A 55,150-nucleotide genomic window follows, 5' to 3' on the forward strand; every position below is an offset into this window, starting at 1 on the left:
TCGAGCGGCTCGCACCGATGGCCGTGCACCCACCGGGACCGAGAGGTCACAACCCTACTCGTGAGGGCTGCAGAAGGGATGGTCCTCTAATGAGCGCCACGCTCGCCGCGGCCGCCTCGACTCCCGAGGCCGTCCAGTTCTGGGTGCTGGGTCCCCTCGCCGTCATTGGCGCGCTGTGCACCGTTCTCATGAAGAAGGCCGTGCACAGCGCGCTGTGCCTCGCCGGGACGATGATCATCCTGGCGGTCTTCTACCTGGCCAACGGGGCGTACTTCCTGGGCATCGTCCAGATCGTCGTCTACACCGGCGCGATCATGATGCTGTTCCTCTTCGTGGTCATGCTCGTCGGCGTCACGGCCGCGGACTCCCTCAAGGAGACGATCAAGGGCCAGCGCTGGTGGGCGTCGCTCTGCGGACTCGGCTTCGGCGTCCTGCTGATCGCCGGTATCTCCAACGCCGCGCTGACGTCGGACTCGTTCATCGGCCTCGGCCAGGCCAACGCGGGCGGCAATGTCGAGGGCATCGCCGCCCTCCTGTTCACCAAGTACGTCTTCGCCTTCGAAATCACCGGCGCGCTGCTCATCTCGGCGGCCGTCGGCGCCATGGTGCTCACCCACCGCGAGCGCACCGAGCGGGCCAGGACCCAGCGGGAGCTGGCCGAGCAGCGGGTGCGCGAGGGCAAGCACCTGCCGCCGTTGCCCGCGCCCGGTGTGTACGCCCGGCACAACGCGGTGGACATCGCGGGTCTTCTCCCGGACGGCACAGCGTCCGACCTCACCGTCAGCAAGACGCTGCGCGCCCGCGGTCAGATCCGCGATGTGTCGCGCGAGGCGCTGAACGACCTCAAGGCGCTGGAGCAGCGCGCGGAGGAGCGCCTCGGCCGTGACCACGACGAGATCCGTGACAAGGGCCTCGACAAGGACCGGGACGGGGAGCACGACAGGGACGGACAGGAGGTCAGCCAGTGAATCCGGTCAACTACCTCTATCTCGCCGCCCTGTTGTTCACCATCGGTGCGGCGGGCGTGCTGATCAGGCGGAACGCGATCGTGGTCTTCATGTGCGTCGAGCTCATGCTCAACGCCTGCAACCTCGCGTTCGTGGCCTTCTCCCGGATGCACGGCAACCTCGACGGCCAGATCATCGCGTTCTTCACGATGGTCGTCGCCGCCGCGGAGGTCGTCGTCGGGCTCGCGATCATCGTGTCGCTGTTCCGTTCCCGCCACTCGGCCTCGGTCGACGACGCCAGCCTGATGAAGCTGTAAGGGGCGCTAGAACGACATGAACGCAGAGAACCTGATTGCGCTGCTGATCGCGGCGCCCCTGCTCGGCGCCGCCCTGCTGCTGTGCGGCGGCCGCCGGTTCGACCGCACGGGCCACTGGATCGGCACGCTGCTCGCCGCCGTCTCCTTCGTCATCGGCGTCGTGCTCTTCGTCGACATGCTGGGCAGGCCCGGCGACGACAGGACCATGTACCAGTACCTGTACAGCTGGATCCCGGTCGAGAGCTTCCAGGCGGACGTCGCCTTCCAGCTCGACCAGCTGTCGATGACCTTCGTCCTGCTCATCACCGGTGTCGGCTCGCTCATCCATCTGTACTCCGTCGGGTACATGGAGCACGACGAGCGCCGCCGCCGCTTCTTCGGCTACCTCAACCTGTTCCTCGCGGCGATGCTCCTGCTGGTCCTCGCCGACAACTACCTGCTGCTCTACGTCGGGTGGGAGGGCGTCGGCCTCGCCTCGTACCTGCTCATCGGCTTCTGGCAGCACAAGCCCAGTGCCGCGACCGCGGCGAAGAAGGCCTTCCTGGTCAACCGGGTCGGCGACATGGGCCTGTCGATCGCGATCATGGTGATGTTCACGACCTTCGGGACGTTCACCTTCGGCCCGGTGTTCGGTGCCACCGACGAGACTTCCCAGGGCACGCTGACGGCCATCGGACTGCTGCTCCTGCTCGCCGCCTGCGGCAAGTCCGCCCAGGTGCCACTGCAGTCCTGGCTCGGGGACGCGATGGAGGGCCCGACCCCGGTCTCGGCCCTGATCCACGCGGCGACGATGGTGACCGCCGGTGTCTATCTGATCGTCCGCTCCGGCGCGATCTTCAACGCCGCGCCCGACGCACAGCTCGTCGTCACCATCGTCGGTGCGGTCACGCTCCTCTTCGGTGCGATCGTCGGTTGCGCGAAGGACGACATCAAGAAGGCACTGGCCGGTTCGACGATGTCGCAGATCGGCTACATGATCCTGGCGGCCGGCCTCGGCCCCATCGGATACGCCTTCGCGATCATGCACCTGGTGACGCACGGCTTCTTCAAGGCCGGGCTCTTCCTCGGCGCCGGCTCGGTCATGCACGGCATGAACGACGAGGTGGACATGAGGAGGTACGGCGGACTGCGGAAGTACATGCCGGTCACCTTCGTCACCTTCGGCCTCGGCTATCTCGCGATCATCGGCTTCCCGGGCCTGTCCGGCTTCTTCTCCAAGGACAGGATCATCGAGGCGGCCTTCGCCAAGGGCGGCACGGAGGGCTGGATCCTCGGCGGAGTCGCCCTGCTGGGCGCCGCGATCACCGCGTTCTACATGACGCGGGTGATGATCATGACGTTCTTCGGCGAGAAGCGCTGGCAGCCCGCCCCCGACCCGGACACGGCGCCCAGCGTCGAGCCCGGCATCGAGGTCCACCCGGGCGAGATGCCGCATCCGCACGAGTCCCCGAAGACGATGACCCTGCCGATGATCGTGCTCGCCTTCGGGTCGGTCTTCGCGGGCGGACTGTTCTCGTTCCACGACGCGTTCGTGAACTGGCTGAAGCCGGTGACCGAGTTCGAGCACGGACACCCGCCGATCAGCGCGGGCGCGGTGACCGCGTCCACGGTCGCGGTGATGGTCATCGGCGTCGCGCTCGCCTACGTCCAGTACGGGCGCCGTCCGGTCCCGGTGGTCGCCCCGCGCGGATCGCTCCTCACCCGGGCCGCCCGCCGCGATCTCCTCCAGGACGACTTCAACCACATCGTCCTGGTCCGCGGCGGCGAGCACCTCACCCGCTCGCTCGTGTACGTGGACCACACCCTCGTCGACGGAGTCGTCAACGGCACGGCGGCGTCGTTCGGCGGTCTCTCCGGCCGGCTCCGCAAGCTGCAGAACGGCTACGCCCGCACCTACGCGGTCTCGATGTTCGGAGGTACGGCGGTGCTGATCGCCGCGACCCTGCTGATGAGGGCGGTGTGACCACGATGTCGCAAGTGGCAAACGCTGGCTTTCCCCTCCTGACGGCGACGGCGGCGCTCCCGGCGATCGGAGCGATCGCCACGGCCGCCGTTCCGGCCGGGCGGCGCGCCGCCGCCAAATGGCTGGCGCTGCTCGTCTCGCTCGGCACGCTCGTGCTGGCGGTGATCGTGGGCGCCCGGTTCGACCCCGGCGGCGACCGCTATCAGCTCATCGAATCCCACGCCTGGATCAAGGACTTCGGCGTGCGGTACGAGCTGGGCGTGGACGGGATCGCGGTGGCGCTGATCGCGCTGACCGCCGTGCTGATCCCCTTCATCATCCTGGCCGGCTGGCACGACGCCGACCCCCTGGAGACCAAGTCGAAGCGCTGGCGGCCGACCCAGGGCTTCTTCGCCCTGATCCTGTCGGTCGAGGCGATGGTGATCCTCTCCTTCGAGGCCACCGACGTCTTCCTCTTCTACATCCTCTTCGAAGCCATGCTCATCCCGATGTACTTCCTCATCGGCGGCTTCGGGGACCGCGCCCACGCGGGCAGCGACGAGAACGCGGCGGCCCAGCGCTCGTACGCCGCGGTGAAGTTCCTGCTCTACAACCTGGCCGGCGGGCTGATCATGCTGGCCGCGGTCATCGGGCTCTATGTCGTCGCGGGGAACTTCTCCCTCACCGAGATCGCCGAGGCGCGGGCCGGCGGGCAGCTCGACATGGCGACCAACACCGAGCGGCTGCTGTTCCTCGGCTTCTTCTTCGCCTTCGCGGTGAAGGCGCCGCTGTGGCCGCTGCACACCTGGCTGCCCAACGCGATGGGTGAGTCGACCGCCCCGGTCGCCGTGCTCATCACGGCCGTGGTCGACAAGGTCGGCACCTTCGCGATGCTCCGCTTCTGCCTCGGGCTGTTCCCGGAGGCGTCGGAGTGGGCGACCCCGGCGATCCTGGTGCTGGCGCTGATCAGCATCGTGTACGGGGCCCTGCTCGCGGTGGGCCAGCGGGACATCAAGCGCCTGATCGCGTACGCGTCGATCTCGCACTTCGGCTTCATCATCATGGGCATCTTCGCGATGACCAGCCAGGGCCAGTCCGGCGCGACCCTGTACATGGTCAACCACGGGATCTCGACGGCCGCGCTGATGCTGGTGGCCGGCTTCCTGATCTCGCGGCGCGGCTCGCGGCTCATCGCCGACTACGGCGGGGTGCAGAAGGTCGCCCCCGTGCTTGCCGGCACCTTCCTCATCGGCGGTCTGGCGACCCTGTCGCTGCCGGGGCTCGCGCCCTTCGTCAGTGAATTCCTGGTCCTGGTCGGCACGTTCGCCCGCTATCCGGTGGTCGGCATCATCGCGACCTTCGGCATCGTGCTCGCCGCGCTCTACACCCTGGTCCTCTACCAGCGGACGATGACCGGCCCGGTGAAGGAGGAGGTGCGGAGCCTGCCGGATCTGCGCCTGCGTGAGCTGTTGGTGGTCACCCCGCTGATCGCGTTGCTGATCTTCCTCGGCGTCTACCCGAAGCCGCTGACGGACATCGTCAACCCGGCCGTGGAGCACACCATGTCCGACGTCCAGATGAAGGACCCCCAGCCCGAGGTGGAGGCGGCCAAGTGAGCGCAACAGCTGTCCACAGCCTGTGGACAACGGCAGCCGAGCCGCTGGACAAGATCCCGGCCCCGCACATCGAGTACGCCCAGCTCGCCCCCACGCTCATCGTGGTCGGCGCGGCGGTCGTCGGTGTGCTGGTCGAGGCACTCGTCCCGCGCAAGGGCCGCTACTACGCACAGGTGTTCCTCTCCGTCGTCGCGCTGGCCGCCGCGTTCGCCGCGGTGGTCGGCCTTGCCGCCGCCGGATACGGCACCACCAAGGCGCACATCGCCGCGATGGGCGCCATCGCGGTGGACGGGCCCGCGCTGTTCCTGCAGGGCACCATCCTGCTGGCCTCGCTGGTCGCGATCTTCACCTTCGCCGAGCGGCGGCTCGACCCGGAGGCTCACGGGAAGCGCGTCGACTCGTTCGCCGCGCAGGCCGCGTCCGTACCGGGCAGCGACAGCGAAAAGGCCGCGGTCAAGGCCGGGTTCACCACCACCGAGGTGTTCCCGCTGGCCCTCTTCGCCATCTCCGGGATGCTCGTCTTCCCCTCGGCGAACGACCTGCTGACGCTCTTCATCGCGCTCGAGGTCTTCTCCCTGCCGCTGTACCTCCTGTGCGCCCTGGCGCGCCGCAAGCGGCTCATGTCGCAGGAGGCCGCGGTGAAGTACTTCCTGCTCGGGGCGTTTTCCTCCGCGTTCCTGCTGTTCGGCATCGCCCTGCTGTACGGCTACGCGGGCTCCGTCTCGTACGCGCGGATCGCCGAGGTCGTCGACGGCACCGTCCAGGCCATCGACCCCGCGCTCGCGTCCACCATGGGCAACGACGCCCTGCTGCTCATCGGCGGCGCGATGATCCTGATGGGGCTGCTCTTCAAGGTCGGCGCGGTGCCGTTCCACATGTGGACGCCCGACGTCTACCAGGGCGCGCCGACCCCGGTCACCGGCTTCATGGCGGCGGCCACGAAGGTCGCGGCGTTCGGCGCCCTTCTGCGGCTGCTGTACGTGGTGCTGCCGGGGCTGAGCTGGGACTGGCGGCCGGTCATGTGGGCGATCGCGATCGTCACCATGCTCGGCGGCGCGATCGTCGCGATCACCCAGACCGACATCAAGCGGCTCCTGGCGTACTCGTCGATCGCGCACGCCGGGTTCATCCTGGCCGGTGTCATCGCGGTCACGCCGGACGGGGTCTCGTCCGTGCTCTTCTACCTCCTCGCGTACTCGTTCGTGACGATCGGCGCGTTCGCCGTCGTCACACTCGTCCGGGACGCGGGCGGAGAGGCCACGCACCTGTCCAAGTGGGCGGGACTCGGGCGGCGTTCGCCGCTGGTGGCCGCGGTGTTCGCGGTGTTCCTGCTGGCCTTCGCCGGTATCCCGCTGACGTCCGGTTTCACCGGGAAGTTCGCGGTCTTCAGCGCGGCGGCGGAGGGCGGCGCGGGCGTGCTGGTCGTGGTCGGTGTGATCTCGTCCGCGATCGCCGCGTTCTTCTACATCCGGGTCATCGTGCTGATGTTCTTCAGCGAGCCCAAGCCCGAGGGCCCGACGGTCGCCGTGCCGTCGCTGCTCACGTCGACGACGATCGCGGTGGGTGTCGCGGTCACGCTGGTCCTCGGTGTGGCGCCGCAGTACTTCCTGGATCTGGCGGGGCAGGCGAGCGTGTTCGTGCGGTAGCCCACGGACGCGATCACGGTGAGGGCCCGGCGTCCCGGAGGACGGACGCCGGGCCCTCGGCCTGCTCCGGGCGCACGGGCCGGGCGGCCGGAAAAGGACTACGCTCGGTCACGGGAGGGGCTGGAGGGTCAAAGGAGAAGCGTCATGATCGACCAGTACCAGTACCCCGAGTACACGACCCCCTCGCAGGCCGAGGGCGAGGACCCCGAGTCGACCGAGGAGCAGCACCCCGACGTCGCCCGGACGACTCCGTCCCAGGCCGAGGGCGAGCGGACGGCGGACGACGAGACCTGACCGACGACAGGCCCCGGTGTCCGGGCAACCGCACCTGCGAATCCCGAGTTGACCTCTCGGTCCGTGTCCTGCGGCCCGGCCCTGGCTCAGGAACCGGTGGCGCGGACCGAGCCGGTGCTCGAGCCACTGGTGTCGCCCAGGAAGCAGGTGACCTCGCGGTCGCCGAGGGTCCAGCTGGCGGACTGCGGGTGGTAGTAGTACACCTCCAGCGTCTCCGGGAGCTTCGGGTCGTCGCCCACGTAGTCGGTGAGCGCGGTGCCGGCGCACTTCTCCTCGGCGATCTTGGTGACCTTTTCCGTACCCGGGTACCGCCCGTCCTCAAGGTCGAAGACGGCGTACGCCTCCCCCTCGTGAGGCTGGTCGCAGGGCACGATGCGCACCGAGAAGGCGGCCTGGGCGCCCTCCTTGTCGCCGTACTCCGCCAGATCGTCGTCGGTGTTGAAGCAGTCTCCCTCGCGGATGTCCTGCACATCGCTGGAGCCCGGGCTGGTGACCTGGCCACTGGTGTCGCGCTTCGGCTCGGGGCCGTCGTCGAACGCCCCGGAGAGTCCGAGGACCACCACGAGCGCGTAGAACGCGATGGTCGCGCCGTGGATGGCTATGGCGGCGACGGCAAAGCCCTTGCCCTTCTCGCCCTTCTTGCGGATCTGGGAAAGGGCGATGATGCCCAGGATCAGCGGGACCAGCGGCAGCGCACAGACGATCGACATGACGAACGCCACGATGGCCAGCGTGTTGGTCTTCTGCTGCGGCGCGGCGTACCAGCCCTGCGGCCCGCCGTACGGCCCGGGTTGCCCCGGCTGTCCGTACGGTCCCTGCTGCCCGTACGGCCCCGGCTGTCCGTACTGCTGCGGCTGCGGGTACGGCTCCGGGGACGATGGCGGTTGCGGCGGTATGGACATGCGCGTGGCGCTCCTTGTACAGAGGGTGAGACCGCAACCTACAGCCAGGCACCGACACCGCGGGTGCCGGGTGTCCGGGCCCTGGCCGGCGCGCGGCCGGGCAACCCGCGATCAAGGTCCGGCGTCCTTCAGGACGCCGGACCTTGATCGCGTCAGCGGGGGAACTGATGAACGTGCCAGTGGCGCAGGACGAACAGCGCAGCCCTTCGAGCATCGCCGACACCTGGCCGGCGGTGCTGCTCCTCCCGGCCCTGCTGCTGCTGAGGTTCCTCGGCGAGCACGCCTGGGCGTACTGGATCGCGGCGGTCATCGGCGTACTGGGGCTGATCGGCGCCGCCGTCGAGATCACCGGAGCGGTCGGTCATCTGCTCAACCGCCGCCGGCCCTGGGTCGCGGCCTGGGTCCTGCTCGTGCTGGTGTCAGCGGTGCTGGTCCTGGTGCTCAGGCTGGCCGAGCACTGGTGACGCTCCGGGCCGCATAGGCCCGTACGTCGGCGTCCGGGTCGCTCGTGGCCGTCGCGAGGGCTGCACGGGCGTCGGCGTGGTCGTGACGGAGCAGGGACAGTACGGCGGCCTTGCGGACGTCGGCGTCGGGATCGCCGAGTGCCTTTGCGAGGGTGGGTACGGCGAGGCCGGATGCGGCGGCGCGCAGCGCTGTGGCGGCGCCGGCGCGGACCTGCCAGGCCGGGTCGCCGAGGGCCTCCACGGCTTCGGCGGCGAGCCCGGCCGGGCATCCGGTGGACAGGGCCGCGGTTCTGACCGCCGGGTCGTCGCTGTCGAAGAGCGCGGCGACCAGCGGCTCCCGTAGGGCCGGTTCCGGGAGCAGCGTCTCGACGAGCTCGTGCAGCGAGTCCGCCGCGGCCGCCCGCACCGCCGGGTGCCGATGTCCATGGGGAGGTGGCTGAGGTCGAGGGAGAGCGGCAGACCGCCGAGGACGCGCAGCCGCTCGATGCAGAGCACGTCGCTGTGCTCGGGTACGCGGAGCCGGGCGGCCACCGGCACGGGGGCCGGCACCGAGCCCACGGTACGGACCTCGTCGGTGACTGTGCCGTGCGGGTCTCGGCGAGGCCCTGAAGCCGGTTGAGGCCGTGCCGGTACGTGCGGCGGACGACGACCGTGCCGAGGCCCGGCACCCGGTCCACGAGCTGCTCCGTGCGCAGCAGGTCGAGGGCCTGGCGGACGGTGTTGCGGCCGGCGCCGTAGTCGCGGCCGATGGTGCCCTCGTGGGGCAGGGTGCCGCTGGGGAAGCCACCGGTGATGATCCGGTGGCGGAGCAGATCGGCGAGCTGCCGGGCCCGGTCGGCACGCAGCCGGCGACGCCCGGCGGCGACGGTGGCCGCTCCCTGTCCGGCGTGGTCTCGGATGCGTTCGGCGGGCAAGCGTCGGAGGTTGCCGACGCATGCCCGCCGATGGTGCTGCGGCAGTGTTGCGCCACTGCGCGAGGCCGAAGGCACGCCTTCGGCCTGCGGTTATGTGGTTGTGGAGGGAAGATCCGCCACTAGTCGGCGGCGGGCACGATCCGGCCGGTGACCTCACCGAGGCCGACCCGTACGCCGTCCGGACCGGGCGCCCACGCGGTCATCGTGACCTCGTCGCCGTCCTCCAGGAACGTCCGCTTCCCGTACGGGAGCTCCAGCGGGTCCCGCCCGTTCCACGTGAGTTCCAGGAGGGAGCCGCGCTGGTGGACGTCGGGTCCGCTGACCGTGCCGGAGCCGTACAGGTCGCCGGTGCGGAGCGAGGCGCCGTTGACGGTCATGTGCGTCAGCTGCTGGGCGGCCGTCCAGTACATCGTGGCGAACGGCGGCTCGCTGACGATCTGTCCGTTGATGGCGACGGAGATACGGAGGTCGAAACCGCCGGGCTCCTCCTCGCCGGAGTCGTCCAGATAGGGGAGTACGGGAACGTCGCGCGCGGGAGGGGCGACGCGGGCGGCGTCGAGGGCCTCCAGCGGGGTGACCCAGGCGGAGACGGAGGTGGCGAAGGACTTGCCGAGGAACGGGCCGAGGGGGACGTACTCCCAGGCCTGGATGTCCCGCGCGGACCAGTCGTTGAGGAGCTGCAGCCCGAACACATGGTCGCGGAAGGCGGACAGGGGGACGGGCCCGCCGAGCTCGGACGGGGTGCCGACGACGAAGCCGACCTCCGCCTCGATGTCCAGCTTGACGGACGGGCCGAAGACGGGCGCCGGGTCGGCGGGTGCCTTGCGCTGGCCGGCGGGCCGGATCACGTCCGTGCCGGAGACGACGACCGTGCCGGAGCGGCCGTGGTATCCGATCGGGATGTGCTTCCAGTTGGGGGTGAGGGGCTCGCCGTCGGGGCGGAAGATGTGCCCGACGTTCGTGGCGTGGTGCTCGCTGGAGTAGAAGTCGACGTAGTCGGAGACCTCGTACGGCAGATGCAGCGTCACCGCGGAGAGGTGGCGCAGCAGCGGCTCGATGTCCTGCCGGTGCGCGGGCACCGTCACCCACGCGGTGAGCGCGCGCCGTACGTCACGCCAGGCCGTGCGGCCCGCCGCGAGCAGCGGGCCCAGGCTCGGCTGTGCGAGCAGCGCGGCGTAGGGGGAGCCGAGGGTGTGCGCCGCCGCCCCCGCGTCGAGCACATGGTCGCCGATCCTGACCCCGAGCCGCCGCCGGTCGGGCTCGTCCGCGGTGGTGAAGACGCCGTAGGGGAGGTTGTGCGGGCCGAAGGGGTCCCCCTCGGCCAGATCGAGCGGGCTCTGCTCGGGCATCGGTGCTTGCCTCGCTTTCCACGTGTGTGGGGGACACGTTACGTGGGCGGTGCACCTGGCGTCAGCGCCCATGTGGCCGCGCGGGTCCGGGTCCGCTCGGCCCCGCCGTCGGGGTCCGCTCAGCCGGCCGTGCGGGGGATGCGCTGCTCCCAGGTGTGGTGGAAGACGACCTCGTCGCCGTGCCGGCAGATCACTTCGTCCGAGGTCAGGAAGTCGGCCGCGTCGCAGCTGACTTCGGAGCGGGTCTCGACGCGGACGTCCCAGCCGAGCTCGGGCCGGTGCAGCCGGATCTTCCAGTCGGAGCGGCAGCCCGCGGACAGCGGGTCCCGTTCCCGGATCGTGTACGTCTCCAGTGCGTCCTCGGTGAACTCGAGGCCGTCGGGGTGGATCCGGGTGCCGCCGAAGCCGGCCGTGGTCTCGAGGCGCCACTCGCCCTTGGCGACATCGCGGACGATCAGCCGCGGGGGGCGGGGCTCGTCCAGGGTCACGGGGGTGACGACACCGAGCGGTTCGGACTGCTCGGGTTCCTCGAAGGCGATCGCGTCGGCCGTGGGGGCGCGGACGGGCAGTTCGAGGGCGGAGCCCTCGGGGTGCAGCGTGAAGCCCGCCGTTCCGGCCCGGGGCCAGATCCACGGCCAGTACGCGGAGGAGACCGACAGCCGGATCCGGTGGCCTGGCGGGAAGGTGTGGCCGATGCCGCTCAGCTCGAAGGTGACGTCCTCGGCGGCGCCGGGCGGCCAGGCCTCGGCCCGGTCGGGGCCGTGCCGGGCCGAGAGGTTGAGCGCGCCGCGGGTGACGAGGGTGGAGGAGCCGTCGGGCGCCACGTCGCACAGGCGGGCGACGACCTGGCCGGAGGGGGCGTCCACCCGGAGCCGCAGCGTCACCCTGGGGCGCCCGAGGACCTCCGTCCGGTAGGGGACCGCGAACTCGAAGCTCGCCGACCTCGCGTCCTCGTCGCGCTGGTCGGGCGGCAGGTCGGCGTCGCCGCCGGAGGGCAGGCAGCGGCCCGCGTCGAGCCCCGTGTGCTGGGGGGAGTCGACGAGGAGCGGCGCGCCCTGGAGGGCGTGCACCACGGGGGTGATGCGTGGCGACGGCCAGGCGTCGTCGCCGGCCCAGCGGCCGGGCAGTTCGCCGTACGTCGTCGCGGGCGGGTGGGACTCGCCGATCCAGGAGCGCAGCAGCGGCTCGGACATCACGCCGCCCGCGCCGGAGGCTCTGCCGGACTCGGTCGCGTCCCGGAGCCAGTGGTCCCACCAGCGCAGCGTCTCCTGGAGGAAGCCGATCGCCGGGCCCGGGGCGAGCCCCCGGTCGGGGTACTGGTGCGACCACGGCCCGATCAGCCCCCGAACCCGCGCCGGGTCGAGGTGCTCGACCAGGCGCAGCACGGTGTCGCGGTGCGGATCGTGCCATCCGCCGACCGCCAGCACGGCCGCCCGGATCGCCCCGTAGTCCTCGCACACGCTGCTGTCCTGCCAGTACGCGTCGCGCGTCTGGTGCGCCAGCCAGGTGTGGACGAGGGGTTCCAGCGCGTCGAGCCGGTTCAGCCATCTCTCGCGCCACCCGTCTCCCGCGTACAGCGGGTCCGGCGGCCGGGCGGTGAAGGCCAGCATGGCGGCCGACCGGGCGTGCATGCGCTCGGCGAGGACCGATCCGCCCAGGTAGTGCCCCTCGTTGTCGTAGCGGTCGTCGGTCGAGCAGACCGTGACGACCGCCCGAAGCGCCTCGGGCGCGAGCGCCGCGATCCGGAGCGCGCAGGTCCCGCCCCAGGCGATCCCGATCATCCCGACGCGTCCGCTGCACCAGGGCTGCCCGGCGAGCCACTCCACGACGGCCACCCCGTCGGCGAGCTCGGCCGCGGAGTACGCGTCGCCCGGCACGCCCTCGCTGTTGCCGTGGCCGCGCACGTCCACCCGTACGGAGGCGTAGCCGTGGCCCGCGTACCAGGGGTGGCGCTGCCAGTCGCGCGGGGCGGTCCAGTCGGTCAGCCGGTGCGGGACGTACTCGAGGAGGGCCGGTACGGGCTCGTCGGTCACCGGCCGCCAGACCCGCGCGTACAGCCGTGTGCCGTCCGCCACCGGGATGCGGATGTCCTCGTGGCGGGTCTCGTACGGGAAGGACGTGCGGATGCGCATGGGGAGCCTCGTGGGAGGTTCGGTCGCGGTTCCTGACAATGGTGATGCTTCCGGTCGTATGAGTTGATCACGAACATACCGGGGGTGGCGGGAAGGCGCCGCCGTTGATCGAAAGGGGACCGGATACGCTGACTTGAGTGATGGCAGCGACACATCGACAATCCGTGTGATCGTCAGCAGACAGGAGTACCTCTCGTGACCGTCGTCGGGCCTTTCGGGCTGAGCGTGCGGGACCAGGCTCTTGAGGCCGATGTCCAGACCGGATTGGCGGCCGTCGAGGCGGGACTGCTCGATGCCACCAAGAGCGAGGTGCCCTTCATCACGGAGGCCGCGCAGCACCTCGTCCGCGCGGGCGGGAAGCGCTTCCGGCCGCTGCTGGTGATGCTGGCCGCGCAGTTCGGCGATCCGTACGCGCCGGGTGTCGTGCCCTCGGCCGTCGTCGTCGAGCTGACGCACCTCGCGACGCTGTACCACGACGACGTGATGGACGAGGCCGAGGTGCGCCGCGGCGTGGCGAGTGCCAACGCCCGCTGGGGCAACTCGCTGGCGGTCCTGACCGGTGACTTCCTCTTCGCCCGCGCCTCGCACATCCTGGCCGACCTGGGCCCGGAGGCCGTCCGCATCCAGGCCGAGGCGTTCGAGCGGCTGGTCACCGGCCAGATCCTGGAGACCGCGGGTCCGCGCGACGGCCGTGACCCGGTGGAGCACTACCTCGACGTCATCGGCGGCAAGACCGGCTCGCTGATCGCCGTCTCCGGGCGCTTCGGCGCGATGACGTCCGGCGCCGACGAGGGCATCACCGACATCCTCACCCAGTACGGCGAGCGGCTCGGCGTCGCCTTCCAGCTCGCCGACGACGTACTCGACATCGCCTCCGACTCGCACGAGTCCGGCAAGACCCCGGGCACCGACCTGCGCGAGGGCATCCCCACGCTGCCGGTGCTGAGGCTGCGCGAGCAGGCCGCCGCGCACGGCCGGCCCGAGGACCTGGAGCTGGTCGAGCTGCTGGAGGGCGACCTCACGGATGACGCACGGCACGCGGAGGCGCTGGCCAGGCTGCGGGTCCACCCGGCCCTGGAGCAGGCGCGACGCGACACCGTGCGGTACGCGGAGGAGGCGCGGGCGATGCTGGCGCCGCTGCCCGGTTGCTACGCCAAGGCAGCACTGGAGGAGCTGTGCGACGCGGTGGTGCACCGCGCCGGCTGAGCCCGGATCCACCTCCCTGCGTGTGGCGCAAGTCACATGTTCGGTGTCCTCGTTCCGCGCCGACCACGGGTGACCCCCTACGGGTCGGGGGAGACGGAGCGTCCCCGGGTCATACCCCAGCAGTAGGCGGAGTTGATTCCGCGGGCTGACGCTTCCTGCCGGGCGATTTGGTCAGATGGTGTGGACGGACGACGCCGCTATCACGGAGGTAGGGCACACCATGGCACCGAACGAGAACGCACCGATCACCGAAGAGCCGGGGGAGGTCGGCCCGGCCCGCCGGAGGGCGGCGCGGTACGTCGTCCCGGCCGCGGTGGCAGGCGTTGCCGCGGCGACCATCGGGCTCGTCCCGGCGCTCGCCGCGTCAGGCGACCCCGATCTGCCGAAGATCACGGCACAGGAACTCATCGAGAAGATCGCCGCATCGGATGCGCAGCAGCTCTCCGGCACGGTGAAGATCAGCACGGACCTGGGCCTGCCGGACCTGGGCGGCCTGGCGAGCAGCTTGGTACCGGAGGCCGGCAAGGAGACGTCCGGCACCTCCGCGTCGCCGGACGCCAAGCTGATGGAGCTGGCCTCGGGCACGCACCAGGTGGATGTCGCGGCCGACGGCCCGGACAAGCAGCGGGTTTCGTTCCGGTCCGGCGACGAGGAGTACAGCGTCACCCACAACGGGGAGGACGTCTGGACGTACGACAGCGCCTCGAACGAGGTCGTCCACGGCAAGGACGACAGCGCGCACCACGGCGGGGCCAAGGACGGCGGCAGGGACGAGGAGGCGCCGAAGGAGCTGCCGACCACGCCCAAGGAGCTCGCCGAAGAGGCACTGAAGGCCGCGGACGAGACGACCTCGGTGACGGTCGACGGCACGGCCCGTATCGCCGGCCGTGACGCGTACCAGCTCGTCATCAAGCCCAAGCAGAGCGGCTCGACGATCGGCTCCATCAAGGTCGCCGTGGACGCGGAGAACGGCGTACCGCTGAAGTTCACACTGCTGCCCAGCGACGGCGGCAAGGCAGCGGTCGACGCGGGCTTCACCCGGGTGGACTTCTCGAAGCCGGCCGCGTCCACCTTCGACTTCACGCCGCCGAAGGGCGCGAAGGTCACCGAGGCGGACGAGCTGAACACCCGCGAGAAGGAGGCCCCCAAGTCCCCCGAGGGGCTGGAGGAGTTCGAGGGCCTGGAGGACTTCAGCGGCCTGAACGTCATCGGCAAGGGCTGGACCTCCGTCGCCGAGCTCACCGTCCCGGGCGGCGAGGGCTTCAAGGCGCCGAAGGCCGGCGAGGGCGATGTCCCGCCGGAGGCCGAGAAGTTCCTGAACGCGCTGGGCGACCAGGTGAAGGGCGACTTCGGTACCGGCACGGTCTTCAAGACCCGCCTGGTCAACGCCCTGATGACGGACGACGGAAAGGTCTTCGTCGGTGCGGTCACCAAGGACGCGCTGGTGAAGGCGGCGAACGAGGCGCAGTAGCCCGCGGCGCGTCTGCGGGACGGTGGGACGGTGGGGGGGGGCCCCCCTTGGGGGGGGCCCCCCCCGCACCGGCGTCACGGCCTGAAGCGCCGGGGGCGTGCGGCGTCAGGAAGTGAAGAATGTCTTCGCGCGGGCGGCGGCAGTGGTGTCACGGGCCACGTCACCGGGCCGCGTCCCATTGCCGAGCAGCACCCCGCCGAACGCCATCCCCATGTACGCCGCGGTGTGGCGCAGCGTCCCCACCAGCGGGTCGGCGGTCTCCTCCGAACCCGCCAGCGCGGTCACGCCCCACAGGGTGCGCCCGGCCATCCGGTCCTTGAAGCCGACGCCCGGCACCCGCATCCAGCCCGACCAGTGGTCGAGGTAGCGCTTGGTGGAGGTGGAGACGGAGTACCAGTACAGCGGCGAGGCGATGACGAGGTCGGTCGCCTCCAGGGTCGCGTCGAGCAGCGTGGCCGCGTGCCCGGTGGGGGCGGGGTAGCTGCCGTCGCCCTCGTGGCGTACGTCCTCGAAGTCGGGGAGCGGGTGTTCGCCGAGGTGCAGCCAGCGCTGTCCGGCCCCGGAGGGCAGCTGCTCGGCGGCGAGCCGGGCCAAGGCCTCCGTGTTCCCGCCGTTGCGGCTGCTGCCCAGCAGAAAGAGGAAACTGCGGTCGGCCACTTGCTTCACCCCTCCGGTGACGACACGCACGCGACTGCATGCGCGTGCAGTCTATGCACGCGCATGCAGTCTTGTGGGGGGTGGGTCGTCCGCTCTCCCGGGCGGCGGGACCGCGGTTCGCGGGGTCAGAACGTGAGCTTCCAGCTGTCGATGTAGCCGACGTCCTGCGCCGCCACGTCCTGGACCCTGAGCCGCCAGGTGCCGTTCGCGGCCTCGCCCGACGCGTTCACGGTGTACGTCGCGATGACGTTGTCCGCCGAGTCGCTGCCGCTGGAGTTCTTCAGCCGGTAGGCCGTCCCGTCCGGGGCCACCAGGTCGACGATCAGGTCACCGCGCCAGGAGTGCTTGATGTCCACGCCGACCTGAAGTGCGGACGGGGCGTTGCCGGTGCGGCCCGAGACGGTGACCGAGGACGTGACGGCCGCGCCGTTGTCGGGGATGGGGACGTCGGCGGTGTTCTCGTAGACGTCACCGTCCGGCGGGACGGTCGTACCGGCGGACAGGGTCCAGATCGCGTGGGCGATCGCGTCGCTGTTCCGGTCGAGCGCCGTGTCGCTGATGTTGGACGTGGTGTCGCAGGAGGAGTGGTAGCAGCGGTCGAAGGCCTGGCCTGCCGTGCCGCCCCACTTCTGGGCCTGCGCAGTGGACTTCGTACGGCTGGCGCCGGTGAAGAGCCCGCCGACCGGAATGCCCACGTTCTTGAAGGAGGCGTGGTCGGAGCGGCCGTCGCCCTCCGTCTCGATCTCGGTCGGGATGCCGAGGCCCGCGAAGTAGTCCTTGAAGGTCTTCTCGATCGCCGGGTCGTCGTCGTAGACGAAGTACCCGGGGTTGGGCGAGCCGATCATGTCGAAGTTGAGATAGCCGGTGATCTTCGAACGCTCGGCGGACGGAAGGTTGTTGACGTAGTACTTGGACCCGACCAGGCCCAGCTCCTCCGCGCCCCACCAGGCGAAGCGCAGATGCTTGTCCGGCTGGAGCTGGGCGCGGGAGACGGCAAGCGCGGTCTCCAGGATGCCCGCCGAGCCGGAGCCGTTGTCGTTGATGCCGGGGCCCGAGGTCACCGAGTCGAGGTGGGCGCCGGCCATGAGTATCCGGTTGGCGTCGCCGCCGGGCCAGTCGGCTATCAGGTTGTAGCCGGTGGCGCCGGAGGACGTGAACTGCTGGACGGTGGTGGTGAATCCGGCCGCGTCCAGCTTGGCCTTCACATGGTCGACCGACGCCTTGTAGCCCGCGCGGCCGTGCGCGCGGTTCCCGCCGTTGGCGGTGGCGATCGACTGGAGGTCGGAGAGATGGGCCTTGACGTTCGCGAGAGGGATGTCGGGCGCGGCGAGCGCCGCCGGGGAAGGGGCGGCGCTCGGTGCGGCGGCGGTGGCGGTCGAGGCGGCGGTCGGCACGGCGGTGGCGAGCAGGCCGGCGAGGGCAAGTGCCGTGGCTGCGGCGGCGCGTCTGTGCACAGAGTGGGTCATGTGGGGGGCTCCGGATTCCGTACGGGGACAGGACGGAACGTGCGAGGCACCCCGCGACGGCGGTGTCGCAGGGTGCTGGAGCTGTACTCGGTGCGGCGTGTGGGTGAATGTTCAGCGAGATGCTGACTGACCGTCAAGGGCGGAAACCGGTCAGTCAGGTTCGCTCAACGGACGCTACTGCACGCAGAATTCGTTGCCCTCCGGGTCCTGCATGACGACCCACTCGCCGCCCGGCTCCTTCACCCGCCGCAGCACCGTCGCGCCCAGCCCCTCCAGCCGGGCGGCTTCCGCGTCCCGCCGCTCCGGTCCGGGATGCAGGTCGAGGTGGAGCCGGTTCTTGACCGTCTTGGCCTCCGGGACCCGCTGGAACAGCAGTCGCCTGCCGAGACCGGTGCCGGTCGCCTCCTCGTACGGGTCGTCCGGATGCCGGACGGCGGCCAGATCACGCCATGCCCGGCGGTCGTGGTGTTCCACCGTCAGCTCGGGCGGTACGGCCCCGAGGCCGAGCAGCCGCTCGATCAGTGCGCTGTGGTCCTCGGTCAGGTATCCGAGGGCCTCGGCCCAGAAGTCGGCCTGGGTGAGCGGATCGGTCGCGTCGATCACAAGCTTCCAGTGCAGCGTCATGGTAACCACTCATAGTGGTTACGCGAGGGAGGTGGCAATGGACTCGCCGACAGCACCCGGACTGACCCTGCACACACCGGAGGGCACGTCGTTCCGCTTCGACCCGGGCGCGCTCTGCCTGGAGTTGCTTCCCACCGGCGGCCCCGGAGGCCTCGCGCGCTTCGAGGTGCTGGGCGAGCCGGACGGCCTCGTGCGCTGGGCCGGCCAGAGCCGGCTCGCCCCCGGACTGCAGGTCACCGTGGACGAGGCGGAGGCCGCTGCGACCCGCGCTGCGGGACGCGCTGTGGCGGCTGACCGGTGCCCGCGCCCGCGGCCGCCGCGCCGACGCGGACGATCTGGCCGTGCTGAACGGGGCGGCCGCGGCCCCGCCCCTCGTCGCCCGGCTCGCCCCGGACGGCACCCGCGACTGGGCCCCCGGCGCGACCGGCACCCATCTATCGACCGTTGCCCGCGACGCCATCGACCTCTTCACCGGCCCGTACGCCCACCGCGTCCGCGAATGCGCCGCACACGACTGCCCGCTGCTCTTCGTCGCCACCTCCCGCCCCGGACGCCGCCGCTGGTGGGCGATGGAACGCTGCGGCAACCGCCACAAGGTCAGGGTCCACCGGGCCCGCCACGCGCCCTGACGGGGGCCGACGCCCCCGGACCCCCGCGGCTGCCCCCGGGGGTGCACCCGTATCGCGCAGCGGGGGCTTGGGTGTCCGTCCTCGAGCACCGGACGGGCTTGGAGCGTGCCCGGCACCGTGCGGTGGGCCGGGGTCTCCGTCCTCGAGCGCCGTACGGGCTGGGTCTGTCGGGGTTGGCCCGTGCCGTGGCGGCGGCGCTGGGGGTCCGCTCCGGGGCTCGTGTCCTGGACTGCGCTGCATCCGATATGCGGCTCCGCCGCGTGGTCACCGCGCTTCGCACGAGCTGCGGGCGCTGTACGTCCAGAACACGACCCCTGCGCGTCCCCCCTTCGGGGTGAGCGGTCGGGGCTTGCCCCCGTGGGTCGGCTGTCCGCCGTCGGTTTGAGTGCAGGCGTTCCGCCGGGGGTCCCACCAGGACGGAGTCCTAGGAGGAGGAACGGGCAGGCACAAACCACCCACCGGGCCGCGGACGAACAACGGGCCCGGCCCAAGACGGACCGAGCCCGGAGGGGGCGCAGTACAGCGGCCGCCTCGGCGCGGCGTGCCCGCTCAGCCCGTCGTAGCCTCCCGCGGGGCCGGGCTCGCAGCCGGGACCCCCTCGACGGCCGCGGCCGTGGCCGCCGCCGCGGCCAGCCGCGCCGCCTCCGCCCGCGTGCGCCGGGCGGTCCGCAGCGCATCCCAGGTCAGGATCGTCAACGCCAGCCAGACCAGCGAGAACCCGGCCCACCGCTCGGTGGGCATGGCCTCGTGGAAGTAGACGACACCCAGCAGGAACTGGAACACCGGCGCCAGGTACTGGAGCAGCCCCAGCGTCGACAGCGGCACCCGTATCGCCGCCGCGCCGAAGCACACCAGCGGCACGGCCGTGACCACGCCCGTCGCCGCCAGCAGGGCCGCATGACCGGCCCCCTCCGTGCCGAACGTGGCCGACTCCTGCGCCCCGAGCCACACCAGATAGCCGAGCGCCGGGAGGAACTGCACCGCTGTCTCCGCGGCCAGCGACTCCAGACCCCCGATGTTGATCTTCTTCTTGATCAGTCCGTAGACCGCGAAGGAGAACGCCAGGATCAGCGAGATCCACGGCGGACGGCCGTATCCCACCGTCAGCACCAGCACCGCCGCGAAGCCGATGCCGACCGCCGCCCACTGCGCGGGCCGCAGCCGCTCCTTCAGCAGCAGCACGCCCATCGCGATGGTGACCAGCGGATTGATGAAGTAGCCGAGCGACGCCTCGACGACCTGACCGGCGTTGACGGCCCAGATGTAGACGCCCCAGTTGACCGTGATCACCGTCGCGGCGACGGCGATCAGGCCGAGCTTGCGCGGATCCCGCAGCAGCCCGCGTATCCAGGCCCAGCGACGCAGCGCCAGCAGCGCGACGGCCACCACGGCCAGGGACCAGACCATGCGGTGGGCGAGGATCTCGACGGCGCCGGCCGGCTTCAGCAACGGCCAGAAGAGCGGGACCAGACCCCACATGCCGTAGGCACCGATCCCGTACAGCAGTCCTGCCCGCTGCTCACTGTCCTTCACCGAACCTCCTGCCGCCCTGCGCCGCGCTGTCCTTGTCGAAGGTAGCGCCGGGCAGGGCCGGCTGTCATGCCCGTATCTGCAATACGGTCATTACTGCTGTGCGAGAGCCGCGGCGACCGTGTCCGCGAGCGGCGTCGTCGGCCGGCCGATGAGCCGGCTGAGGTCGCCGTTCGTCCGGGCGAGCAGCCCGCGCTCGATCGCCTTGTCCACGTCGACGAGGATCGCGGCGAAGGCCTCCGGCACGCCCGCGCCGGTCAGGATCTGCTGGTGCGCCTCGGCGGGGAGGTTGGTGTACGCGATGTCCTTGCCGGTCTGCTTCGCGATCTCGGCCGCGTACTCGGCGAGCGACCAGGCCGTGTCCCCGCTCAGCTCGTACGACCGGCCGAGGTGACCCTCGCCGGTCAGCACGGCCGCCGCCGCGGCGGCGTAGTCGGCGCGGGCGGCGGATGCGACCCTGCCCTCACCGGCGTTGGCGACGACCGCGCCGTGCTCCAGCACGGGAGCGAGATTGCCGGTGTAGTTCTCCGTGTACCAGCCGTTGCGCAGGAAGGTGTACGGCAGGCCGGAGTCGAGGATCGCCTGCTCGGTGGCCTTGTGCTCGTCGGCAAGCCGGAAGTCGGCCTCGGGTCCGCCGAGGACGCCGGTGTAGGCGAGCTGGGCGACCCCGGCCGCCTTCGCCGCGTCGATCACGGCCTGGTGCTGCTGCACGCGCCGGCCGACCTCGTTCCCGGAGATCAGCAGCACCCGGTCGCTCTCGGTGAAGGCGCCGGCGAGCGTCTCGGGCGCCTCGTAGTCGGCGATGCGGAGCTCGACGCCCTGCTCGGCGAGGCCGACGGCCTTCTCCTTGCTGCGTACGACCGCGGCGATGTCGCCGGCGGAGGTTCCGGCGGCGAGGAGCTGCTCGACGACGAGGCGGCCGAGGTGTCCGGTGGCTCCGGTGACGACGATGCTCATGGGTGATTTCTCCGTTTCGTAGGGGCTCGCCACTCACTCTACGGCCAGTGCTAACTATCGGAAAGTACCCACTTTCACGTAAGGTACTGGCATGAGCGTAAGCAGGAAGCCCGATGTGAACCGGACGATGTGTCCCTCCCGTCTCGTTCTGGAGCACGTCACCAGCCGCTGGGGTGTCCTCGTCCTCGCAGCGCTGCTGGACCGCTCGCACCGCTTCAGCGAGCTGCGCCGCGCGATCGGCGGGGTCAGCGAGAAGATGCTGGCGCAGACGCTCCAGACACTGGAGCGCGACGGCTTCGTGCACCGCGACGCCAAGCCCGTCATCCCGCCGCGCGTGGACTACTCCCTGACGCCGCTCGGCAAGGAGGCCGCCGAGCAGGTGTGGGCTCTGGCCCGCTGGAGCGAGCGGCACGTGCCGGACGTGGAGCGGGCGCGGGAGGCGTACGACGAAGCCCGGGTCTCCTAGAAGGAGCCCGGGCTTCGGGAGCAGGACCTCGGCGGACCCTACGGACTGACCGTCGCGTCAGCCTGTGCGGGTCAGCCGACGACCGTCCATGTGTCGTTTCCGGCCAGCAGCGCGGCCAGGTCGCCCTTGCCGTTCTGCTCGACGGCCGTCTCCAGCTGGTCGGCCATGAGGGTGTCGTAGACGGGCCGCTCGACACTGCGGAACACGCCGATGGGCGTGTTGTGCAGCGTGTCCGGGTCGGCCAGCCGGGACAGCGCGAATGCGGTGGTCGGGCTGGAGCTGTGCGCGTCGTGGACGAGGATCCGCGACTCGTTCTCCGGAGTGACCGCGACGACCTTCAGATCGCCGGTCGCCTCGTCCCGGACGACGCCCTTGGCGCCGTCCGCGCCGAAGCGGATCGGCCGGCCGTGTTCCAGGCGGATCACGGCCTCCTCGGCCTGCTGCTTGTCCTTGAGGGCGTCGAAGGCGCCGTCGTTGAAGATGTTGCAGTTCTGGTAGATCTCCACCAGCGCCGTGCCCGGGTGGTCGGCGGCGGCGCGCAGCACATCGGTGAGGTGCTTGCGGTCGGAGTCGACCGTACGGGCGACGAAGGAGGCCTCGGCACCGATCGCCAGCGACACCGGGTTGAAGGGCGCGTCGAGCGAGCCCATCGGCGTCGACTTGGTGATCTTGCCGACCTCGGAGGTCGGGCTGTACTGGCCCTTGGTCAGGCCGTAGATCCTGTTGTTGAAGAGCAGGATCTTGAGGTTGACGTTGCGGCGCAGGGCATGGATCAGGTGGTTGCCGCCGATGGAGAGGGCGTCGCCGTCGCCGGTGACCACCCAGACGCTCAGATCACGGCGCGAGGAGGAGAGTCCGGTCGCGATGGCGGGGGCGCGGCCGTGGATGGAGTGCATCCCGTACGTGTTCATGTAGTACGGGAAGCGGGACGAGCAGCCGATGCCCGAGACGAAGACGATGTTCTCCTTCGCCAGGCCGAGCTCGGGCATGAAGCCCTGCACGGCGGCGAGGATCGCGTAGTCACCGCAGCCGGGACACCAGCGGACCTCCTGGTCCGACTTGAAGTCCTTCATGGACTGCTTGGCCTCGGCCTTCGGAACCAGGGACAGCAGACCGGACGCTGTCTCAGTCATTGATGGCCTCCTTGAGAACCGTGGCGAGCTGCTCCGCCTTGAACGGCATGCCGTTGACCTGGTTGTAGGACTGCGCGTCGACCAGGAATCTCGCCCGGATCAGCCCCGCGAGCTGCCCGAGGTTCATCTCCGGCACCACTACATTGTCGTAACGCTTCAGGACCTCCCCGAGATTCCTCGGGAACGGGTTGAGGTGGCGCAGGTGGGCCTGGGCGATACGGCCGCCGTCCTTGCGGATACGGCGCACGGCGGCGGTGATCGGCCCGTACGTCGAGCCCCAGCCCAGCACGAGCGTGCGGGCGCCGTCCGGGTCGTCGACCTCGAGGTCCGGCACCTCGATGCCGTCGACCTTGGCCTGGCGGACGCGGACCATGAAGTCGTGGTTGGCCGGGTCGTAGGAGATGTTGCCCGTCCCGTCCTGCTTCTCGATGCCGCCGATCCGGTGCTCCAGGCCCGGGGTGCCGGGCAGCGCCCAGGGGCGGGCCAGCGTCTGCGGGTCCCGCTTGTACGGCCAGAAGACCTCGGCGCCGTCCTCGGTGGTGTGGTTGGGACCGCTGGCGAACTGCACCCGCAGATCGGGAAGTTCGTCCACGTCCGGGATCCGCCACGGCTCGCTGCCGTTGGCCAGGTAGCCGTCGGACAGCAGGAACACCGGGGTGCGGTACGTCAGCGCGATCCGGGCCGCCTCCAGCGCCGCGTCGAAGCAGTCCGCGGGCGTCTTCGGGGCCACGATCGGGACCGGGGCCTCGCCGTTGCGCCCGTACATCGCCTGCAGCAGGTCGGCCTGCTCGGTCTTGGTGGGCAGACCGGTCGACGGACCGCCGCGCTGGATGTCCACGATCAGCAGCGGCAGCTCCAGCGAGACCGCCAGGCCGATCGTCTCGGACTTCAGCGCCACACCCGGACCGGAGGTCGTCGTCACGGCCAGGGAGCCGCCGAACGCCGCGCCGAGCGCCGCACCGATGCCCGCGATCTCGTCCTCGGCCTGGAAGGTCCGCACACCGAAGTTCTTGTGCTTGGACAGCTCGTGCAGGATGTCCGAGGCCGGGGTGATGGGGTACGAGCCCAGGTAGAGCGGCAGATCCGCCTGCTGGGACGCGGCGACCAGGCCGTACGACAGCGCCAGGTTCCCGGAGATGTTGCGGTACGTGCCCGTCGGGAAGGCCGTGGCGGCCGGGGCGACCTCGTAGGAGACGGCGAAGTCCTCGGTGGTCTCGCCGAAGTTCCAGCCGGCCCGGAAGGCCGCCACGTTCGCCTCGGCGATCTCCGGCTTCTTGGCGAACTTGGCGCGCAGGAACTTCTCGGTGCCCTCGGTCGGCCGGTGGTACATCCAGCTCAGCAGGCCCAGCGCGAACATGTTCTTCGAGCGCTCGGCCTCCTTGCGGGAGAGCCCGAACTCCTTGAGCGCCTCGATGGTCAGCGTCGTCAGCGGGACCGGGTGGACGTTGTATCCGTCCAGCGAGCCGTCCTCGAGCGGGGAGGCGTCGTAGCCGACCTTGGCCATGGCGCGCTTGGCGAACTCGTCCGTGTTGACGATGATCTCGCCGCCGCGCGGCACGTCGCCGATGTTGGCCTTGAGCGCGGCAGGGTTCATCGCGACCAGGACGTTCGGCGCGTCACCGGGGGTGAGGATGTCGTGGTCGGCGAAGTGGAGCTGGAACGAGGAGACACCCGGCAGGGTGCCTGCGGGCGCGCGGATCTCGGCCGGGAAGTTCGGGAGCGTGGACAGGTCGTTGCCGAATGACGCCGTCTCCGACGTGAAGCGGTCACCTGTCAGCTGCATACCGTCACCGGAGTCACCGGCGAACCGGATGATCACCCGGTCGAGACGGCGGACCTCCTTGTCGCCGGCGGGCCTGCGCTGTCCCCCGAGCAGGGTCTCGCCGGTCTCGTCTGCCTCGTCTGCGTGCTCGGCTGGGCTACTGACCTGGCTGGTCACTGAACTGGACCTCCTTCGAGGCGGCTGGGCTGCGGCCGGCTCACCGGTCGCTCCAAGGCCAACCCTACGTCGGTAAGGGTCGCCTTCCCTGGATCGCTCATATGCTGGACGCCACTCTGAGACGTCACGATGCCCTGGTCTGCCATGTTCTGTTCGCCCCCCGGGTCCTTTCTGTAAGACGCTCCCGACTGGTCCTTCGGTTCTTCGGCCGACTTGTCTGACAGAGTGTCAGGTGATCAGGAGTTCAGGTAGGTCAGCACGGCCAGAACACGCCGGTGATCCCCGTCGCTGGGGGAGAGCCCGAGCTTCAGGAAGATGTTGCTCACGTGCTTCTCCACCGCTCCGTCGCTCACGACCAGCTGTTTCGCGATCGCCGAGTTCGTCCGGCCCTCCGCCATCAGGCCGAGGACCTCCCGCTCGCGCGGCGTCAGCCCGGCCAGGACGTCCTGCTTGCGACTACGGCCCAGCAGCTGCGCCACCACCTCCGGGTCCAGCGCGGTGCCGCCCCGGGCAACCCGGACGACGGCGTCCACGAACTCCCGGACCTCGGCGACGCGGTCCTTCAGCAGATAGCCCACGCCCCGGCTGTTCCCGGCGAGGAGCTCGGTGGCGTACTGCTCCTCGACGTACTGCGACAGCACCAGCACCCCTATCCCGGGGTGGTCGCGACGCAGCCGGACGGCCGCGCGAACCCCCTCGTCGGTGTGCGTCGGAGGCATCCTCACATCGGCGACCACGACGTCCGGCGGCGTGTCCTGCGCCGCGAGATCGCCGATCGTCCTGATCAGCGCGTCCGCGTCCCCCACGCCCGCGACCACGGCGTGTCCGCGGTCGGTCAGCAGCCGGGTCAGGCCCTCCCGAAGCAGTACCGAGTCCTCGGCGATGACCACCCGCACCCTGTCCTCCACGACCAGCAGCCCCCATATGTCGCTCTGCGTCCCACCCCTGCACCTCCAGCATCCCAGCATCGGCACCCGGGCGCGCTCACCCGGGCGTAATCCATGCCGGGCGTGGCGGCAGATGCGGCCGGTCCGGTGTGTCCGCCCGGTCCGGCCGGTCCTCCGGGTCCGATCGGTGCCGCGGCGCGGGCGTGGACGTGCGCGTACGGCGCGGGCCCGGCCTTCGGCCGTACGCGCCGCGCCGTACGCGCGTATCCGTCAGACGGTCCGCCAGGGCAGCTCCGCCGTGACGACCGTCGGACCGCCGGGCGGCGAGTCGACGAGGAGAATCCCGTCGACCGCGTCGAGCCGCTCGGCCAGCCCCGCCAGGCCGCTGCCCGGCGACACCTGGGCGCCGCCCCGCCCGTCGTCCGTCACCTGCAGCATCAGCCGGTCCTGCGTCCGCCACACATCGACGGACGCCTGGCGCGCCTGCGCGTGCTTGCTGATGTTCTGCAGCAGCTCGGAGACCGTGAAGTAGGCGATGCCCTCGATCGCGGGGACCGGGCGGGCCGGCAGGTCCACCTCCACCCGGACCGGAACCGTGCAGCGGGAGGCCACGGCGGACAGGGCGGCGTCCAGGCCGCGGTCGGTGAGCACGGCCGGGTGGATGCCGCGCGCCAGGTCGCGCAGCTCCTGGAGCGCCGTCTTCACCTCTCCGTGCGCTTCCTCCACCATCCGCGCGGCCGCCTGCGGGTCCTCCCGGAGCTTCTCCTTGGCCAGGCCCAGGTCCATGGCCAGGGCGACGAGCCGGGCCTGTGCCCCGTCGTGCAGATCGCGCTCGATGCGCCGCAGGTCGGCGGCCGCCGTGTCCACGACCACGCCCCGGTCCGACTCCAGCTCCACCACGCGGCCCTCCAGCCGGGACGGGCCCAGCAGCCCCGCGACCAGCAGCCGGTCCACGGTGGCGAGCCCCCGCACGATCCACGGGGTCGCCAGCACCAGCAGCAGGCCCGTCGCGCTGGTCACGGCCAGTTCGAAGGGGGAGTCGAGGTAGACGCTGTGCGTCCTGTCGCCGTAGAGCTGGAGCCCGTCCACACCGGCGTACACCGGGAACGCCCAGTGCCAGAGCGGATACGTGGCGAAGCCCCAGCCGTACACCCAGAAGGGAAGCGCGACGCAGAACGCGAACACCGCCCACGGCAGATGCAGCAGGGAGTAGAGCAGATGCCGCCAGGACACCCCGCTCTTCAGCATTGCGCCGATCCACGCCATCGCCCCGCCCCTCCGGGGCCGGACGGGGGCGGGGTCGGTGACGTCGAGGCGGAGCAGGGCGCGCGCCCGTGCCCGCTCCAGCGCACCGAAGCCGCGGCACATGGCCAGCGTGGCGGCCAGGACCGGGATGCCGAGGAACGTGACCACCAGGCCGAGGCCGGCGGCCGTGAAGGAGACGGCGAGGGAGAAGAAGACGACGCTGAGCGGCAGGCTCAGCATGAGGTAACCGAACTCGCGCCAGGTGCGGGCCTCGAACGGCGCGCGCAGTGCCTGGGGAAGCCGGTGGAGCCGGGTCGCCGGTTCCGTTCCGAACGCTGTGGCCATCGTCGTCGTCCGTCCGTTTCTTCTCGTCCTCTGCGCGGCGGTTGTGCCTCGGCTGCGCCTTGGCTGCCCCTCGGGATGCCCGCTCCCATGCTGCTGAGCGCGCGAACACGGCACCATGCAGCCGGTATCCCTCTTGGAGGGGGGTTTTCCCTACCTGGCACGGGGCGCGGTACGGGGGTGCGTTTCCGGCCCGTCCGGGGTTCGGGGACGGGCGGGCGCTGGTGCGGTGGCCCGCAGCGGACCTCGGGCTACCGCGGCGCGGGCACCCGGTCGCGCCACGGAAGCTCGGCCGTGGCGACCGTCGGGCCGCCCGGCGGGGAGTCCACGACGAACAGCCCGTCCACCGCCCCCAGGCGCTCGGCCAGCCCGGCCATGCCCGTACCGCCCTGGGGCGATGCCCCGCCGCGCCCGTCGTCCTGAACCTGGATCATCAGCCGGTCGTCCCTGCGCCACACGTCGACGGACGCCTGGCGCGCGTGGGCGTGCTTGCTGACGTTCTGCAGAAGCTCGGAGACGGTGAAGTACGCGATGCCCTCGATCGCCTCGGCCGGGCGGGCCTTCAGGTCGACGGTGACCTGCACCGGCACGGTGCAGCGGGAGGCGACGGCGGACAGGGCGGCGTCGAGACCGCGGTCGGTGAGGACGGCGGGGTGGATGCCGCGCGCGAGGTCCCGCAGCTCCTGCAGCGCCAGCTTCACCTCGCCGTGGGCCTCGTCGACCATCGCCGCGACGGTTTCGTCGGCCTGGCCCTCCAGCAGCTTCTCCTTGGCCAGACCGAGACCCATGGCGAGGGCAACGAGCCGGGACTGTGCCCCGTCGTGCAGATCGCGCTCGATGCGCCGCAGGTCGGCGGCCGCCGTGTCCACGACCACGCCCCGGTCCGACTCGAGCTCGGCTATCCGGCGCTCCAGCTCGTCGGACGGTGAGAGCAGCCCGCGCACCAGCGCCCGGTCGACGTTCGTCATCCCCCGCACCACGTACGGCAGCACGGGCCAGAGCACGAACAGCCCCGTCAGGGTGATGACGAAGCCGAGCAGGCCCCACGGCAGCCGTATGAACGCGTACAGCACGGACCGCCAGCCCACCGGGTCCTTCAGTCCGGTCCACAGCCGGCCGATCAGGCCCTCGCCGGGGCGGCGCGGGAGCCTGCTCGGCTCGTCCACCCGTACGCCGAGCAGCCCGCGCGCCCGTGCCCGCTCCCACCGGCCCAGCAGCCGCGATCCGGCCAGGCCGCCGGCGAGGAGAGGCAGACCGATGGCCGTGACCGAAAGCGCCGCACCGGTCGCCACCATGGAAACCGCGTAAACAAATCCGAGAAGCGCGCACGGCAGGCCGGAGAGGAGATACGCGATCTCCTTCCAGGTGTGCCGCTCGTACGCGAACCGGGCGGGCGGCTGCCCTTCGTTCTCCACGGCGTTCTCCACGGCGCTGGTGTCCGCCATGGCGCCGGCATCGCTGGTCACGGTCATGCGCCCCAGCCTGCAGGGTCGCATCCGCGCACGCCATGGGGTGGGTGGGTGGGGCGAAGTGGGGATATCCCCACCCCCGGAGACCGCCCGACGGCCGGTCGGCGAAGGCGCGGCGACGGCGCGGCGACGGGCCGTCGACCGTGCGAGGACCGGCCGTCGACCGTGCGAGGACCAGCCGTCGACCGCGCGACGAGGTGCCGGTCACCGGCCTGCGATCGCCCCATCCTGACCAAGGCGTGACACAGCTGCTTACCCTGCCCTTAGCAGGGCCTAGACTCCCGTGCGAAAGGATCGTCGAACCAGATCGTCGAACGAATCGTCGAACACAGGGGCAGGGAGCGAGGGACGGACGTGCCGGAACCCACCGAACCGACCGTACTCGCGGCCGACTACTTCCAGAGCTACTCGGTCGTCGGGCTGCTCGCCCTGATCGGAGTCCTCTTCGTCGCGGTGGCCTTCGGCGCGGGCCGCCTGCTGCGGCCGGTCGTGCCGACCCCCGAGAAGCTGCTCACGTACGAATGCGGAGTCGACCCCGTGGGGGAGGGCTGGGCCCACACCCAGGTCCGCTACTACGTCTACGCCTTCCTCTACGTGATCTTCGCCGTCGACTCGATCTTCCTGTTCCCGTGGGCGACGGTCTTCGCCGCGGCCGGATACGGCGCGACGACGCTCGTGGAGATGTTCATCTTCCTCGGCTTCCTGGCCGTGGGACTGCTCTACGCATGGAAGAAGGGCGTCCTCGCATGGACGTGACCCCGCAGACCCCCGAGCCCGTGCTGCTTCCCGAACCGAAGCGGCTGGGCGCACTCGCACGGCTCGCCCCCGAGCCGATGAAGGTGGTCCTGAACTGGGGCCGCCGCTACAGCCTCTGGGTCTTCAACTTCGGGCTCGCCTGCTGCGCGATCGAGTTCATCGCCGCGTCGATGTCCCGGCACGACTTCATCCGGCTCGGAGTGATCCCCTTCGCGCCCGGCCCGCGCCAGGCCGACCTGATGGTCGTCTCGGGCACCGTGACCGACAAGATGGCGCCGGCGGTGAAGCGCCTGTACGAGCAGATGCCCGAGCCGAAGTACGTGATCTCGTTCGGCGCCTGCTCGAACTGCGGCGGGCCCTACTGGGACTCGTACTCCGTGACCAAGGGCGTCGACCAGATCATCCCCGTCGACGTGTACGTCCCGGGCTGCCCGCCGCGGCCCGAGGCCCTGCTCCAGGGAATCCTCAAGCTCCAGGAGAAGATCGCGCGCGAGTCGCTGGGCGAGCGCTACGGCTCCGCCCCGGGCCGTGCCTCCGTCAGCGAACTCCGCAGTGGTCTGGTCACCCCGCCTCCCGCGCCCGGAGCCGGGTCATGAGCACGTTCGAGCCGGACATCGCCGAGCGCTTCGGGCCGGACGCCACCGCCGAGGCGGCGTACGACGTGCTGACGGTGGACGTGCCCGCGGCCGGCTGGCCCGACGCGCTGCGCACCGCCCGCGACGAGCTCGGCTGCACCTATTTCGACTGGCTGAGCGCCGTCGACGAGCCGGGCACGGGCTTCCGCGTCTGCGCGCACGTCGTCGCGCTGCCGAAGGCCGGTGCCGGGGCGGAGGAGCGTGCCGTGCGCCGCCTCCTGCTGCGTACCACCGTCCCGCACGAGGCACCGGTCCTGGCCTCCGCGGTGGAGGTCTACGCAGGCGCGGCCTGGCACGAGCGCGAGACGTACGAGATGTTCGGCATCTCCTTCACCGGACACCCGCACCTGGTCCCGCTGCTGCTCCCGGACGGCTTCGAAGGCCACCCGCTGCGCAAGGACTTCGTCCTGGCGGCCCGCGTCGCCAAGGCCTGGCCCGGCGCGAAGGAGCCGGGGGAGTCCGAGCACGGCGGCCCGAAGCGCCGCCAGATGCTCCCGCCCGGCGTGCCCGACCCGAACGAGTGGGGCCCGCTCAAGGGCCAGCTCCCCCCTGCCCCGGCCCGTCCCGCCCGCACCCCGCGCGCCGCGGGTGAGCGGCCCCCGCGCCGCACCCGCAGCGTGACGGAGGGCTCCGCGAGCCAGGCCCCCGAGGCGGCGGAGGCACCCGCGGCCCCGGCCCGCCGGGCCCGCACCGCAACGGAGGGGTCCGCGAGCCCCCGGCCGCCGGCCGCCGAGCCGGTGGCGCCGCCCGCGACGACGGCTCCGGAGGGACCCGCCGCGCGCCCGGCCCGGCGCGCGCGCAGCGCGAGCGAAGGCTCGGCGACGCAGCGCGAGGCACGGCCCGACGCGGCCTCGGAAGCTGCGGCGGCGGAAGCCGCGGCCGCGCGCCCCCGCAGCGCCGACGCCCCCTGGCACCACGCACGCCCGGCGTTCGACGACTCGGAACCCAAACCCGAGCCCACGACAGCGGTGCAGGCGGAGCCCGAGCCCGCGTCCGCGGCGGAGGCCCAGGCGAAGCCCGAGGCGCCGGCGAAGCCGGAGCCCGCGCCTGAGCCGGAGGCTCAGCCCGAGCCCGCAGGCCAGACCAAGCCCGAGCCCGAGGCGCAGGCCGAACGCGAGCCCGCGGCGCAGGCCGAGCCCGAGCCCGCGGCCGGGCCGGAGGCTCAGCCCGAGCTACGGTCCGAGCCCGAAGCCCACACCGAGCCGGCACCCCCGCCGGCGCCCGAGGCCCCGACCGAGCCCGGCAGCACACCGACCGACCGCCCGGCGGCCAGGTCCGACGAAGGACCCGGCGACGAGCCGGCCGACTCCGAAGGAGGCGACCCCGCATGAACGACGCACTCGACGTCGCCCTGCGGCTCGTCGTCATCTTCGCCGTGTTCCTCGTCCTGCCCCTCGTCATCGGGCAGACCGAGCACAAGGTGATGGCCCATATGCAGGGCCGCCTCGGCCCGATGTACGCCGGTGGCTTCCACGGCTGGGCCCAGCTCGTCGCCGACGGCGTGAAGTTCGCGCAGAAGGAGGACGTGGTCCCGGCCAACGCCGACCGCCGCATCTTCCAGCTCGCGCCCGCCGTCGCGCTTCTCCCCTACCTCCTCGTCCTCGTCGCGATCCCGATCGGCCCGAGCGAGGGCGCGGTCGGCATGATCGTCGACGCGGGCATCTTCTTCGTGCTCGCCGTCATGGGCGTCGGCGTGCTCGGCTCGCTCATGGCGGGCTGGGCCTCCGCCAACAAGTTCTCCCTCCTCGGCGGCCTCCGCACCGCCGCTCAGCTCCTCGCTTACGAGCTGCCGATGCTGCTCGCCGCCGCCTCCGTCGCGATGGCGGCCGGCACCGTGTCGCTCCCGGGCATCCTGAACGCCTTCGAGTGGTGGTGGCTGCCCTGGCAGATCGTCGGCGCGCTCGTGTTCTTCGTGGCCGGCCTCGCCGAGCTGCAGCGTCCGCCCTTCGACATGCCGGTCGCCGACTCCGAGATCATCTTCGGTGCGTACACCGAGTACACCGGCCTCCGTTTCGCGCTCTTCCTGCTCGCCGAGTACGCGGGCATCGTCGTGCTCTGCGGTCTCACCACCGTCCTCTTCCTCGGAGGCTGGCACGGCCCGTTCGGGGCCGAGGGTCTCGGCTGGGTCTGGACCCTGCTCAAGACGGCCGTGCTCGCCTTCATCGTGATCTGGCTGCGCGTGACCTATCCGCGGCTGCGCGAGGACCAGCTGCAGAAGCTGGCCTGGACGACGCTCATCCCGCTCGCCCTCGCCCAGATCGCCCTCACCGGCGTCGTGAAGGTGGTGATCCAGTAATGCCGATCCCCGGATCCGGCCTGGCCAAGGGCCTTGCCGTCACGCTTCGCACCATGACGCGGAAGTCCCACACCGCGCAGTACCCGGACGCCCAGCCCGAACTCCCGCCCCGCACGCGCGGCGTCATCGGCCTGTTCGAGGAGAACTGCACGGTCTGCATGCTCTGCGCCCGTGAGTGCCCCGACTGGTGCATCTACATCGACTCCCACAAGGAGACGGTCCCCGCCACCACCCCCGGTGGCCGTGAGCGCAGCCGCAACGTCCTCGACCGCTTCGCGATCGACTTCTCGCTCTGCATGTACTGCGGTATCTGCATCGAGGTGTGTCCTTTCGACGCGCTGTTCTGGTCGCCGGAGTTCGAGTACGCGGAGACGGACATCCTCGAACTCACCCATGAGCGCGACAAGCTCCGCGAGTGGATGTGGACCGTCCCGGAGCCGCCCGCGCTCGACCCCGCCGCGGAAGAGCCCAAGGAACTCGCGGCCGCCCGCAAGGCCGCCGAGAAGCTGGCCGCCGAGAAGCTCGCGGCCGAGCAGGCTGCTGCCGCCGAGCAGACTGCCGCTGACGAGGAGACCCAGGAGGGGACGTCGTGAGCCTCGCAGCCGAAGCGAGTGGCTTCCTCTCCCCGACCGGTGTCGAGATCGCGTTCGTCCTCGTCGGCATCGCCACCCTCGCGGCCGCCGCCGTCACGGTCACCACCAGGCAGCTGGTGCACGCCGCCCTGTGGCTGGTCGTGGCGCTGGGCGGTCTCGCCGTCGAGTACCTCCTCCTGACCGCCGAGTTCATCGCCTGGGTACAGGTGCTGATCTACGTCGGTTCCGTCGTGGTCCTCCTTCTCTTCGGGCTGATGCTCACCAAGGCCCCCATCGGCCGCTCCCCGGACGCCGACTCGGGCAACCGTCCGGCCGCCCTCGCCGTGGCCGTCGCTGCCGCGGCCGCCCTGGTGTGGGTGGTCGTCGACGCCTTCCGCACGACCTGGATCGACCTGGACGGCCCCGCACAGGGCTCGACCAGGGTGTCCGGCGAGATGCTGTTCCGGCACTGGGTGCTGCCGTTCGAGGCGCTGTCCGTCCTCCTCCTGGCCGCCCTCGTCGGCGCGATCGTCCTGTCCCGTAAGAGCGGTAAGGAGCAGCGCTGATGCACCTCGCCTACCCCGCCGTGCTCGCCGTCCTGCTCTTCTCCACCGGGCTGTACGGAGTGCTCGCGCGCCGCAACGTGATCCTGGTCCTCATGTCCGTCGAGCTGATGCTCAACGCGGTCAACCTCAACCTGGTCGCCTTCGACGTCTGGCTCCGCGACACCCTGCACACCGGACAGGCCCTGACCCTCTTCACCATCGCCATCGCCGCCGCCGAGATCGGCATCGGCCTGGCGATCGTCCTGATGGTCTACCGCAACCGCGGCACCTCGGACATCGACAAGCTCCGCGACACCGCCGAGGGCGCCAGGGGCGCCGAGGAGGCGGGCGAACCCGCCCCGGCAGAGAAGGCTGAGGCCACCGCGTGACCACGACGACCCTCGCCGTACTCGTCCCCCTCCTTCCGTTCCTCGGCGCAGCCGCCGGCCTGCTCCTCGGCCGGACCGCACCCGGTTTCGTACGTCCCCTGGCCGTCCTGCCGACGCTGGCCGCCGCCGTGCTCGCGGCCCTCGTCGCCGTACGACAGGGCGGCGGCAAGCCCATCTCCGCGTCCACCCAGCTCACCCCCACCGGCTCGATCCCCATCGACCTGGCCCTGTACCTCGACGGCTTCGCGGTGCTGGTCGCCGTCCTCGTCGGGGTCGTCGCGTCCTGCGTGCAGATCTACTCGACGGCGTATCTGCGCGACGACCCGCGCTACCCGTCGTACGCGGCTCTCGTTTCCCTCTTCACCTCCGCGATGCTGCTCGTCGTCTACTCCGGCGACCTGATGGTGCTGCTGGTCGGCTGGGAGATCATGGGCATCTGCTCGTACTTCCTGGTCGGCCACTACTGGGAGACGCCCGAGGCGCGCGCGGCCTCCCTGAAGGCCTTCCTGGTCACCAAGCTCGGCGACGTCCCCTTCCTCTTCGGCCTCTTCGCACTCGCCGTGGACGCCGGAACGTTCCGCATCACCGGCATCCTCGACGCGGTCGCGGCGGGCGCCATCGACCACCCCACGCTCGTGGCGCTGCTGCTGCTCGCGGGCGTCGCGGGCAAGTCCGCGCAGTTCCCGCTGCACACCTGGCTCCCCGACGCCATGGCGGGCCCCACTCCGGTCTCCGCGCTGATCCACGCCGCGACGATGGTCGCCGCCGGTGTGTACTTCGTCGCCCGGCTCCTTCCCGTCTTCGCCGCTTCCGCGGCGGCTCTGCTCGTGCTCGCCGTGATGGCCGCCGTCACGATGGTCGGCTCGGCGCTCGCCGCCCTCGCCCAGGACGACATCAAGCGGGTCCTCGCCTACTCGACGATCGGCCAGCTCGGCTACATGTCGGGCGCCCTGGCCGTCGGTGACCGTGGCGCCGCCGTCTTCCACCTCCTCGCGCACGGCGCGTTCAAGGCAGTGCTCTTCCTGGCCGCCGGCGTGATCATCCACGCCGCAGGCACCAACTCGCTGTCCGCCATGTCCCGCATGAGCGGCCTGGCCAGGCGGATCCCCGACGCGTACTGGACGATGACCATCGGCCTCCTCGCGCTCGCCGCCATCCCTCCCTTCGCCGGCTTCTTCTCCAAGGAGGCCGTGCTCGTGGCCGCCGAGCACACCGCGCTCGGTGAGTCCGCGTTCGCCCCGGCCGGGGCCGGCTGGACCGTCCTGGTCGCAGGACTGCTCACGGCCCTCCTCACCGCCGCCTATGCGACCCGCCTGTGGCTGCTCGCCTTCCGCGGTCACGGCGCCGAGGCCCCGGACCACGGCAGGCAGCCCCTCGCCATGAACGCCGTGCTCTGGGTGCTCGCCGTCCCGTCGCTCGGCTTCGGTCTGACCGCTGCGTACCTCGACGACTGGTTCGACGGACGGGCCCTCAGCCCGTCGCTCACCACCGCCGTCCTCGGCACCGGCGTCGCCCTCGTCGGCGGACTGGTCACCTACGGCGCCTGGCGGCACACCACAGCCCTCGCCGCCCGTGCCCGTGCCGGAGCGCCCGCCGTGGAGCAGCCCCAGCTCGTCGCCCACCCCGAGGCCGAGCCCGGCCTGGTCGAGGCGGAGGCCCTGCACATGCCGCACCCCCTGGCCGACCCAGCCGACCCCGGCCGGCTGCTGCTCGGCCCGTTGCACCGCCCCGCGGCCGCCGGCTTCCACCTCGACGCCGTCTACCGCACCCTGTTCGTCCGCCCCGTCCAGGCCGGCGCCGAGCTGGTCCGCTTCCTCGACCGCGAGGTCGTCGACACGTACGTACGCGGAGCCGGGACCGGCACCAACTGGCTGGGCTGGCTCGTCCGCCGCGCCCAGACCGGCAATGTGCAGACCTACCTCAGCGCCCTGCTGGCCGGCTCCGTCGTCCTGGCGATCGCCGCCGTACTCGTCGCCGCCGGAGTGTGAGCCGTGATCGATATCAGCGAATCCGTGATGCAGTTCCTTCTCGCGTTCATCGTCGTCGGCCCGCTCATCGGTGCCGCCGCGGCTCTCCTGCCGGCCCCGCCCGGGCTGAAGGGGAAGTCCCCGGACCAGGCCGTGCTCCGCCACGGAGTGACCGTCACCGGCGCGGTCCTCGCCGCCGCGATCGTCCTCGCGCTCGGCTTCGACCACGACCAGCCGTCGAAGATGCAGGCCACGACGGACATCAGCTGGATCCCGGCGCTGGACGTGCGGATCCACCTCGGAACCGACGGCATTTCCCTCCCCCTTCTGGTCCTGACCGCGCTGCTGACCTTCCTCTGCGCGCTGTACAGCTACTACAAGATGCCCGCGGGCCCGTCCCCGAAGGCCTTCGTCGCCCTGCTGCTCGTCCTCGAGTCCGGCATGCTCGCCACCTTCGCCGTCCTCGACCTGCTGCTCTTCTTCCTGGCCTTCGAGATGGTCCTCGTCCCGATGTACTTCCTCATCGCCCGCTGGGGCGGCGAGGGGCGCCGGGCCGCGGCCTGGAAGTTCATCCTCTACACGTTGCTCGGTTCGGTCGTCATGCTGCTCGGCCTGCTCCTCGTCGGAGTCAAGGCCGGCACCTTCGACATGGTGGCACTCGCCACTGACAACGGCCGGGGACTGAGCACGTCCGTGCAGGTCATCGCCGTTCTCGCGATCGGGATCGGCCTCGCCGTGAAGACCCCGATGTGGCCGCTGCACAGCTGGCTCCCGGACGCCCACACCGCCGCCCCGACCGTCGGCTCGGTGCTCCTCGCCGGCGTCCTGCTGAAGATGGGTACGTACGGATTCGTCCGGATCATCCTGCCGATCGCGCCCGACGGCATGCAGGTCTTCGCCCCGTATCTCGCGGCCTTCGCCGTCGCCGGGATCATCTACGGATCGCTCGCCTGCCTCGCCCTCGCCAGGCCGGGCTCGAAGGGCGACCTCAAGCGTCTGATCGCGTACTCCTCCGTCGGCCACATGGGTTTCGTGCTCCTCGGCATCGCGACCATGACCCCGACCGGCGTCAACGGCGCACTGTTCGCCAACATCGCGCACGGCCTCATCACCGGCCTGCTCTTCTTCCTCGTCGGAGCGCTCAAGGACCGCACCGGGACCACGGACATCGACGCCCTGGCCCAGCAGACCGGAGCCGCGCTGTACGGCCGCGCCCCACGCTTCGGCGGACTGCTCGCGTTCTCCGCGGTCGCCTCGCTCGGCCTGCCCGGCCTCGCCGGGTTCTGGGGGGAGATGCTCGCCCTGTTCGGCGCCTTCGACCCCGCCGACGGGCTCAGCCGCCCCGCCTTCCTCACGTTCATGGCGATCGGTGGCCTCGGCACGCTGCTGACGGCCGCGTACCTCCTCGTCGTCGTCCGGCGCGTGTGCATGGGCGGCGAGAGGCCGGCCGGCGAAGTGAAGATCGCCGATGTCCAGGGGTACGAGTTCGCCGCCTGGACGCCGCTCGTCGCCCTCACCGTCCTCGCCGGACTGTGGCCCGCGGTCCTCCTCGGCCTCACCGACCCGGCCGTGCAGAAGCTCCTCGCAGGAGGAAAGGCATGACCCCCCTGGCCACCGCCGCCACCCAGAGCCTGTCCGCACCCGTCGTCCAGTCCGTCGACTGGCTCGCCATCGCCCCGCCCACCATCGCCGCGCTGGTCGGCATGCTCATCCTGGTCGCCGACCTGTTCGTACCAGAGCGGAGGAAGCCGCTCCTCGGCTATGCGGCCATCGCCGGTCTCGCCCTGTCGGTGCTCTCCCTCGTCCCGCTGCGCAAGGGCGACCGCTCCACCTTCTGCCTCACCACCGCCCCGGACGCGTGCAGCTACACGGCCGACCACTTCGCCCTGGTCATCCAGTTCCTGGTGCTCGGCGGCGCACTGCTCACGGCGCTGCTCTCCGTCACGGAGACCAAGGACCGCCTGCCTGCGGGCGAGTACTGGTTCCTGCTGCTGTCCTCGGCCGCGGGGGCCGCGCTGCTGCCCGCGTCGCGGGACCTGGCCACGCTCGTCGTCGCCCTGGAAGTGGCCTCGCTGCCCGCGTTCGCCCTGGTGGGCATGCGGCGCGGCGACCGGATGTCCAGCGAGTCGGCGCTGAAGTTCTTCCTCTCCTCGGTGACCGCCACCGCCGTGATGCTGCTCGGCGTCAGCTTCGTGTACGCGACGACGGGCACTCTGCACCTCACCCAGGTCGCCACGCGCCTGGACGACGTCCCGGGGCAGCTGGAGACCCTCGCCCAGGCGGGCGTCGCCCTCACCCTCGTCGGCTTCGCCTTCAAGACGGCCGCCGTCCCGTTCCACTTCTGGGTGCCGGACACCTATGTGGGCGCGCCGCTGCCCGTGGCCGCGTACCTCTCCGTCGTCGGCAAGGCGGTCGGCTTCTCCGGGCTCATCCTGGTCACCGTCATCGCCTTCCCCGCGTACGCCGACGTGTGGGGCCCGGCCATGGCCGTCCTCGCAGCTCTCACGATGACCGTGGGCAATGTGGCGGCTGTACGCCAGTCGGCCACGCGTGCCTGGAGTGCGGTCCGCCTCCTCGCCTGGTCGTCGGTCGCGCAGGCCGGTTACATCCTGGTGCCGATCGCGGCCGCCGCGTACTCCAGTGACGACCAGATCGGTTCCACGGTCGCGTACGCGCTGATGTACGCCATCGTCAACCTCGGGGCCTTCGCCGTCGTCGCGCTCGTCGCCCGTACGAAGCCGCTGAACCGGATTGCCGACTACCGCGGCCTGTACGCCACCCGTCCGGTGACCGCCCTGGTGATGGGCTTCTTCCTGCTCTGCCTGGCCGGTCTGCCGCCGGGCATCATCGGGCTGTTCGCGAAGGTCACCGTCTTCTCCGCGGCCGTCGACGCAGGTCTGGGATGGCTCGCGGTCGTCATGGGCGTCAACGTCGTGATCGCGCTCTACTACTACCTGCAGTGGACGGCCGTCCTCTTCCGGGCACCCGAGGGGGCGCCCGAGGCGGCGGTGGAAGGCGCTCCGGAGCGGCACAGGGCGCCTGCCCTGGTCACCGCGACGATCGCGATCACGGCCGTGGCGGGCATCCTGCTGTCCGGCTGGCCCCAGCCGGTGCTGCGCTTCGCGGCGGTCAACCTCTTCTGATCCGTTCCGACCTGGGGGTTCGACATGCCGTGCCCCTACAGGGCACGGTGTTCAGCGCATCCGACATCGGCAAGACACTGAGGAGAGCGAGCGGTGCTGAGCGGGTTCAAGGACTTCATTCTTCGCGGAAACGTGGTCTCGATGGCGATCGGTCTGGCGATCGGTTCCGCGTTCACCGCGGTCGTCACCGGGTTCAGCAACGCATTCATCACCCCGCTGATCGGCCTCGCCACCCGCGGTACCGGCGACTTCAGCAAGGCCACGTTCAGCGTCGACGACGTCAAGTTCCCGTACGGACTCTTCGTCAGCGCGGCGATCGCCTTTCTGATCACGGCCGCGGTGCTCTACTTCCTCGTCGTCGTCCCGATGATGAAGGTGCAGAGCCGCTTCACCAAGGACGAGCCGATCAGCATCAAGGCGGCCGTCCGCGACTGCCCCCGCTGCTACACCGAGATCCCCGCGATCGCCAGCCGCTGCGCGCACTGCACCAGCGAGGTCGAGCCGATCGCCGAGGCCCTGGAGAAGGCCGGGCTGCTGCCCGCCCAGCGCTGACCCGCCTCGTATCACCCGAACGGCGCAACCCCCCACCTGGACGGACAGGGGAACCCGCGGCTCTCGCCTGGCGTTGACCAGTACGGGAGGGTCCACTGGAGAGCGGACCAGTACCAGCAGAGGGTTCCCCTGCCGCACCACTTGGAGGGCGTACCGTGCACCGCCGGCACAACGGGCTGAGGACCGCCGTTCTCCTCGGCGGACTGTCCGCCCTCATCATCGTCATCGGCAGTCTCTTCGGCCGTACGGGCCTCATCGTCGCTGTCGTCGTGGCGCTCGGGACGAACGCGTACGCGTACTGGAACAGCGACAAGCTGGCGCTGCGGGCCATGCGCGCCCGCCCCGTCAGCGAGTTCGAGGCGCCTGCCCTGTACCGGATGGTGAGGGAGCTCTCCACCCAGGCCCGTCAGCCGATGCCGCGGCTGTACATCTCGCCGACCCAGGCGCCCAACGCCTTCGCCACGGGCCGCAATCCGCGGAACGCGGCGGTCTGCTGCACCGAAGGCATCCTCCGGATACTCGACGAGCGGGAGCTGCGCGGCGTCATCGGCCATGAGCTGAGCCATGTCTACAACCGGGACATCCTCATCTCGTCCGTCGCCGGCGCCCTCGCCTCCGTCATCATGTTCCTGGTCAACTTCGCCTGGCTGATCCCGATCGGCCGCTCCGACGACGACGACGGCCCCGGCCTGCTGGGCATGCTCCTGATCATGATCCTGGGCCCCATCGCGGCCTCCGTGATCCAGCTCGCCATCAGCCGCTCCCGCGAGTACGAGGCGGACGCTTCCGGCGCCCAGCTCACCGGCGACCCGCTCGCCCTCGCCAGCGCCCTGCGCAAGCTGGACGCGGGCACGAAGCAACTGCCCCTCCCGCCCGAGCCGAAGATCGAGACCGCGAGCCACATGATGATCGCGAACCCGTTCCGCCCCGGCCAGGGCTTCTCGAAGCTGTTCTCCACGCACCCGCCGATGGCGGAGCGCATCGCCCGACTCGAGCAGATGGCAGGTCGCCGATCATGAAGACCATCCTGAACGTCATATGGCTCATCCTGTGCGGCTTCTGGATGTTCCTCGGCTATCTGCTGGCCGGTGTGCTCCTGTGCATCACGATCATCGGCATCCCCTTCGGACTTGCCGCGTTCCGTATCGGCATCTACGCGCTCTGGCCCTTCGGCTACACGGTGGTCGACCGGCGGGACGCGGGCGCGCCGTCCTGCGTCGGCAATGTGCTGTGGCTGGTCCTCGCGGGCTGGTGGCTGGCGCTCGGCCACATCTTCACGGGCATCGCGCTCTGCATCACGATCATCGGCATCCCGCTGGGGATCGCGAACTTCAAGCTGATCCCGGTCTCGCTGCTGCCGCTCGGCAAGGAGATCGTCCCGACGGACCAGCCCTTCGCAGCGCGGTGACCTGTACGGCCTCACCCCTCGGTGCCCTGCGCCATGCGCTGGGGAGCGGGGCCACTGATTGTCAGTGCCGTGGTTCACCATGAACACATGACCGACACCGAGCAGTTGCTGGCACGCGTGGCCGACAAGGCACGCAAGACGCCCCCGCGTCACGGGACTTCCCTCCCGGCTCCCGTGACGGCCGACGCCCTCGCCCGTGCGGAAGCCGAGCTCGGCTTCGCCCTGCCCCCGCTGCTCGCCGCCCTCTACACCCGCATGGCCGACGGTGGATACGGGCCGGAATACGGTCTGTTCCCGCTGCGCACCGCAGTCGCGCGCTACACGGCGCGGCGCGCCACCGACCCCGACGCGACCGACTGGCCCTGGCCCGAAGGGGTCCTGCCGATCCTCGACTGGGGCTGCGCCATGAACGCCTGTGTCGACTGCCGCAGCGACGACGCGACCGTGCTCCTCTTCGAGCCCAACCCCGGCATACCCGACCTCGCCTGGTACGTCGACGCCCCCAGCCTCGGGGCATGGATCACCGCCTGGACGGACGGCACGGCCTGGTACGACCGACTCGAGGAGGACCTGGACGCCGACTTCGACGACCTCGGCATCACCCCATGGCCGCACTTCCGGGACCGCGCCCGGAGCTGACCCCCCGCCGGCGTCGGATCGCGTACGTCAGCGCGCCCGCCGCCAGTACCGCAGCGCCCGACACCACCGAGGACAGCGGCAGGGCGAACGCCAGCGCCAGGCATCCCGCGAGACCGCATCCGGCGAGAACTCGCCACCTGGAACCCAGCGTCCAGGCCGAGGCGTTGGCAATGGCGTAGTAGACGAGCACGCCGAACGACGAGAAGCCGATCGCGCCCCGCACGTCGGCCGTCGCCGCGACCACGGCCACCACCGCGCCCACCGCCAGCTCCGCGTGATGCGGCACCTGGAAGCGGGGGTGGACGGCGGCGAGCGTGCGCGGCAGGTGGCCGTCCCGGGCCATCGCCAGCGTCGTCCGGGAAACGCCGAGGATCAGCGCCAGCAGCGAGCCGAGCGCGGCCACCGCCGCGCCGACCCGCACCACCGGGGCCAGCCACTCCGCCCCGGACGCCCGGACGGCATCCGCCAGCGGAGCCGTCGCCCGGCCCAGCTCGCCCGCCCCCAGCGCGCAAAGGACCGCCACCGCGACACCGACGTACACGACCAGCGCGATCCCGAGCGCCAGCGGAATCGCCCGCGGGATCGTCCGGGCCGGGTCCCGGACCTCCTCGCCGAGCGTGGCGATCCGCGCGTACCCGGCGAACGCGAAGAACAGCAGTCCGGCCGCCTGCAGTACGCCGCCCGCCCCGCTGCCGGAAGCGCCCGCTTCCAGCCGCCCCCAATCCGCTGACGACGACACGAGACAGGAGACGACCACCGCCGCCAGGACCGCGAGCACGACCGCCACGATCGCCCGGGTCAGCCATGCCGACTTCTGAACGCCCCCGTAGTTCACCGCGGTCAGCGCCACCACCGCGGCGACCGCGATCGCATGGGCCTGACCCGGCCAGACGTATGCGCCGACGGTCAGTGCCATCGCCGCGCACGACGCGGTCTTGCCGACGACGAAGCCCCAGCCCGCCAGATAGCCCCAGAACGGGCCGAGCCTCTCCCGCCCGTACACATAGGTACCGCCCGACGCGGGGTAGCGGGCCGCGAGCCGTGCCGACGCCATCGCGTTGCAGTACGCCACCACCGCGGCCAGCCCCAGGCCCATGAGCAGCAGCGGCCCGGAGCCGGCGGCCCCGGCCGCGGGCGCGAGCGCGACGAAGACACCCGCCCCGACCATCGAGCCCAGCCCGATGAGGACGGCGTCGAAGACGCCGAGCGACCGCCGCAGTTCCTGAGTCATGGGCCGCACCCTACTGACCAGCGCAACCACGCCCCGCACCCCGGTCGTCTGTGAGAACAACACCGAACGAAGAATGCGCACGAAGAAAGGCAGGTCACGGCCATGGGCATCATCAGCTGGATCGTCCTCGGGCTGCTCGCCGGGGTGATAGCCAAGATCCTTCTCCCCGGCCGCGACCCGGGTGGTCTGATCGGCACGACACTGATCGGTATCGCCGGAGCCTTCATCGGCGGCTGGATATCGTCCCGCTGGCTGGACCGGCCGATCACCAGGGACTTCTACGACGGTGCCACATGGGTGTCCGCCATCGGCGGCGCGCTCGTGCTGCTGATCGCGTACCGGCTCCTGTTCGGCCACTCGCGCTCGCGTTAGGCCGCCGCATCGGCCCGGTCAGTCCTGGAGGCCGGTCTCGCGCAGGGTGATGTTCAGCCGGCCCTTCAGGCCCAGCGCGGGATCGGCGGTGCCCGGGTACACCTTCGGCACACCGTGGTACGCGAAGCGGGACGCCCCACCGAAGACGAAGAGGTCCCCGGACGCCAGCTCCACATCCGTGTAGGGACGCCCCCTGGTCTCGGTGTTCCCGAAGCGGAAGACGCATGTGTCGCCGATGCTCAGCGACACCACCGGGGCACCGGACCGCTCGTCCTTGTCCTGGTGCATGCCCATCTTCGCGTCGCCGTCATAGAAGTTGATGAGCGCGGTGTCCGGTGTGTACGGCTCGCTCTCCATGACTCCGGCCGGCGCGGCCCCGCCGGCCGCGACCCCACCCACCACGCCGTCGGCTGCCTCGTCGTCCCCGTACGCCGCGTCGAGCGCCTCGCGCCCCAACCGCACGAGCCAGTCCGGGAATTCGGTGACGTGCGCGCCGTTCACGTCGTCGGCCGTCCGCGTGTAGCGGTAGGGCTGCCAGTGCCAGCCCACGCACACCGTCTGGACGGACATCACTCCACCGCGCGGCAGCCTGGTGCGCCGGATGGGCACCGGCCCGCGGGCCCAGTCCCGGCAGGCGTCGACGAGTTCCCGCTGCCGCCCGACGGTCAGCCACCCGGGGACATGGACCGCTCCGGGCGCGACGCCCGCCCGCTCCTTCGGGAACAGCCCGGCAGTCACGACACCAGCGCGCCTTCCAGACCGAGCAGCCGCTCCTTGCGCTCCAGCCCGCCCGCGTAACCGCGCAGCGCGCCGTCGGCGCCGATCACCCGATGGCACGGCCGCACGACCAGCAGCGGGTTCCGCCCGATCGCGGTCCCGACGGCCCGAATGCCGGCGCCGGCGGAACCGATCCGCTCGGCGATCTGTCCGTACGTCACCGTCTCCCCGTACGGGATGTCCTCCAGCGCCCGCCAGACGCGCCGCTGGAACTCGGTGCTCCCGCCGCTCCGCTCGGCGTACTCGACCGAGAAGCGTGTCAGCTCCCCGGCGAAGTACGCCCGCAGCTGTCCGGCGATCTCCTCGAACGCCTCCGGGTCGTGGCGCCAGCCCTCCTGGACGACAGTCGCGCCCTTCTGTCCCGGCACGGACAGCGACGCGAGCGCCGTACCGCCCGGGGCGGTGACGGACTCCTCGCCGACCAGCAGCAGCTCACCCAGCGGACTGTCGACCGTCGCGTACACCGTCATGGCTCTGCCCTCTTCCTCTCCTCGTACCGCTCAGCCTGTCTTCGATCACGAGTCTGCTCCCGCGGCCTCGCTCGGGCTGGCGGTATTCGGACAACGCATGCGGCGGGGGCGGCGCGGCCCTGGCCACGTCCGCCCCCGAGTGCCGGGAACCGCCTACTGACCGATTCAGCGGTAGTTCACGAACTGCAGCGCGAAGTCGAAGTCCCTGCCCTTCAGCAGTGCGATCACGGACTGCAGGTCGTCGCGGCTCTTCGAGCTGACCCGCAGCTCGTCACCCTGCACCTGTGCCTTGACGCCCTTCGGGCCCTCGTCGCGGATGATCTTCGCGACCTTCTTGGCGTTCTCCTGGGAGATGCCCTCCTCGATGGAGGCGAAGATCTTGTACTCCTTGCCGGAGAGCTGCGGCTCGCCCGCGTCCAGCGCCTTCAGCGAGATGCCGCGCTTGATCAGCTTGGTCTGGAAGACGTCGAGGATGGCGTTGACGCGCTCTTCGGAGTTCGCCTGCATCAGGATCTTCTCGCCGGACCACGAGATCGAGGCGCCTACGTTCTTGAAGTCGTAGCGCTGCGAGATCTCCTTGGCGGCCTGGTTGAGGGCGTTGTCGACCTCCTGCCGCTCGACCTTCGAGACGATGTCGAAACTGGAGTCGGCCATGTGCTGTGGCTCCTTGAAGTCGGTGGCGAATCGGGTGCATGGACAGACGGCCGGACTCCCGGACCGCTGTGGCAAGCCTAGTCACCCGGACCCCGCCCAGGCGCTGATCAATCCGGTGGCGTAGCACCCCCGAGCATCAGGTATCGTTTACGTCGTTGCCACGGAGCACCGCCGAAAAGCGGGCACCTTGGCGGCAATCCCATGGCGGTGTGCCCGAGTGGCCAATGGGAGCGGACTGTAAATCCGTCGGCTTAGCCTACCCAGGTTCGAATCCTGGCGCCGCCACGCGATGAAAACGGCCCCTGATCTGCGGAAACGCGGATAAGGGGCCGTTGTCGTGTGTGCCGCACCAGGAGTCGACTGTCTCGCTCCGTCCCACCTGCTCACGCTCTCTACCAGCCTCTGTGGACGGGGCGTGGACGGGAATCCGGCGTCCCGACCTGCGGCTGTGGGGCATGCGTGGGACACCCGAGCGGGCGCACCTAGGAGTGCCGGAGCCTGCTCGCACCGTGACCGTATTGTCAGTGGCTGATGCGAGGCTCCCGGCATAGCTGCGCTAGGAGATCATCATGGGCACCTGGGACACCGGTCCCTTTCAGAACGACACGCACTGATCGCGGCGCAATGTCCAGGCGGCGAACCTGTCGACGCACCCTGCGGCCCTGAAACACCCATGCCGACCTTCCCCCCGATCTTCGGACGCTCGCCGACGAAGCTCTCGCCCGCAGCGTCAGCGACGAATCCGGGCACAACGGCTACTCGATCGCGTCGGAGAACCTCACCCGCACCGCGACCACCGCACCCGATGCATCCAGGTCGGCCGACACGGGGAAGTAGCCGTCGCCCCAGCTCGTCATCGCGCAGAGCAGTCGGGCGTCGCCGATATCCACGGTTCCGGCCTCGACTTCAGAGGCGCGAACCTGTCGCATGACCTGCCAGTGATGGGAATGGGGCCGGAAGTCCACCATCATGCGGCCCCCGGTCTCCTCCTTCCAGCTCTGCACAGCGCGCGCCTTCTCCATCGCCTCCGCCACGGCCAGCCCAGTCCACCCGCGGACACGGTCTTCGCCGGGTTCGCCCAGTTCCGGTGCTGCGAACGTTGCGGCGGCTTCCTCCGCGGCAGCACCCCAGAATGCGACGTCGGCCAAGCCGTCCACAGGCTCGTCGTGCTGCCAGGCATTCAGGGCAGCGACATCGCCGAAGAGCACCCGGGCCCAGTCGACGCCGATGTCACCCAGCGGCACGGATGACTCCGCTCGGGCTTCGCTCATCCGAACCGATATCTCGGACCAGCGCGGCCCGATGCCGTCGCCAAAGTCGACCCGTGAAGCCAGTACCGGCAGATGACGATCGCGGGGCACCCCTCCCACTGCGACGATGGGCACCCCGAACATCAGGAATCCGCCGCCACCTTCAGCGGCAGTGCGGCGCGCGCGTTGGGCATGTGGTTCGCGGCTCGGCAACGCCTCCAAGCGAGCGTCCAGTCCGGCGGCCAGGCAGTGTTCTTCGAACATCGTCGCAAGCTCCGCTGTCCGGGAGGCCGGGATGTCGTGGAGCATGGCACCTGGCTGCCGGTCGAAGCTGCGGGCCGCTGCCGAGGCGTCTGGGCCGACCACGGCAAAGTCGACCGAGTTGATCACTTCGGCAGCCATCGCCGGGTCATCGACGCCAAGCAGAGTGGGGTCGATCTCCGCTGGCGACCGCTCTCCGCTCCACAACCCCAGATGGCCGCCGTCAACGACGACCAGGGTTCCCGAAGGGCAGCTGATCTCTCCGAGCCTGAAGATCTCTTCCATGGCGCGCGAGTCTACGGCCGCCCCTCTGGCCGTCAGCAGGCGCACCGGGACGATCCCAAGAAACGGATGCCCGGGCTTACATGGGACAGGACACGTGGTAGCGCACGGGCGACGGGGCTGACGTGCCACCCGACGCCCGTGCGTGGGCGACTACAGCGGGAGGTTGCCGCGTTCTCGCTGGCGAGCCGAGATCTTCGCGTTTGCGGCTTCGTCGCCGCCCTTCGCGAAGCCGACCTTTCTCACTTGCTTCAATCCCCGGTGCCGGATCTCGGCGGTGGCAGACTCCCTGCGGAGAATGGGGAGGCACCATGGGCTTCGGCTTTCGCGTCGGTGTACCTGGCTTGAGCGTGCGAGTCTCGACTCGAGGGGTACGGACGGCCGTTGCCACACACGGCTGCGGCCCCGCCCATGACAGGGGCAGGGCCGGGGCAGGGCCGCATTCGCTCTGGGATACCGGCTCATGGCGTCCCCTGAAAACAGGGGGGCGTCGGTGGTGAACATCGGAAGGTTGCCCGGCACGGCGGCACCTCAGTCCATGCTGCCGGGCTGAACGCAGGGAGCAGCGGCACACTGCCACACCGGGCCCCTAGAGGGGTCCACCTCTGTGATCTCAAGTCCGCCGCCCTTGCCGGGACGGTCCTTGCCCCACTTACCGTAGCCCCACTTTCCGGGACGGTCCTTGGTGGGGCGTTCCTCGCCCTCTGGGTTGACGTTGATGAGGCCATCGCTACTCCACCAGCCTGGGAGGGTGGACCGGTTGTCGGAACCTTCGTCGGCGGCTACGACCGTGTGCGATGTCTCCGGGGCGGCTGCGTAGGCGCTCGTAGGCAACACCGCGCCCCCCGCAGCTACGGCGGTCGCTGCGGCGAACATGGCGAATCGCTGCGTCCGAAAGGGGTGAGTCATGGGAGTTCTCCTCTGGCGAGTTGGGGATGGGCCGGCTCCGGCCGATGTGGAAGGGCCACTTGATTCGCGTGACCCCAAATCCAGTGAGCCCGGCGGCCGACTCCCGTCATGCCCCTGAATCACGTGACTTGACGGACGACAGCGGCCCTGCTCCCGCCTGCCCCGGAGACATGAGAGAGGGCCGACGGGTCGGTGGAAGTCGGCCCTCTCTGGCGTCGTTCCCGCCAGGCGGGTTACACACGGCTGCAACATCCATTCCTGGTGTCGCAGCCTGTCGGCGAAGCCGACCCCCTGAGGATCATGTCGCCGGAGGCCACTCCTCTAGATGATGTCCAGGGCGACTGTGGACGAGGCGTGGACGGCGAATCTGCGCGACGCGCGCTCGCCGACCTCCGCCGCAGGTCAGAGGATTGCCCACTGGGCCTGGGGGAGCAGGTTGGCCCTGAGCCGCCGGGCCTCCACCGCGGTCGAGCCGGCGGAGGGCCGGCCCGGCCAGGCGCACCCCCCACACGGGCGTCGTCACCGGCGGCCGGCCGGACAGCCCCGGGGCGAAGAGCGCCTGTTCAGTCGATGACGGCGGTGGCTTCGACCTCGACCAGGTGGTCGGGTACGTCCAGTGCCGCGACGCCCAGCAGCGAGGCAGGGGGTGTCGCGGTGACCCCCAGCTTCGCGGCCGCCCGACCGAGCCCCTCCATGAGCAGGGGCATCTTGTCGGGGGTCCAGTCGACGACGTAGACGGTCAGTTTCGCCACGTCGTCGAAGGAACCGCCGACCTCGGCCAGGGCGGTGCCGATGTTGAGGTAGCACTGCGCGACCTGAGCGGCGAGGTCGCCTTCGCCGACCGTGACACCGTCGACGTCCCAGGCGACCTGCCCGGCGATGAAGACCAGCTTCGACCCGGTCGCGATCGACACCTGCCGGTAGGCGTCGATTTCCGGCAATCCGTTGGGGTTCACCAGGGTGATGGCCATGCTGTCTGCCTCCATTACTGTGAGAGCCGCTCTCTTGCAGTTACTTGGAAACCGTAGGAGAGTAGCCGCTGACATGGAAGAACGCACTTTTCGGTGACTGGGGAACCTGATGGTGACCAAGCAGTACAGCGGCTCGCCCGAGGATGCGGACCTGAGGCGTGCGGACTCTCTGGCGCGGGAGATCTTCTCGGACGTCGCCAACAAGTGGGCGCTCCTGATCATCGAGTCCCTCGGTGAACGCACCCTGCGCTTCAGCGAGTTGCGGAACGAGATCGAGGGCGTCAGCCACAAGATGCTCACCCAGAACCTGCGCATGCTGGAGCGCTACGGTCTGATCGAGCGGACGGTGCACCCCGTCGTGCCGCCGCGGGTCGAGTACACCCTCACCCAGCCGGGCCAGGCCCTGCGGGTGACGATCGACGGACTGTGCGACTGGACCCACCAGTACCTCGGTCACATCGAGGCCTCCCGCCACCGCTTCGACGCCTGACGGGTTGAGGACTCGCTTGCCGTGCAGCCGCGAAGGAACGCACTCGCCGCCCCCAACGCGGGGGCCGGGGCGGTGTCCGCCATTGATGGAGGGGCGGTGTTCCGCGAGTGCGCTCCGTCGGTGGCCGGCTGACAGTTGATCTGCGCGGATGCCTGTGCGGGCTGGCCCTGAAGGTTCGCGGTGCGGCACGAACCAGTCCGTCCGGCGGGCGCTTGCGGCTAGCCAGGCCGTGTCGTTTGGATCATCGCGGGGCCGTTTCATCGGCTGCGTCACCTCGCCGCATGGTCGGCAGAAGCAACCCTTCCGGGTGTGCGGCGGTCCTACCAGGCGTCGTGCTCAGAGGGCAACCTCTGTCCATTCGTACTGGTAACCGGACTGGAAAGGGCGAACTCCATGGCGCTCGATCCCAACTTCTGTCTGGACGTTCCGGAGGGTTTCGACGACTCGGACGCTGAGACTGGGGTGCATCCCATGGCCAGGAAGCTGTTCCTCGCCACAACTGCCGCGGAAACCTTCAAGAAAGCCCATGAGTGGGTGCGGGAACAAAGAATCCGCCTGTCAGACGTGTCGTGGGACTACTTCCACGACGAGGACGAGCCCTACTGCCTGAGCATCTATTTCACCTTCGAGCTGGATCCCGAAGACCCCTGACCACGACTGTGCAGTTTCGTGTGTGAGGTTGTAGTCGTACCGCTCGGAAGCCTGTCCCTCTGCTGGGGCAATACGTGAGGGACATCGAACGGGCGTACTCCCTGTGCCCCTGGGCAGCCCTGGCGAGTGCAGAGCGCCCTGACATCATCGAGCGATGCCGACCGAGGAGGACGCGCGCCGGCTGATACCCGGGCTCTCCTCCAGGGCCCTGGCAGAGATCAACCGGATCGAGCGGCGCCGGTACCACCCCGGTGACGCGTACCGGGCGTTGGTGCGGTGGCGGGCGATGGCGTACAAGCCCGGGCCGTGGGTCATGTACGCGGCTCCGGAAGCGTCCGGCTGCGACTGCTGCGATCCCTTGTCGGGCGTCGATCCCCGAGCGTTGCTCGAGGAGCTGTGCTGCGGCCTCCCACGCCGTTCGGCACATGAACTCCGCGCTCTGCTCGAACCTCTCGACGAGCGCTTCCTCGCCCGCACGCTCAACGATCCGTTCGCCTCGCCCTGCGACCCGTGGTGGAGGCGTCGGCTGGAGTTCCCGTGAACGGGTGGGAACGGTGACCGTCCCGGTGCCCAGGTCGCCGGAGATGCCCCGCCGGGCGACCATGGAGGAACGAGGCGCGGCACACGGCACGCCTCGCGCGCACGCCCGACGCCGCACACCGGACGCAGGGGCTCGGGGCCGGTCCGCACAGGGGGTCTCTCGGCGGGAGATGCCAGTGGTGCACACCGACGTACTGATCGTGGGCGCCGGCCCGGTCGGGCTCACCGCGGCCGCGGAGCTCCGGCGATACGGCGTCGGCTGCCGCATCATCGACAAGCTCCCGGCGCGGCTGCCGTACGCGAAGGCCGTGGGAGTCCAGCCCAGAACCCTGGAGATCTGGGACCGGATGGGCCTGGTGCGCGCCGCCCTGGAGGCGGCCGTGCCGATGCGCGGGCAGCTGTTGTACGTCAACGGCGCCGAACAGGCACGCATCGATCTCCGGCTGCCGCCCGACGTCCCCTACGGCTTCGCCGCCCTGCCCCAGTACGAGACCGAGCGCATCATCGAGGAGCACCTGGCCCGATTCGGCACCCGGATCGAGCGCGGCACCGAACTGGTGTCGTTCACGCAGGACAACGACGGGGTTCTGAGCCGGCTCACCACCTCCTCCGGTGAGGGGCAGGAACTCCGGTCCCGCTTCCTCATCGGCTGCGACGGAGCGCACAGCATCGTCCGCAAGACGCTCGGGCTCACCTTCGAAGGCGGCGCGTTCCCCGACGAGTACATGCTCGCGGACGTGGAGGTCGACTGGAGTCTGCCGCAGGGGTACGGCGTACGTGCCATGCACCAGGGCGACGACGGAACCACCGACGACCTCCTGGTCTGCATCCCGCTGCCCGGACACTGCCGCTACCGGATGTCCATGCTGGTTCCGCCCGAGCTCTCCACCAAGGGGCAGGTGCCACAGGACGGCCGGGACGAGGTCGCGCACGGACTGGAAGGCGGCCGCGAACCCCGGCTCGAACACATCCAGGCGGTCCTCGACCGGCTCTCACCGCAGCCGACCACCGCCTCGGCCATGCGCTGGTCCTCGGTCTTCCGCATCAGCCACCGCATGGTCGACCGCTACGCGGACGGCCGGGTCTTCGTCGCCGGCGATGCCGCGCACATCCACCCGCCGACGGGCGCCCAGGGCATGAACACCGGCATCCAGGACGCCTGCAACCTGGCCTGGAAGCTCGCTCTCGCCGTGGCCGGCACCGCGCATCCCCGGCTGCTCGCCAGCTACGACGCCGAACGCCGGCCCGTCGGCGAGGAAGTCGTGGGCCGCACCGTCCGGCACGCGGCCGAAGGCATCCAGGCCGACCCGGACGAACCCGAGACGATCATGATGCGGGAAGCCCAACTCCTGGTCGCCTACCGGAACAGCCCCATCGTGGGACCGGGCACACCGGGGCAGGAAGGCCCCGGCGCCGGCGACCGGGCGCCCGACTGCGGCGGCCTCACCGGCACGATCGCCACCTTCCCCCTGCGCCTGTACGACCTGTTCCGCGACCGCGGCCACCTGCTGCTGCTCTACGCGGACACGGAGGAACCGGTGGCAGGATTCGACGAACTGGCAGCAACGGCATGGGACCTGACCCACGGACAGATGGACACCTGTGTCGTCATCGCCCCCGACGTGGGCGCTGACGGGGTGCAGCTGCCGGTCTGCCGGGACAGCCGAGGAGAGTTCCGGCGCGTCTACCAGGCCGATGGCCCCACGGCGCTCCTGGTGCGTCCCGACGGTTACCTGGGCGCCCGGCTCACCCCTGCGGCCGCCCCCGAGCTGACCGCTCACCTCGCGGGCGTCTTCCGCGCCTGACCGCCGCCGTACCTGACCGCCGCATGCCCCCTGGGCCCAGCGCCCAGGGCTCAGGGCTCAGTCGGCGAGGCGGAAGGCCAGTTCCATCTCCCACTTGTTCATGTCCGGCTCGATCCGGGGGTCCGTCAGATAGGACTCGATGCGGCAGCCCCAGCGCTCCACGCCGCCGGCATCGGTGATCACGTCCCACTTCAGGCCCGCGGCCGTCCCCCACTCACGCAGCCGGGTGATGGTGTCGAACAGGCCGTCGGGGTGGCCGACATGGCGGAGGGTCGCGTAGCGGCCCGCGGGGAGGACGCCCACGATGATGTCGCCCTCGGGTTCGGGCGGATCGGCGACCGGGACGCCCGCCTCGACCTCCGACTCGCCCTCCATGTCGATGGCGTAGAAGCGGAAGAACGGGGCTCCGGCGATGGGGGTGTCATGGGAGGCGAGCCAGCCGATGATTTCGGGGAGGCGGTCGGCGATGACGCTGAAGGCGTCCATGCGGACGGATCTCCTGGCGCCGACGTAGGTCTGCTCGGGGCGCTCCACGACGGTGGGTTCGGGCTGCTGCATCTGGTGCCTCGTTACGTTCATGACGGCAAGGACCGTGTCCGTGACCGGAATTCATCGGTCATCCGGTCATCCGGCCATCGGTCGTCAGCCGTCGGTCATCGGCCATCGTCGTCGGTCGTCGGTCGTCGGGCATCGGTCAATGGCGTGGTCAGTTCCCCGCGATGGCCTTCACCGCGACCGCCACCGGCACCGATCCACTGATCAGCTCCAGTGTCAGTCCGGCCGTTGCCGGCGTCTCGATGAGCTCCGCGACGACCGCAGCGACATCGTCGCGGGGCACAGGACCCCGCCCCGTCCTGGCCTCCAGACGGACCAGGCCCGTCCCGGCGTCGTTCGTCAGCATCCCCGGACGCAGGATCGTCCAGTCCAGCCCGCTCTTGGTCCGTACGTACGCGTCCGCCGCGCCTTTCGCCCGCAGATACACGTCGAAGACGTCGTCACCCTTGTGGTCCGGGTCCGCGCCCATCGACGAGATGACGATGTACCGGCGGGTGCCCGTGCGTTCGGCCGCGTCCGCGAAGAGCACCGCCGCGCCGCGGTCCACCGTGTCCTTGCGGGCGGCGCCGCTGCCCGGGCCCGCACCCGCCGCGAAGACCGCGGCGTCCGCGCCCTGCAGGACCGCGGCCACCTGCTCCACCGAGGCCGACTCGAGGTCCAGCAGGACCGGCTCGGCGCCGGCGGCCCGGAGGTCGCTGTCCTGTTCAGGATTGCGGACGATGCCGGCGACCTCGTGCCCCGCGGCGGAGAGCAGCCGCTCGAGGCGCAGCGCGATCTGACCATGTCCTCCAGCGATGACAATGCGCATGCTCACGACCGTACGCCGGTCCCGTGCGCCTCGCTCGCGACACCCACGCTCAGGCCCCGGATCCGGTCACGGCCGCTGTTCGGCCGTGTGCGACCTGGTGGCCTCCGGGTCCAGCCCCGCGGGCCACTCATGGTCCCGGTCGCGCCCAGGTCCGGCCCCGGTCGCGTCGACGCCCGTCCGGGCCCCGGCCAACGTCACGGCCCGGGCGCAGGCCACCGTCACGGCCCCGCATCCGGCCGTCCTTGGCGCGGCAGTTCGAGCGCGAAGGCCGCCGCCGAGTCGCAGTACTCCCGTACGGCGCTCGTCCGCGCCACCACCCGCCCCCGGTGCACGACGATCCTGCTGTACGCGAGCGACAGCACGCCCGCCAGCTCCTCCCCGCGCACGGCAAGCAGTTCGGCCGGGAAGCCCGCCTCCACCCGCACCTCGGGGAGGCCCATCGCCGCCCGCGCCGCCGCGCTGACGGCCTCGTACGCGTCCGGGACGCGCAGCCCGCCCTGCGAGGCCAGCAGGAAAGCGGCCTCCAGCGGGTCCCCGCGGCCCACCGGGTTCGCCACGTCGCGCATCGCCCCGCTGCCCGCGGCGACCCGCACCCCGGCCGACCGCAGCAGCCGCACCGGCGCGCTTCCGCGCAGCTCCGCGCCGCCGCAGCCGCCCTGGGGCAGGCAGACCACCGTCACGCCCGCCGCGGCCAGCTGGTCCGCCGTGCGGGATGCGAGCTCGGCGGGCAGCCGGGCGAGACCCGCGCACGGGCCGATCGACACGCCGGGCCGCAGCCCGCCCGCCATGGCGGCGAGCCGGGCGAGGCGCGCCGGATCGTCGCCGTCGGTGTGGAGATCGACGGGGCAGCCGTGCTCGGCGGCCACTTCGAGGACCGCCTCCACGTACCCCGTCGGGTCCGGGTCCAGGTCCGGGCAGCCGCCCACCACGGCCGCGCCCATCTTCACCGCGTCGCGCAGCATCGCGAGCCCGTCGGCCCCGGCCACGCCCGTGAGCAGCCGCGGCACGGCGACCGCGTTCAACTCGGCCAGCCCGCGCAGCGCACGACCTGCCTGCAGCACCGCCTCCAGATGGCCGAGACCGTGCACGTCCCCGATTCGTACGTGCGTGCGCAGCGTCGTCGCGCCGTGCCCGAGCTGCAGCAGCGCGGCCTCGGTGGCGCGCCGCTGGACGTCCTCGACGGCGTACGACACGGGGCCCTCGGCCGCCGGCGCCGTGAGCGCCGTGTCGCTGTGGGCGTGCGGCTCGGCGGGGGCGGCCAGCAGCAGGAAGCCGTTCAGGTCCACCCGCGCGGAGTGTGCGGTGAGGCTTCCGGCGGTGCCGACGGCCTCGATACGGCCGCCGCTGAGCCGTACGTCGACCGTGCGGCCGTCGGTGAGGCGGGCGCCGCACAGGAGCAGGGCGGTGGTGTCGGCGGTGGCGCCGTCGGGCGGCTGCGCCTGGCTGTCGGGCATCGCGCTCCTGAAGGGGCGGGGGCGAGCGGCCTGGACCTCGACCGGGTCCGGCCTGCGGACGATCAAGATCACCCGGCGTGGTCGAGCCTAGGGGCGCTCGGACCGCGCTTCGAGGAGGAGCGCAATAGTCGTACCGGTGTGACCACGAGTGGCGTACGGGACGGGCGTGGCGGTGCGTCGTCATGCACGCTGCACCCGCGCTGCACCCGCGCCGCACGTACGCC

General features: G+C 70.9%; 52 protein-coding genes, 1 tRNA gene and 2 pseudogenes. 31 read left to right on the forward strand and 24 right to left on the reverse strand.

The annotated features are described in order from the left end of the window. Positions 1-89: 89 nt before the first annotated feature. The 6 genes from ACFV9O_RS14820 (at position 90) to ACFV9O_RS14845 (ending at position 6,762) form a co-directional block, all read left to right on the forward strand. Complete coding sequence (locus ACFV9O_RS14820; protein ID WP_385417178.1) at positions 90-968, forward strand: NADH-quinone oxidoreductase subunit J; 879 nt, start codon at positions 90-92, stop codon at positions 966-968. Then, positions 965-1,264, forward strand: a complete 300-nt coding sequence (nuoK, locus tag ACFV9O_RS14825) for an NADH-quinone oxidoreductase subunit NuoK (protein WP_069927518.1) — start codon at positions 965-967, stop codon at positions 1,262-1,264. Before ACFV9O_RS14820 ends, nuoK (ACFV9O_RS14825) begins: the two co-directional genes overlap by 4 nt. Before the next feature lie 16 nt (positions 1,265-1,280). Continuing rightward, positions 1,281-3,227 (forward strand): NADH-quinone oxidoreductase subunit L, encoded by a 1,947-nt coding sequence (gene nuoL, locus ACFV9O_RS14830; RefSeq protein ID WP_385417181.1) that lies wholly within the window; start codon positions 1,281-1,283, stop codon positions 3,225-3,227. Between the two features lie 14 nt (positions 3,228-3,241). After that, positions 3,242-4,822, forward strand: a complete 1,581-nt coding sequence (locus ACFV9O_RS14835; RefSeq protein WP_385417183.1) for an NADH-quinone oxidoreductase subunit M — start codon at positions 3,242-3,244, stop codon at positions 4,820-4,822. After that, positions 4,819-6,468 (forward strand): NADH-quinone oxidoreductase subunit NuoN, encoded by a 1,650-nt coding sequence (gene nuoN / locus ACFV9O_RS14840; protein ID WP_385417185.1) that lies wholly within the window; start codon positions 4,819-4,821, stop codon positions 6,466-6,468. The genes ACFV9O_RS14835 and nuoN overlap by 4 nt, the downstream gene beginning before the upstream one ends. Before the next feature lie 144 nt (positions 6,469-6,612). Beyond that, entirely contained in the window at positions 6,613-6,762 is a 150-nt protein-coding gene (locus ACFV9O_RS14845) for a hypothetical protein (RefSeq protein ID WP_385417187.1), read from the forward strand. 86 nt (positions 6,763-6,848) lie between these two features. Here the strand turns inward: ACFV9O_RS14845 and ACFV9O_RS14850 are convergent, their stop codons facing one another. Continuing rightward, positions 6,849-7,664, reverse strand: a complete 816-nt coding sequence (locus ACFV9O_RS14850; protein ID WP_385417189.1) for a DUF4190 domain-containing protein — start codon at positions 7,662-7,664, stop codon at positions 6,849-6,851. A gap of 167 nt (positions 7,665-7,831) precedes the next feature. Here ACFV9O_RS14850 and ACFV9O_RS14855 point away from each other — a divergent pair, with 167 nt between their 5' ends. Continuing rightward, a complete protein-coding gene (locus tag ACFV9O_RS14855) occupies positions 7,832-8,128 on the forward strand; it encodes a hypothetical protein (protein WP_385417192.1) in 297 nt (98 codons plus the stop codon). Here the strand turns inward: ACFV9O_RS14855 and ACFV9O_RS14860 are convergent. From ACFV9O_RS14860 to ACFV9O_RS14875, 4 genes and pseudogenes are all read right to left on the reverse strand, one after another. Further along, positions 8,106-8,534, reverse strand: a complete 429-nt coding sequence (locus ACFV9O_RS14860) for a HEAT repeat domain-containing protein (RefSeq protein WP_385417195.1) — start codon at positions 8,532-8,534, stop codon at positions 8,106-8,108. The two genes, ACFV9O_RS14855 and ACFV9O_RS14860, sit on opposite strands and share 23 nt — an antisense overlap. Next, positions 8,528-9,042, reverse strand: a pseudogene (locus tag ACFV9O_RS14865) (GntR family transcriptional regulator); the annotation flags it as partial. The gene ACFV9O_RS14860 and the pseudogene ACFV9O_RS14865, both read right to left, overlap by 7 nt. A 119-nt stretch (positions 9,043-9,161) precedes the next feature. Further along, entirely contained in the window at positions 9,162-10,391 is a 1,230-nt protein-coding gene (fahA, locus tag ACFV9O_RS14870) for a fumarylacetoacetase (protein WP_385417198.1), read from the reverse strand. A gap of 119 nt (positions 10,392-10,510) precedes the next feature. Beyond that, positions 10,511-12,523, reverse strand: coding sequence for a CocE/NonD family hydrolase (locus ACFV9O_RS14875; protein WP_385417201.1), 2,013 nt, complete (start codon positions 12,521-12,523; stop codon positions 10,511-10,513). 195 nt (positions 12,524-12,718) lie between these two features. Between ACFV9O_RS14875 and ACFV9O_RS14880 the strand changes: the two genes are divergently transcribed. Together ACFV9O_RS14880 and ACFV9O_RS14885 are read left to right on the forward strand one after the other, a co-directional pair. Next, positions 12,719-13,729, forward strand: coding sequence for a polyprenyl synthetase family protein (locus ACFV9O_RS14880; protein WP_385417204.1), 1,011 nt, complete (start codon positions 12,719-12,721; stop codon positions 13,727-13,729). 220 nt (positions 13,730-13,949) lie between these two features. After that, a complete protein-coding gene (locus ACFV9O_RS14885) occupies positions 13,950-15,200 on the forward strand; it encodes an outer membrane lipoprotein carrier protein LolA (protein WP_385417207.1) in 1,251 nt (416 codons plus the stop codon). Positions 15,201-15,305: 105 nt separating this feature from the next. Here the strand turns inward: ACFV9O_RS14885 and ACFV9O_RS14890 are convergent, their stop codons facing one another. The 3 genes from ACFV9O_RS14890 to ACFV9O_RS14900 all read right to left on the reverse strand — a co-directional run bounded on the left by ACFV9O_RS14890 (position 15,306) and on the right by ACFV9O_RS14900 (position 17,947). Further along, a complete protein-coding gene (locus ACFV9O_RS14890) occupies positions 15,306-15,857 on the reverse strand; it encodes a flavodoxin family protein (protein WP_385417210.1) in 552 nt (183 codons plus the stop codon). A 125-nt stretch (positions 15,858-15,982) separates the two neighbouring features. Further along, the gene (locus tag ACFV9O_RS14895; RefSeq protein WP_385417212.1) at positions 15,983-17,323 is read right to left on the reverse strand and encodes a M28 family metallopeptidase; all 1,341 of its coding nucleotides are present in this window, start codon (positions 17,321-17,323) and stop codon (positions 15,983-15,985) included. A 174-nt stretch (positions 17,324-17,497) separates the two neighbouring features. After that, entirely contained in the window at positions 17,498-17,947 is a 450-nt protein-coding gene (locus tag ACFV9O_RS14900) for a VOC family protein (protein ID WP_385417214.1), read from the reverse strand. A 37-nt stretch (positions 17,948-17,984) separates the two neighbouring features. On the opposite strand from ACFV9O_RS14900, the pseudogene ACFV9O_RS14905 reads away from it, so the two are divergent. Further along, positions 17,985-18,576, forward strand: a pseudogene (locus tag ACFV9O_RS14905) (CGNR zinc finger domain-containing protein). Positions 18,577-19,125: 549 nt separating this feature from the next. Here the strand turns inward: ACFV9O_RS14905 and rarD are convergent. Then, on the reverse strand, positions 19,126-20,055 hold the full coding sequence (rarD, locus tag ACFV9O_RS14910) for an EamA family transporter RarD (protein ID WP_385417422.1): 930 nt from the start codon (positions 20,053-20,055) through the stop codon (positions 19,126-19,128). Positions 20,056-20,199: 144 nt separating this feature from the next. Beyond that, positions 20,200-21,063 (reverse strand): SDR family oxidoreductase, encoded by an 864-nt coding sequence (locus ACFV9O_RS14915; protein WP_385417216.1) that lies wholly within the window; start codon positions 21,061-21,063, stop codon positions 20,200-20,202. A gap of 91 nt (positions 21,064-21,154) precedes the next feature. On the opposite strand from ACFV9O_RS14915, the gene ACFV9O_RS14920 reads away from it, so the two are divergent. Further along, on the forward strand, positions 21,155-21,529 hold the full coding sequence (locus tag ACFV9O_RS14920; protein WP_385417219.1) for a winged helix-turn-helix transcriptional regulator: 375 nt from the start codon (positions 21,155-21,157) through the stop codon (positions 21,527-21,529). Positions 21,530-21,600: 71 nt separating this feature from the next. On the opposite strand, the gene ACFV9O_RS14925 is transcribed toward ACFV9O_RS14920, so the two are convergent. The 5 genes from ACFV9O_RS14925 to ACFV9O_RS14945 all read right to left on the reverse strand — a co-directional run bounded on the left by ACFV9O_RS14925 (position 21,601) and on the right by ACFV9O_RS14945 (position 28,520). Next, complete coding sequence (locus ACFV9O_RS14925; RefSeq protein WP_385417220.1) at positions 21,601-22,662, reverse strand: 2-oxoacid:ferredoxin oxidoreductase subunit beta; 1,062 nt, start codon at positions 22,660-22,662, stop codon at positions 21,601-21,603. Continuing rightward, complete coding sequence (locus ACFV9O_RS14930) at positions 22,655-24,601, reverse strand: 2-oxoacid:acceptor oxidoreductase subunit alpha (protein WP_385417223.1); 1,947 nt, start codon at positions 24,599-24,601, stop codon at positions 22,655-22,657. Before ACFV9O_RS14930 ends, ACFV9O_RS14925 begins: the two co-directional genes overlap by 8 nt. A 236-nt stretch (positions 24,602-24,837) precedes the next feature. Further along, positions 24,838-25,497 (reverse strand): LuxR C-terminal-related transcriptional regulator, encoded by a 660-nt coding sequence (locus ACFV9O_RS14935; RefSeq protein ID WP_385417424.1) that lies wholly within the window; start codon positions 25,495-25,497, stop codon positions 24,838-24,840. 261 nt (positions 25,498-25,758) lie between these two features. Beyond that, positions 25,759-27,078: a sensor histidine kinase gene (locus ACFV9O_RS14940; protein WP_385417224.1), complete on the reverse strand. Its 1,320-nt coding sequence runs from the start codon at positions 27,076-27,078 to the stop codon at positions 25,759-25,761. Positions 27,079-27,326: 248 nt separating this feature from the next. Next, positions 27,327-28,520, reverse strand: coding sequence for a sensor histidine kinase (locus ACFV9O_RS14945; protein WP_385417426.1), 1,194 nt, complete (start codon positions 28,518-28,520; stop codon positions 27,327-27,329). Positions 28,521-28,898: 378 nt separating this feature from the next. Between ACFV9O_RS14945 and ACFV9O_RS14950 the strand changes: the two genes are divergently transcribed. From ACFV9O_RS14950 to ACFV9O_RS15015, 14 genes are all read left to right on the forward strand, one after another. Further along, positions 28,899-29,300: an NADH-quinone oxidoreductase subunit A gene (locus ACFV9O_RS14950; RefSeq protein ID WP_385417226.1), complete on the forward strand. Its 402-nt coding sequence runs from the start codon at positions 28,899-28,901 to the stop codon at positions 29,298-29,300. Continuing rightward, a complete protein-coding gene (locus ACFV9O_RS14955) occupies positions 29,291-29,896 on the forward strand; it encodes an NADH-quinone oxidoreductase subunit B (RefSeq protein WP_385417227.1) in 606 nt (201 codons plus the stop codon). Before ACFV9O_RS14950 ends, ACFV9O_RS14955 begins: the two co-directional genes overlap by 10 nt. Continuing rightward, positions 29,893-31,266: an NADH-quinone oxidoreductase subunit C gene (locus ACFV9O_RS14960; RefSeq protein ID WP_385417230.1), complete on the forward strand. Its 1,374-nt coding sequence runs from the start codon at positions 29,893-29,895 to the stop codon at positions 31,264-31,266. The genes ACFV9O_RS14955 and ACFV9O_RS14960 overlap by 4 nt, the downstream gene beginning before the upstream one ends. Beyond that, positions 31,263-32,231: an NADH-quinone oxidoreductase subunit H gene (locus ACFV9O_RS14965; protein ID WP_385417231.1), complete on the forward strand. Its 969-nt coding sequence runs from the start codon at positions 31,263-31,265 to the stop codon at positions 32,229-32,231. Before ACFV9O_RS14960 ends, ACFV9O_RS14965 begins: the two co-directional genes overlap by 4 nt. A 53-nt stretch (positions 32,232-32,284) precedes the next feature. Then, on the forward strand, positions 32,285-32,824 hold the full coding sequence (locus tag ACFV9O_RS14970; RefSeq protein WP_385417234.1) for a 4Fe-4S binding protein: 540 nt from the start codon (positions 32,285-32,287) through the stop codon (positions 32,822-32,824). Further along, positions 32,821-33,369, forward strand: coding sequence for an NADH-quinone oxidoreductase subunit J (locus tag ACFV9O_RS14975; RefSeq protein WP_385417236.1), 549 nt, complete (start codon positions 32,821-32,823; stop codon positions 33,367-33,369). The genes ACFV9O_RS14970 and ACFV9O_RS14975 overlap by 4 nt, the downstream gene beginning before the upstream one ends. Beyond that, positions 33,369-33,737 (forward strand): NADH-quinone oxidoreductase subunit NuoK, encoded by a 369-nt coding sequence (nuoK, locus tag ACFV9O_RS14980; protein WP_385417239.1) that lies wholly within the window; start codon positions 33,369-33,371, stop codon positions 33,735-33,737. Before ACFV9O_RS14975 ends, nuoK (ACFV9O_RS14980) begins: the two co-directional genes overlap by 1 nt. After that, entirely contained in the window at positions 33,734-35,725 is a 1,992-nt protein-coding gene (locus ACFV9O_RS14985; protein WP_385417241.1) for an NADH-quinone oxidoreductase subunit L, read from the forward strand. Before nuoK (ACFV9O_RS14980) ends, ACFV9O_RS14985 begins: the two co-directional genes overlap by 4 nt. A 3-nt stretch (positions 35,726-35,728) precedes the next feature. Then, positions 35,729-37,306, forward strand: coding sequence for an NADH-quinone oxidoreductase subunit M (locus ACFV9O_RS14990; RefSeq protein WP_385417243.1), 1,578 nt, complete (start codon positions 35,729-35,731; stop codon positions 37,304-37,306). After that, a complete protein-coding gene (locus ACFV9O_RS14995; RefSeq protein ID WP_385417246.1) occupies positions 37,303-38,847 on the forward strand; it encodes an NADH-quinone oxidoreductase subunit N in 1,545 nt (514 codons plus the stop codon). Before ACFV9O_RS14990 ends, ACFV9O_RS14995 begins: the two co-directional genes overlap by 4 nt. A gap of 93 nt (positions 38,848-38,940) precedes the next feature. Beyond that, positions 38,941-39,399 carry a large conductance mechanosensitive channel protein MscL gene (gene mscL / locus ACFV9O_RS15000; protein WP_385417249.1) on the forward strand — a complete coding sequence of 153 codons (459 nt, stop codon included), beginning with the start codon at positions 38,941-38,943 and terminating at the stop codon, positions 39,397-39,399. Between the two features lie 155 nt (positions 39,400-39,554). Beyond that, positions 39,555-40,418, forward strand: a complete 864-nt coding sequence (gene htpX / locus ACFV9O_RS15005) for a zinc metalloprotease HtpX (RefSeq protein ID WP_385417252.1) — start codon at positions 39,555-39,557, stop codon at positions 40,416-40,418. After that, positions 40,415-40,807, forward strand: coding sequence for a YccF domain-containing protein (locus tag ACFV9O_RS15010; protein ID WP_385417253.1), 393 nt, complete (start codon positions 40,415-40,417; stop codon positions 40,805-40,807). Before htpX ends, ACFV9O_RS15010 begins: the two co-directional genes overlap by 4 nt. An 87-nt stretch (positions 40,808-40,894) precedes the next feature. Further along, positions 40,895-41,446, forward strand: a complete 552-nt coding sequence (locus tag ACFV9O_RS15015) for an SMI1/KNR4 family protein (protein WP_385417256.1) — start codon at positions 40,895-40,897, stop codon at positions 41,444-41,446. Here ACFV9O_RS15015 and ACFV9O_RS15020 read toward each other — a convergent pair. After that, positions 41,406-42,677: an APC family permease gene (locus ACFV9O_RS15020; protein ID WP_385417258.1), complete on the reverse strand. Its 1,272-nt coding sequence runs from the start codon at positions 42,675-42,677 to the stop codon at positions 41,406-41,408. The genes ACFV9O_RS15015 and ACFV9O_RS15020 overlap by 41 nt on opposite strands. A gap of 102 nt (positions 42,678-42,779) precedes the next feature. Here ACFV9O_RS15020 and ACFV9O_RS15025 point away from each other — a divergent pair, with 102 nt between their 5' ends. Further along, a complete protein-coding gene (locus tag ACFV9O_RS15025) occupies positions 42,780-43,049 on the forward strand; it encodes a GlsB/YeaQ/YmgE family stress response membrane protein (protein WP_385417260.1) in 270 nt (89 codons plus the stop codon). 18 nt (positions 43,050-43,067) lie between these two features. On the opposite strand, the gene ACFV9O_RS15030 is transcribed toward ACFV9O_RS15025, so the two are convergent. The 3 genes from ACFV9O_RS15030 to ACFV9O_RS15040 all read right to left on the reverse strand — a co-directional run bounded on the left by ACFV9O_RS15030 (position 43,068) and on the right by ACFV9O_RS15040 (position 44,950). Beyond that, the gene (locus tag ACFV9O_RS15030; RefSeq protein WP_385417261.1) at positions 43,068-43,787 is read right to left on the reverse strand and encodes an alpha-ketoglutarate-dependent dioxygenase AlkB family protein; all 720 of its coding nucleotides are present in this window, start codon (positions 43,785-43,787) and stop codon (positions 43,068-43,070) included. Continuing rightward, positions 43,784-44,296, reverse strand: coding sequence for a methylated-DNA--[protein]-cysteine S-methyltransferase (locus ACFV9O_RS15035; protein WP_385417263.1), 513 nt, complete (start codon positions 44,294-44,296; stop codon positions 43,784-43,786). The genes ACFV9O_RS15030 and ACFV9O_RS15035 overlap by 4 nt, the downstream gene beginning before the upstream one ends. A gap of 165 nt (positions 44,297-44,461) precedes the next feature. Then, positions 44,462-44,950, reverse strand: coding sequence for a YajQ family cyclic di-GMP-binding protein (locus ACFV9O_RS15040; RefSeq protein ID WP_385417264.1), 489 nt, complete (start codon positions 44,948-44,950; stop codon positions 44,462-44,464). Positions 44,951-45,153: 203 nt separating this feature from the next. Between ACFV9O_RS15040 and ACFV9O_RS15045 the strand changes: the two genes are divergently transcribed. Next, positions 45,154-45,235, forward strand: a tRNA-Tyr gene (locus ACFV9O_RS15045). 470 nt (positions 45,236-45,705) lie between these two features. On the opposite strand, the gene ACFV9O_RS15050 is transcribed toward ACFV9O_RS15045, so the two are convergent. Further along, entirely contained in the window at positions 45,706-46,746 is a 1,041-nt protein-coding gene (locus tag ACFV9O_RS15050) for a hypothetical protein (protein ID WP_385417266.1), read from the reverse strand. 1,469 nt (positions 46,747-48,215) lie between these two features. After that, positions 48,216-48,623 carry a RidA family protein gene (locus ACFV9O_RS15055; protein WP_385417269.1) on the reverse strand — a complete coding sequence of 136 codons (408 nt, stop codon included), beginning with the start codon at positions 48,621-48,623 and terminating at the stop codon, positions 48,216-48,218. A gap of 109 nt (positions 48,624-48,732) precedes the next feature. On the opposite strand from ACFV9O_RS15055, the gene ACFV9O_RS15060 reads away from it, so the two are divergent. The 4 genes from ACFV9O_RS15060 (at position 48,733) to ACFV9O_RS15075 (ending at position 52,109) form a co-directional block, all read left to right on the forward strand. After that, a complete protein-coding gene (locus tag ACFV9O_RS15060) occupies positions 48,733-49,113 on the forward strand; it encodes a winged helix-turn-helix transcriptional regulator (RefSeq protein WP_385417272.1) in 381 nt (126 codons plus the stop codon). A gap of 393 nt (positions 49,114-49,506) precedes the next feature. Beyond that, a complete protein-coding gene (locus tag ACFV9O_RS15065; protein WP_385417275.1) occupies positions 49,507-49,764 on the forward strand; it encodes a hypothetical protein in 258 nt (85 codons plus the stop codon). 154 nt (positions 49,765-49,918) lie between these two features. After that, on the forward strand, positions 49,919-50,305 hold the full coding sequence (locus tag ACFV9O_RS15070) for a hypothetical protein (RefSeq protein ID WP_385417277.1): 387 nt from the start codon (positions 49,919-49,921) through the stop codon (positions 50,303-50,305). A 169-nt stretch (positions 50,306-50,474) separates the two neighbouring features. Further along, complete coding sequence (locus tag ACFV9O_RS15075; RefSeq protein WP_385417280.1) at positions 50,475-52,109, forward strand: FAD-dependent monooxygenase; 1,635 nt, start codon at positions 50,475-50,477, stop codon at positions 52,107-52,109. 57 nt (positions 52,110-52,166) lie between these two features. Here the strand turns inward: ACFV9O_RS15075 and ACFV9O_RS15080 are convergent, their stop codons facing one another. From ACFV9O_RS15080 to ACFV9O_RS15090, 3 genes are all read right to left on the reverse strand, one after another. Beyond that, the gene (locus tag ACFV9O_RS15080; protein WP_385417282.1) at positions 52,167-52,688 is read right to left on the reverse strand and encodes a GyrI-like domain-containing protein; all 522 of its coding nucleotides are present in this window, start codon (positions 52,686-52,688) and stop codon (positions 52,167-52,169) included. A gap of 127 nt (positions 52,689-52,815) precedes the next feature. Continuing rightward, complete coding sequence (locus ACFV9O_RS15085; RefSeq protein WP_385417284.1) at positions 52,816-53,472, reverse strand: SDR family oxidoreductase; 657 nt, start codon at positions 53,470-53,472, stop codon at positions 52,816-52,818. A 218-nt stretch (positions 53,473-53,690) separates the two neighbouring features. Then, entirely contained in the window at positions 53,691-54,926 is a 1,236-nt protein-coding gene (locus ACFV9O_RS15090; protein ID WP_385417286.1) for an amidohydrolase family protein, read from the reverse strand. Positions 54,927-55,150: the final 224 nt, after the last annotated feature.

It is taken from the genome of Streptomyces sp. NPDC059909, assembly GCF_042730885.1.
In the GTDB taxonomy this organism is placed as follows: Bacteria; Actinomycetota; Actinomycetes; order Streptomycetales; family Streptomycetaceae; genus Streptomyces.

Bases quoted from the DNA above. Each gene is read 5' to 3' on its own strand.
- ACFV9O_RS14820 (WP_385417178.1), top strand. From the start codon at position 90: ATGAGCGCCACGCTCGCCGCGGCCGCCTCGACTCCCGAGGCCGTCCAG.
- nuoL (WP_385417181.1), top strand. From the start codon at position 1,281: ATGAACGCAGAGAACCTGATTGCGCTGCTGATCGCGGCGCCCCTGCTC.
- ACFV9O_RS14845 (WP_385417187.1), top strand. From the start codon at position 6,613: ATGATCGACCAGTACCAGTACCCCGAGTACACGACCCCCTCGCAGGCC.
- ACFV9O_RS14850 (WP_385417189.1), bottom strand. From the start codon at position 7,664: ATGTCCATACCGCCGCAACCGCCATCGTCCCCGGAGCCGTACCCGCAG.
- ACFV9O_RS14855 (WP_385417192.1), top strand. From the start codon at position 7,832: ATGAACGTGCCAGTGGCGCAGGACGAACAGCGCAGCCCTTCGAGCATC.
- fahA (WP_385417198.1), bottom strand. From the start codon at position 10,391: ATGCCCGAGCAGAGCCCGCTCGATCTGGCCGAGGGGGACCCCTTCGGC.
- ACFV9O_RS14875 (WP_385417201.1), bottom strand. From the start codon at position 12,523: ATGCGCATCCGCACGTCCTTCCCGTACGAGACCCGCCACGAGGACATC.
- ACFV9O_RS14885 (WP_385417207.1), top strand. From the start codon at position 13,950: ATGGCACCGAACGAGAACGCACCGATCACCGAAGAGCCGGGGGAGGTC.
- ACFV9O_RS14895 (WP_385417212.1), bottom strand. From the start codon at position 17,323: ATGACCCACTCTGTGCACAGACGCGCCGCCGCAGCCACGGCACTTGCC.
- ACFV9O_RS14900 (WP_385417214.1), bottom strand. From the start codon at position 17,947: ATGACGCTGCACTGGAAGCTTGTGATCGACGCGACCGATCCGCTCACC.
- rarD (WP_385417422.1), bottom strand. From the start codon at position 20,055: ATGTGGGGTCTGGTCCCGCTCTTCTGGCCGTTGCTGAAGCCGGCCGGC.
- ACFV9O_RS14915 (WP_385417216.1), bottom strand. From the start codon at position 21,063: ATGAGCATCGTCGTCACCGGAGCCACCGGACACCTCGGCCGCCTCGTC.
- ACFV9O_RS14920 (WP_385417219.1), top strand. From the start codon at position 21,155: ATGAGCGTAAGCAGGAAGCCCGATGTGAACCGGACGATGTGTCCCTCC.
- ACFV9O_RS14925 (WP_385417220.1), bottom strand. From the start codon at position 22,662: ATGACTGAGACAGCGTCCGGTCTGCTGTCCCTGGTTCCGAAGGCCGAG.
- ACFV9O_RS14940 (WP_385417224.1), bottom strand. From the start codon at position 27,078: ATGGCCACAGCGTTCGGAACGGAACCGGCGACCCGGCTCCACCGGCTT.
- ACFV9O_RS14945 (WP_385417426.1), bottom strand. From the start codon at position 28,520: ATGGCGGACACCAGCGCCGTGGAGAACGCCGTGGAGAACGAAGGGCAG.
- ACFV9O_RS14955 (WP_385417227.1), top strand. From the start codon at position 29,291: ATGGACGTGACCCCGCAGACCCCCGAGCCCGTGCTGCTTCCCGAACCG.
- ACFV9O_RS14960 (WP_385417230.1), top strand. From the start codon at position 29,893: ATGAGCACGTTCGAGCCGGACATCGCCGAGCGCTTCGGGCCGGACGCC.
- ACFV9O_RS14965 (WP_385417231.1), top strand. From the start codon at position 31,263: ATGAACGACGCACTCGACGTCGCCCTGCGGCTCGTCGTCATCTTCGCC.
- ACFV9O_RS14970 (WP_385417234.1), top strand. From the start codon at position 32,285: ATGACGCGGAAGTCCCACACCGCGCAGTACCCGGACGCCCAGCCCGAA.
- nuoK (WP_385417239.1), top strand. From the start codon at position 33,369: ATGCACCTCGCCTACCCCGCCGTGCTCGCCGTCCTGCTCTTCTCCACC.
- ACFV9O_RS14995 (WP_385417246.1), top strand. From the start codon at position 37,303: ATGACCCCCCTGGCCACCGCCGCCACCCAGAGCCTGTCCGCACCCGTC.
- ACFV9O_RS15010 (WP_385417253.1), top strand. From the start codon at position 40,415: ATGAAGACCATCCTGAACGTCATATGGCTCATCCTGTGCGGCTTCTGG.
- ACFV9O_RS15015 (WP_385417256.1), top strand. From the start codon at position 40,895: ATGACCGACACCGAGCAGTTGCTGGCACGCGTGGCCGACAAGGCACGC.
- ACFV9O_RS15020 (WP_385417258.1), bottom strand. From the start codon at position 42,677: ATGACTCAGGAACTGCGGCGGTCGCTCGGCGTCTTCGACGCCGTCCTC.
- ACFV9O_RS15025 (WP_385417260.1), top strand. From the start codon at position 42,780: ATGGGCATCATCAGCTGGATCGTCCTCGGGCTGCTCGCCGGGGTGATA.
- ACFV9O_RS15035 (WP_385417263.1), bottom strand. From the start codon at position 44,296: ATGACGGTGTACGCGACGGTCGACAGTCCGCTGGGTGAGCTGCTGCTG.
- ACFV9O_RS15040 (WP_385417264.1), bottom strand. From the start codon at position 44,950: ATGGCCGACTCCAGTTTCGACATCGTCTCGAAGGTCGAGCGGCAGGAG.
- ACFV9O_RS15050 (WP_385417266.1), bottom strand. From the start codon at position 46,746: ATGGAAGAGATCTTCAGGCTCGGAGAGATCAGCTGCCCTTCGGGAACC.
- ACFV9O_RS15055 (WP_385417269.1), bottom strand. From the start codon at position 48,623: ATGGCCATCACCCTGGTGAACCCCAACGGATTGCCGGAAATCGACGCC.
- ACFV9O_RS15060 (WP_385417272.1), top strand. From the start codon at position 48,733: ATGGTGACCAAGCAGTACAGCGGCTCGCCCGAGGATGCGGACCTGAGG.
- ACFV9O_RS15065 (WP_385417275.1), top strand. From the start codon at position 49,507: ATGGCGCTCGATCCCAACTTCTGTCTGGACGTTCCGGAGGGTTTCGAC.
- ACFV9O_RS15070 (WP_385417277.1), top strand. From the start codon at position 49,919: ATGCCGACCGAGGAGGACGCGCGCCGGCTGATACCCGGGCTCTCCTCC.
- ACFV9O_RS15075 (WP_385417280.1), top strand. From the start codon at position 50,475: ATGCCAGTGGTGCACACCGACGTACTGATCGTGGGCGCCGGCCCGGTC.
- ACFV9O_RS15080 (WP_385417282.1), bottom strand. From the start codon at position 52,688: ATGAACGTAACGAGGCACCAGATGCAGCAGCCCGAACCCACCGTCGTG.
- ACFV9O_RS15085 (WP_385417284.1), bottom strand. From the start codon at position 53,472: ATGCGCATTGTCATCGCTGGAGGACATGGTCAGATCGCGCTGCGCCTC.
- ACFV9O_RS15090 (WP_385417286.1), bottom strand. From the start codon at position 54,926: ATGCCCGACAGCCAGGCGCAGCCGCCCGACGGCGCCACCGCCGACACC.